47 protein-coding genes, 1 tRNA gene and 1 other annotated feature are annotated in these 52,597 nt (G+C 56.2%); of the genes, 17 read left to right on the plus strand and 31 right to left on the minus strand.

Features of this window, described 5'->3' with window-relative positions:
* Positions 1-189: 189 nt before the first annotated feature.
* The 3 genes from recA (at position 190) to rny (ending at position 3,700) form a co-directional block, all read left to right on the plus strand.
* Positions 190-1,206, plus strand: coding sequence for a recombinase RecA (recA, locus tag P8Z34_03275; protein ID MEJ2549687.1), 1,017 nt, complete (start codon positions 190-192; stop codon positions 1,204-1,206).
* 323 nt (positions 1,207-1,529) lie between these two features.
* Positions 1,530-2,192 carry a RecX family transcriptional regulator gene (locus tag P8Z34_03280; GenBank protein MEJ2549688.1) on the plus strand — a complete coding sequence of 221 codons (663 nt, stop codon included), beginning with the start codon at positions 1,530-1,532 and terminating at the stop codon, positions 2,190-2,192.
* Positions 2,174-3,700 carry a ribonuclease Y gene (gene rny / locus P8Z34_03285; protein ID MEJ2549689.1) on the plus strand — a complete coding sequence of 509 codons (1,527 nt, stop codon included), beginning with the start codon at positions 2,174-2,176 and terminating at the stop codon, positions 3,698-3,700. Before P8Z34_03280 ends, rny begins: the two co-directional genes overlap by 19 nt.
* A 111-nt stretch (positions 3,701-3,811) precedes the next feature.
* Here the strand turns inward: rny and P8Z34_03290 are convergent, their stop codons facing one another.
* The 10 genes from P8Z34_03290 to P8Z34_03335 all read right to left on the minus strand — a co-directional run bounded on the left by P8Z34_03290 (position 3,812) and on the right by P8Z34_03335 (position 20,026).
* Entirely contained in the window at positions 3,812-4,399 is a 588-nt protein-coding gene (locus P8Z34_03290; protein ID MEJ2549690.1) for a hypothetical protein, read from the minus strand.
* Between the two features lie 4 nt (positions 4,400-4,403).
* Positions 4,404-4,775: a response regulator gene (locus tag P8Z34_03295; protein MEJ2549691.1), complete on the minus strand. Its 372-nt coding sequence runs from the start codon at positions 4,773-4,775 to the stop codon at positions 4,404-4,406.
* 164 nt (positions 4,776-4,939) lie between these two features.
* Positions 4,940-6,166 (minus strand): dihydrolipoamide acetyltransferase family protein, encoded by a 1,227-nt coding sequence (locus tag P8Z34_03300; GenBank protein ID MEJ2549692.1) that lies wholly within the window; start codon positions 6,164-6,166, stop codon positions 4,940-4,942.
* A complete protein-coding gene (locus P8Z34_03305) occupies positions 6,166-7,137 on the minus strand; it encodes an alpha-ketoacid dehydrogenase subunit beta (protein MEJ2549693.1) in 972 nt (323 codons plus the stop codon). Before P8Z34_03305 ends, P8Z34_03300 begins: the two co-directional genes overlap by 1 nt.
* Positions 7,138-7,140: 3 nt before the next feature.
* Positions 7,141-8,100 (minus strand): pyruvate dehydrogenase (acetyl-transferring) E1 component subunit alpha, encoded by a 960-nt coding sequence (pdhA, locus tag P8Z34_03310; GenBank protein MEJ2549694.1) that lies wholly within the window; start codon positions 8,098-8,100, stop codon positions 7,141-7,143.
* A 184-nt stretch (positions 8,101-8,284) separates the two neighbouring features.
* Complete coding sequence (locus P8Z34_03315) at positions 8,285-9,619, minus strand: FxLYD domain-containing protein (GenBank protein MEJ2549695.1); 1,335 nt, start codon at positions 9,617-9,619, stop codon at positions 8,285-8,287.
* A 123-nt stretch (positions 9,620-9,742) separates the two neighbouring features.
* A complete protein-coding gene (locus P8Z34_03320) occupies positions 9,743-11,239 on the minus strand; it encodes a hypothetical protein (protein MEJ2549696.1) in 1,497 nt (498 codons plus the stop codon).
* Complete coding sequence (locus tag P8Z34_03325; protein ID MEJ2549697.1) at positions 11,236-12,096, minus strand: S49 family peptidase; 861 nt, start codon at positions 12,094-12,096, stop codon at positions 11,236-11,238. Before P8Z34_03325 ends, P8Z34_03320 begins: the two co-directional genes overlap by 4 nt.
* 185 nt (positions 12,097-12,281) lie before the next feature.
* Complete coding sequence (locus P8Z34_03330; GenBank protein ID MEJ2549698.1) at positions 12,282-13,655, minus strand: TrpB-like pyridoxal phosphate-dependent enzyme; 1,374 nt, start codon at positions 13,653-13,655, stop codon at positions 12,282-12,284.
* Positions 13,656-13,779: 124 nt separating this feature from the next.
* Positions 13,780-14,072: a binding site (T-box leader), on the minus strand.
* Between the two features lie 41 nt (positions 14,073-14,113).
* Positions 14,114-20,026, minus strand: a complete 5,913-nt coding sequence (locus P8Z34_03335) for an Ig-like domain-containing protein (protein ID MEJ2549699.1) — start codon at positions 20,024-20,026, stop codon at positions 14,114-14,116.
* A 181-nt stretch (positions 20,027-20,207) separates the two neighbouring features.
* Between P8Z34_03335 and P8Z34_03340 the strand changes: the two genes are divergently transcribed.
* Genes P8Z34_03340 through P8Z34_03350 form a run of 3 tightly spaced genes read left to right on the plus strand, consistent with a single transcriptional unit; the run spans position 20,208 to position 22,931 of the window.
* Positions 20,208-20,927, plus strand: coding sequence for a response regulator transcription factor (locus P8Z34_03340; GenBank protein ID MEJ2549700.1), 720 nt, complete (start codon positions 20,208-20,210; stop codon positions 20,925-20,927).
* Positions 20,924-21,820 (plus strand): HAMP domain-containing sensor histidine kinase, encoded by an 897-nt coding sequence (locus tag P8Z34_03345; protein ID MEJ2549701.1) that lies wholly within the window; start codon positions 20,924-20,926, stop codon positions 21,818-21,820. The genes P8Z34_03340 and P8Z34_03345 overlap by 4 nt, the downstream gene beginning before the upstream one ends.
* The gene (locus P8Z34_03350; GenBank protein ID MEJ2549702.1) at positions 21,807-22,931 is read left to right on the plus strand and encodes a DUF5050 domain-containing protein; all 1,125 of its coding nucleotides are present in this window, start codon (positions 21,807-21,809) and stop codon (positions 22,929-22,931) included. Before P8Z34_03345 ends, P8Z34_03350 begins: the two co-directional genes overlap by 14 nt.
* Positions 22,932-22,942: 11 nt before the next feature.
* Here P8Z34_03350 and P8Z34_03355 read toward each other — a convergent pair whose 3' ends face one another.
* From P8Z34_03355 to moeB, 4 genes are all read right to left on the minus strand, one after another.
* Entirely contained in the window at positions 22,943-24,634 is a 1,692-nt protein-coding gene (locus P8Z34_03355) for a hypothetical protein (GenBank protein MEJ2549703.1), read from the minus strand.
* 15 nt (positions 24,635-24,649) lie between these two features.
* Positions 24,650-25,153, minus strand: a complete 504-nt coding sequence (locus P8Z34_03360) for a serine/threonine-protein kinase (GenBank protein MEJ2549704.1) — start codon at positions 25,151-25,153, stop codon at positions 24,650-24,652.
* Positions 25,154-25,350: 197 nt separating this feature from the next.
* Entirely contained in the window at positions 25,351-27,546 is a 2,196-nt protein-coding gene (locus tag P8Z34_03365) for a right-handed parallel beta-helix repeat-containing protein (GenBank protein MEJ2549705.1), read from the minus strand.
* A 221-nt stretch (positions 27,547-27,767) separates the two neighbouring features.
* Complete coding sequence (gene moeB, locus P8Z34_03370) at positions 27,768-28,946, minus strand: molybdopterin-synthase adenylyltransferase MoeB (protein ID MEJ2549706.1); 1,179 nt, start codon at positions 28,944-28,946, stop codon at positions 27,768-27,770.
* Positions 28,947-29,184: 238 nt separating this feature from the next.
* Between moeB and P8Z34_03375 the strand changes: the two genes are divergently transcribed.
* The 5 genes from P8Z34_03375 (at position 29,185) to P8Z34_03395 (ending at position 32,928) form a co-directional block, all read left to right on the plus strand.
* Positions 29,185-30,006 (plus strand): N-acetylmuramoyl-L-alanine amidase, encoded by an 822-nt coding sequence (locus tag P8Z34_03375; protein MEJ2549707.1) that lies wholly within the window; start codon positions 29,185-29,187, stop codon positions 30,004-30,006.
* Positions 30,007-30,008: 2 nt separating this feature from the next.
* Positions 30,009-30,992: a L,D-transpeptidase gene (locus P8Z34_03380; GenBank protein ID MEJ2549708.1), complete on the plus strand. Its 984-nt coding sequence runs from the start codon at positions 30,009-30,011 to the stop codon at positions 30,990-30,992.
* Positions 30,993-31,160: 168 nt separating this feature from the next.
* Positions 31,161-31,520, plus strand: coding sequence for a 2Fe-2S iron-sulfur cluster-binding protein (locus tag P8Z34_03385; protein MEJ2549709.1), 360 nt, complete (start codon positions 31,161-31,163; stop codon positions 31,518-31,520).
* Positions 31,521-31,526: 6 nt separating this feature from the next.
* Positions 31,527-31,955, plus strand: a complete 429-nt coding sequence (locus P8Z34_03390) for a hypothetical protein (GenBank protein ID MEJ2549710.1) — start codon at positions 31,527-31,529, stop codon at positions 31,953-31,955.
* Positions 31,956-32,091: 136 nt separating this feature from the next.
* Positions 32,092-32,928, plus strand: a complete 837-nt coding sequence (locus P8Z34_03395) for a tetratricopeptide repeat protein (protein MEJ2549711.1) — start codon at positions 32,092-32,094, stop codon at positions 32,926-32,928.
* Between the two features lie 48 nt (positions 32,929-32,976).
* Here the strand turns inward: P8Z34_03395 and P8Z34_03400 are convergent, their stop codons facing one another.
* Positions 32,977-33,945, minus strand: coding sequence for a sugar-binding protein (locus P8Z34_03400; protein ID MEJ2549712.1), 969 nt, complete (start codon positions 33,943-33,945; stop codon positions 32,977-32,979).
* A 283-nt stretch (positions 33,946-34,228) separates the two neighbouring features.
* Between P8Z34_03400 and P8Z34_03405 the strand changes: the two genes are divergently transcribed.
* On the plus strand, positions 34,229-34,810 hold the full coding sequence (locus P8Z34_03405) for a class I SAM-dependent methyltransferase (protein MEJ2549713.1): 582 nt from the start codon (positions 34,229-34,231) through the stop codon (positions 34,808-34,810).
* Between the two features lie 108 nt (positions 34,811-34,918).
* Here the strand turns inward: P8Z34_03405 and P8Z34_03410 are convergent.
* A tRNA-Leu gene (locus P8Z34_03410) sits at positions 34,919-35,002 on the minus strand.
* 187 nt (positions 35,003-35,189) lie between these two features.
* Here P8Z34_03410 and P8Z34_03415 point away from each other — a divergent pair.
* Positions 35,190-39,236, plus strand: a complete 4,047-nt coding sequence (locus P8Z34_03415) for a hypothetical protein (protein MEJ2549714.1) — start codon at positions 35,190-35,192, stop codon at positions 39,234-39,236.
* A 149-nt stretch (positions 39,237-39,385) separates the two neighbouring features.
* Here the strand turns inward: P8Z34_03415 and P8Z34_03420 are convergent, their stop codons facing one another.
* The 3 genes from P8Z34_03420 to P8Z34_03430 form a co-directional block, all read right to left on the minus strand.
* The gene (locus tag P8Z34_03420; GenBank protein ID MEJ2549715.1) at positions 39,386-40,177 is read right to left on the minus strand and encodes a hypothetical protein; all 792 of its coding nucleotides are present in this window, start codon (positions 40,175-40,177) and stop codon (positions 39,386-39,388) included.
* Complete coding sequence (gene mutM / locus P8Z34_03425) at positions 40,174-40,998, minus strand: bifunctional DNA-formamidopyrimidine glycosylase/DNA-(apurinic or apyrimidinic site) lyase (GenBank protein MEJ2549716.1); 825 nt, start codon at positions 40,996-40,998, stop codon at positions 40,174-40,176. The genes P8Z34_03420 and mutM overlap by 4 nt, the downstream gene beginning before the upstream one ends.
* Positions 40,999-41,073: 75 nt before the next feature.
* Entirely contained in the window at positions 41,074-41,634 is a 561-nt protein-coding gene (locus tag P8Z34_03430; GenBank protein MEJ2549717.1) for a ComEA family DNA-binding protein, read from the minus strand.
* A gap of 84 nt (positions 41,635-41,718) precedes the next feature.
* Here P8Z34_03430 and P8Z34_03435 point away from each other — a divergent pair, with 84 nt between their 5' ends.
* Together P8Z34_03435 and P8Z34_03440 are read left to right on the plus strand one after the other, a co-directional pair.
* Positions 41,719-42,264, plus strand: a complete 546-nt coding sequence (locus P8Z34_03435) for a cob(I)yrinic acid a,c-diamide adenosyltransferase (GenBank protein ID MEJ2549718.1) — start codon at positions 41,719-41,721, stop codon at positions 42,262-42,264.
* A 5-nt stretch (positions 42,265-42,269) separates the two neighbouring features.
* Entirely contained in the window at positions 42,270-42,998 is a 729-nt protein-coding gene (locus P8Z34_03440; protein MEJ2549719.1) for a DUF554 domain-containing protein, read from the plus strand.
* A 120-nt stretch (positions 42,999-43,118) separates the two neighbouring features.
* On the opposite strand, the gene P8Z34_03445 is transcribed toward P8Z34_03440, so the two are convergent.
* From P8Z34_03445 to P8Z34_03485, 9 genes are all read right to left on the minus strand, one after another.
* Positions 43,119-43,808 carry a DsbA family protein gene (locus P8Z34_03445; GenBank protein ID MEJ2549720.1) on the minus strand — a complete coding sequence of 230 codons (690 nt, stop codon included), beginning with the start codon at positions 43,806-43,808 and terminating at the stop codon, positions 43,119-43,121.
* A gap of 88 nt (positions 43,809-43,896) precedes the next feature.
* The gene (locus P8Z34_03450) at positions 43,897-44,721 is read right to left on the minus strand and encodes a lysophospholipase (protein MEJ2549721.1); all 825 of its coding nucleotides are present in this window, start codon (positions 44,719-44,721) and stop codon (positions 43,897-43,899) included.
* Positions 44,722-44,765: 44 nt separating this feature from the next.
* Positions 44,766-45,623 (minus strand): N-acetyltransferase, encoded by an 858-nt coding sequence (locus tag P8Z34_03455; protein ID MEJ2549722.1) that lies wholly within the window; start codon positions 45,621-45,623, stop codon positions 44,766-44,768.
* 34 nt (positions 45,624-45,657) lie between these two features.
* A complete protein-coding gene (locus tag P8Z34_03460; GenBank protein ID MEJ2549723.1) occupies positions 45,658-46,203 on the minus strand; it encodes a tetratricopeptide repeat protein in 546 nt (181 codons plus the stop codon).
* Positions 46,200-46,871 carry a helix-turn-helix transcriptional regulator gene (locus tag P8Z34_03465; protein MEJ2549724.1) on the minus strand — a complete coding sequence of 224 codons (672 nt, stop codon included), beginning with the start codon at positions 46,869-46,871 and terminating at the stop codon, positions 46,200-46,202. The genes P8Z34_03460 and P8Z34_03465 overlap by 4 nt, the downstream gene beginning before the upstream one ends.
* Positions 46,872-47,007: 136 nt before the next feature.
* On the minus strand, positions 47,008-47,718 hold the full coding sequence (locus P8Z34_03470) for a response regulator transcription factor (GenBank protein MEJ2549725.1): 711 nt from the start codon (positions 47,716-47,718) through the stop codon (positions 47,008-47,010).
* Complete coding sequence (locus tag P8Z34_03475; protein ID MEJ2549726.1) at positions 47,711-48,964, minus strand: ATP-binding protein; 1,254 nt, start codon at positions 48,962-48,964, stop codon at positions 47,711-47,713. The genes P8Z34_03470 and P8Z34_03475 overlap by 8 nt, the downstream gene beginning before the upstream one ends.
* Positions 48,961-49,317: an ATP-binding protein gene (locus tag P8Z34_03480; GenBank protein MEJ2549727.1), complete on the minus strand. Its 357-nt coding sequence runs from the start codon at positions 49,315-49,317 to the stop codon at positions 48,961-48,963. The genes P8Z34_03475 and P8Z34_03480 overlap by 4 nt, the downstream gene beginning before the upstream one ends.
* A complete protein-coding gene (locus P8Z34_03485; GenBank protein MEJ2549728.1) occupies positions 49,272-49,940 on the minus strand; it encodes a histidine kinase dimerization/phospho-acceptor domain-containing protein in 669 nt (222 codons plus the stop codon). Before P8Z34_03485 ends, P8Z34_03480 begins: the two co-directional genes overlap by 46 nt.
* Between P8Z34_03485 and P8Z34_03490 the strand changes: the two genes are divergently transcribed.
* On the plus strand, positions 49,903-50,265 hold the full coding sequence (locus P8Z34_03490) for a response regulator (protein ID MEJ2549729.1): 363 nt from the start codon (positions 49,903-49,905) through the stop codon (positions 50,263-50,265). The genes P8Z34_03485 and P8Z34_03490 overlap by 38 nt on opposite strands.
* 95 nt (positions 50,266-50,360) lie before the next feature.
* On the opposite strand, the gene P8Z34_03495 is transcribed toward P8Z34_03490, so the two are convergent.
* Together P8Z34_03495 and P8Z34_03500 are read right to left on the minus strand one after the other, a co-directional pair.
* A complete protein-coding gene (locus P8Z34_03495; GenBank protein MEJ2549730.1) occupies positions 50,361-51,149 on the minus strand; it encodes an SDR family oxidoreductase in 789 nt (262 codons plus the stop codon).
* Positions 51,150-51,170: 21 nt separating this feature from the next.
* The gene (locus P8Z34_03500) at positions 51,171-51,449 is read right to left on the minus strand and encodes a DUF503 domain-containing protein (GenBank protein MEJ2549731.1); all 279 of its coding nucleotides are present in this window, start codon (positions 51,447-51,449) and stop codon (positions 51,171-51,173) included.
* A gap of 31 nt (positions 51,450-51,480) precedes the next feature.
* Here P8Z34_03500 and P8Z34_03505 point away from each other — a divergent pair, with 31 nt between their 5' ends.
* Entirely contained in the window at positions 51,481-52,236 is a 756-nt protein-coding gene (locus P8Z34_03505; protein ID MEJ2549732.1) for a DUF4230 domain-containing protein, read from the plus strand.
* A 72-nt stretch (positions 52,237-52,308) separates the two neighbouring features.
* Here P8Z34_03505 and P8Z34_03510 read toward each other — a convergent pair.
* On the minus strand, positions 52,309-52,597 hold a 289-nt coding region (locus P8Z34_03510), incomplete at its 5' end, for a hypothetical protein (GenBank protein MEJ2549733.1).

Genomic DNA, 52,597 nt, shown 5'->3' on the forward strand with positions numbered 1-52,597 from the left:
GTTTTATGATGGCTAAAGACTTCAAGTATGCTTGCCGCAATTAACGCGAGAGGCAGCGAGCTGCTAACAAGCCGCGGCGCTGAATCTTGTCCGAACACAATGGTCTCTTTCTAGAAGGCGCTTCCTTGCACGATGTTCTGATCTCAGGTAGACTCTCACTATATTTTTTGAAATGAGGTTCAGGTAACCATGGCCGGTGAGCGGGAAGATGCGCTGGAAGCGGCCGTATCGGACATAACCAAGCGCTTTGGTGACGGGGCGGTTATGCGCTTGGGTGAAGCCGCACATATGACGGTCGAAAGTATTCCGACAGGGTCTTTGGCTCTGGATTTAGCGCTTGGTGTTGGTGGCGTGCCGCGCGGCCGCGTGACCGAAATCTTCGGCCCCGAATCCTCCGGAAAGACCACCCTTTGTCAACACATCGTAGCCGAAGCGCAGCACCGCGGGGGTGTTTGTGCCTTCGTGGACATGGAACATGCGCTCGACCCGGCGTATGCCGCACGCTGTGGCGTCGATGTGGACAATCTGTACATATCCCAACCGGATATGGGCGAGCAGGCGTTGGAGATCACGGAGCGGCTGGTGCGCAGCGGCGCAGTCGATGTCATCGTGGTGGACAGCGTGGCCGCACTCGTCCCGCAAGCGGAAATCGAAGGCGACATGGGGGATCCACACATGGGAATGCAGGCGCGGTTGATGAGCCAGGCGCTGCGCAAACTCAGCGGAGCGATCAAACAGACGAACACCGTGGTGATCTTCACCAATCAGTTGCGGCAGAAAATCGGTGTCTATTTCGGCAACCCCGAGACCACGACGGGCGGCAGGGCGCTGAAGTTTTACGCTTCGGTGAGGATCGATATCCGGCGCGCAGAAAGCATCAAACAAGGCCAGGATATCGTGGGCAATCGGGTTCGCGCCCGGGTCGTGAAAAACAAGGTCGCACCGCCCTTCAAGGTGGCGGAATTTGATATTATGTATGATGAAGGCATCTCGAAAGCCGGGGGAATTTTGGACCTGGCAGCGGAGATGGAAATCATCGAAAAACGCGGATCGTACTACTCGTATGGCGATCAGCGTTTGGGACAGGGAAGAGAGAACGCAAAGCTGTTTATCAAGGAGAATGCTGAATTGGCACAGGAGCTTGAATCCAAGATCCGCACGGATGCGGGCCTGGATTCCACCGGCGCAGATTTTGACCGGGAATAAGACGAACTGTGCGCGTGATCATTTATAATGAGGCTGCGCCAAACTGCACGACCTGGATGTGCGCGCGGCATTGACAATGATAATGATCTCAAATATGAGACTTGACACCGCAGGGATGTTTTTAAGTTCGCTTGTTATGAGGCGAAAGGGATTAGCCAAATTTCGTGGGGATTTGATCCTTTAACGTTCGCTGTTGCTTAAGGTTTTTGAACCTTTTCTTTAGGCGGCGTCGAATCTACATCTTGAGATCGCTATGATTTGTCATTGGCCGTGATCCGGGTCCATGGATCACGGTTTGTGTTGTCTATGTGGAGTGAATCTTAGTGGGTGTAATTACCGCCTTGAAAGATCAGACCAAGAATCGCCAGCGGGTCAACGTCTATATCGATGGCAGCTACAGTTTCGCCATCGACAAGGTGTTGGCAAACAATCTGGCGGTCGGGAATGCGTTATCGCACGACGAGATCGAGGCGATAAAGAAAGAGGACGTTGAAGAACGACTGTTCCGCCGCGCACAACGTTTGATCGGTCGCAGGCCGCGCGCAGAGCGTGAGCTGCGCCAGCGTTTCGAAAGAGACGAGATTCCCCAAGACGTGCAGGACGCAGTCGTGCAAAGGCTGAAAGATCGTGGTTTGATTGATGACCATGCTTTCGTCGAAGCTTGGATCGAGAACCGCCAGGTTTTTCGTCCGCGAAGTGCGCTGGCGCTTCGCACGGAACTGCGCCGGAAGGGTGTTTCGAACGAGATCATCGAACAACATCTGGCGGATTTCGACGAGGAACGAGCGGCGGTTGCGGCAGCACGCAAAGGCGCTCGCCGCTATCGATCCATGGACCGGGAGACGTTTCGGAAACGTCTCAGTCGATACCTGCTTCGGCGCGGTTTTGGACATTCAATCGTCTCCCCGGTTGTCGCACGAATTTGGCGTGAGACAGCCGAAAATGGACCCGAAAGTGAGGAAACAAAGTGGATACAACGTGGGTAATTGGAGTCGTCGTCGCGTTGGCGGCGGGCGTACTCGTAGGATACATCTTGCGCCACATGCAGTTGGAAAGGAACGTAAGAGGTCGTCAGGCGGAAGCGCAGCGCATACTGGAAAATGCGCGCGGTGATGCGAAGGATATCGAGCTGGCCGCGAAAGATCTGGCCCTGGAAATCCGCAACGCAGCCGAAGAAGAGGCGAAACAACGGCGCTCCGAGTTATCGAAGGAGGAAACGCGTCTCACCCGACGGCGCGCAAGCCTCGATCGCCGCTTCGAACAAATCGACAAGCGAGAACAGGTGCTGAACAAACGCCAGAGTTCGATCGACCGCCGTGCCAATGAACTTGAAAAGAAATACGCCGAAACCCTCGCAGAACTGGAGCGCGTGTCCCAGATGACCCAGGATGAAGCCAAAGCTCAACTCCTGGAGGAAGTGGAGCGGGAGGCGCGCATCGATATGGTACGCATCATTCGCCAGATCGAGGAAGAAGCGCAGGTCGAAGGGGATCGCCGCGCACGGGAACTGATCGCCGACGCCATCCAACGTGTTGCTTCCGACCACGTGGCGGAAATCACGGTCTCTGTGGTGCCCTTGCCTTCGGACGATATGAAGGGTCGGATCATCGGGCGCAATGGGCGCAATATTCGTGCATTTGAACAAGCGGCCGGCGTGGATGTCGTCGTGGACGACACACCCGAGGCCGTCACGATTTCGTGTTTCGACTCGGTTCGCCGGGAAGTCGCCCGGCGCGCGATGGAAAAATTGGTGCTCGATGGGCGCATCCATCCCGCGCACATCGAGAAAGTCGTCAGCCAGGTTCGCGAAGAAGTGGATCGAGCCATCGTCGAAGCCGGTGAAGAAGCGAGTTTCGATGCCGGCGTGCCCGGTCTGCATCCGGAAGTGATCAAGAAGTTGGGGCGCTTGAAATTCCGCACCTCGTACGGACAGAACCAACTGGCGCACGCCGTCGAGACCGCACAACTGGCCGGAATCATCGCCGCAGAACTCGGCGCCAACGTCGACATCGCAAAAGCCGGCGGTTTGCTTCACGATCTGGGTAAATCGATGGATCACGAAGTGGAAGGCACCCACGCCGCGCTCGGCGCAGAATTTTGCCGCCGGCATAACGTGCCCGAACAGGTCGTCAACATCATCGCTTCCCATCACCACGAGATCGAACAGGATTCGGTCGAGGCCGTGATCGTCGAATCGGCGGATGCCATCAGCGGCGCAAGGCCCGGTGCACGCCGGGAAAGCCTGGAGCAGTACATCAAACGCATTCGAGCACTGGAGGAAGTGGCCAGTTCCTTCGAAGGCGTCGAGCAGAGCTACGCGCTGCAAGCAGGACGCGAGATCCGCGTGATCGTGATCCCCGAGGATATCGACGATCTCGAAGCGACGCGGCTCGCCCGATCTGTGGCGAAAAAGATCGAGGAGGGGATGCAGTACCCCGGTCAAATCAAGGTTACCGTGATTCGGGAGACGCGTGCCGTCGATTACGCAAAATAAATCCAATTTTGATCGACAGCATTGAGAACCGCAATGATCCAGGGCGGCCAGGGATGTGATAAATCACCCGGCCGCCCTGAATGTTGATGGCCGCAATCGGCGGCAGCAATTTCACACCCCGTCGTTCAGCACGGGCACGCCGTATAGAAACCAATACTGTTCTTGCGGGTAGCAGGAGCGCAAACGCGCATCCCAGATGAATTCCCCCACTTTGAAAATGGAACGCAGTGCGGCATCGACCGGGCGAACGGCCTCTATGCTTTGTTCGGCTTCGGGCTCAGACTCGGCCCATCCCGTGATTCGTTCGAAGATGACGCGCTGTTGAACCTCATGGGTGTAGTTATCTGCACGATCTGCGTGTTCAACCAGGTCGTGGACGTAAGCTTTCCATAAATTGAGGCGGCTGTGCATTTCGCGTGCGGCTTTACGCCCCAGGGCCGCCGACCATTTTTGAAAGATGCTTTCTGCCTGAAGGTTCAGCTTGCGGGATTCGGCTTGTTGGGCGGGTGTCATGTCTTCGCTTTGGACCTCGAGTTCATCGAGCGTGAGGGCCAATCGTCCCGGCGTGAGTCGTGGGGGGTAAGGGAGTCTTAGAGAGGAAGAATCAACTGGCCAATACAATTCGTCCGAGAGCAGGTACGCTTCGAATTCTCCGAGCATGATCCGGACGAAGGCGAGATTGGTCTCGGCGGCATGCATGCGATCACACTTCCGGCTTGATGATGTCCTGGATGATATCCAGCAGTTGACCCCGGGTGACGGGCTTGATGATGTAGTTGCGAGCACCGAGGCGGAAACCAGTCTCCTGATCCTCCGGGCGGTTACGTGCAGTGAAGATCACGACCGGGGGATAGGGTTTGGAATCATTGTTGAGGCGCTGCATAACGTCGAAACCGGAGACGTCGGGCATCATCACGTCCAACAAGATCAGGTCGAATGAACCTTTGCGGATGAGATCATAACCTGCGTCGCCATCGGAGGCCAATTCAACGTGGTGACCTGCCGTCTTCAACGTCAGTTCGACGAGCTTCAACGTGTCTGGATCGTCATCGACGACCAGGATACGAGCTGCCATGGCCATTTCCTGTTTGAACGGTTATCGGATTGTATATTGGTTCTTGCTCCCATGCCAAACGAAGTCGATGACATTTATCGGATACACCGAAAAGTGTATCGGTGACTTCGTTGCCGGTCTGGGTTTTCTGAATCTATATTCCTATGTTCCTATGAACGCAGGAATTACTCGATGGGCAGCAGCCGCAGGGGCTGCTCCATGTACTTTCGAAAAATCTGCATCCAACGAGCGGCTTCGGCGCCGTCCGTGATGCGGTGATCCGCCGAAAGCGTACACTGCAGGCGCGATCCGGGAACGATGTTTCCGTCCTCCACGACGGGCGTTTCCCGCACGCTGCCCACGGCGAGAATGGCGGCTTCCGGCGGGTTGATGATGGCGACGAAGCGGTCGATGCCGAACATGCCCAGGTTGGAGACGGTGAATGTCGAGCCTTCGATGTCCTGCGGGCGTACTTTCCCCTCGCGTATCCTGGCAACCATCGTGCGGACCTCGCCGGATATCGAGGGGATCGACTTCGCATCTGCGTTGTTGACTACTGCAGTCAGCAGACCGTCTTCGACGGCGACGGCTACACCGATGTTGATCTCTCCGTGCCGCACGATTTCGCCTTTATCCAGGGAGGCGTTGAGGTTGGGAAATTCCCGCAGCGCAAGCGCCGCAGCTTTCACGATGAAGTCGTTCACCGAAAGCTTGTCCTCCTCCGGTAGAATCTCGTTCATCTCGGACCGCATGGTCATCAGCGGCGCCGTGTCGATGTCGATGGTGAGATAGAAATGTGGAAGCTCTTGTTTGGCAGCGACCATGCGGCGCCCGATGGTGGCGCGTAATTTGCTCAGTGGAATACGTACGGTTTCTCCCGCGGCCGGCAAGGGTCTCGTCGAAGGACGGCCCGATGAAGCGATCGCCTCCTCGATGTCCTGCTTGACGATCCGGCCCCTCGGGCCGGAGCCGGAAAGGTTTGCGATGTCGATGCCGTAATCCGCGGCCATGCGGCGGGCGACGGGTGAAGCGCGCACGCCGTCAGGAAGATGCCCATTCCCGCCGGTTTCCGCTGCGCGTTGCACCGCTTCGGGCTCTTTAACCTTATGCTCGGTTTCGGGCTGCTCGGCGGATTTCTGCTCCGGCGCTTCGACGAGCGCATCGATATCTTCGCCGGCTTTCCCGACGATGGCGATCGGTTTGCCCACGGGAGTGGAGGTTCCCTCGCTGACGAGCTGCTTGAGGATCACGCCGCTCGCCATCGATTCAACTTCGACGGTCGCCTTGTCGGTTTCGATCTCGGCGATTACCTGTCCTTTTTCGATCGTTTCGCCTTCTCCAACGACCCAGCGTACCAGGACGCCTTCCGCCATATCGAAACCAAGCTTGGGCATGTTTACGACTTCAGCCATCACAACACCTCTTTCACAGCGTCCACGATGTCAACCACCTGAGGCAGGGCCATCTGTTCCAATTCGCGGTTGTAGGGCAAGGGCACTTCTTTTTGCGCGATGCGCTTGATCGGTGCATCGGCGTAATCGAAGGCTTCGTCGTAGAGCCGCGCGGCCACTTCGGCGCCGACGCCGAATGATTTCCACCCCTCCTCCACAATCACGCAGCGGTTGGTCCGTTTGAACGACTCGACCGCCGGTCCCATATCGAGAGGTCGCAGCGAGCGCAAATCGACGACTTCCACCTCTACATTGTCCTTTGCGAGTTCTTCTGCAGCTTGCAATGATAATTGCAAACCCTTGGAGTACGCCACCAGCGTGACGGCGTCGCCTTCGCGCTGGACTTTCGAGACTCCGATGGGTTCGAGATATTCTTCCTCGGGCACCTCGCCGCGCATCTGGTAGAGTGTTGCGTGCTCGATGAACATAACCGGATCGTCGCTGCGGATAGCGGATTTCAACAGTCCCTTTGCATCCCGCGGCATTCCCGGAGCGACGACCTTCAGGCCGGGGAAATGCGCGAAGACGACATCCGGGGTCTGGCTGTGGGTTGCACCAAGCTGGCGTCCGCCGCCGCTGACGGTGCGGATCACGATCGGGACGGTGAGCTGCCCGCCGAACATGCTGTGCAGCTTGGCGGCCTGGTTTACGATCTGATCCATGGCGAGAAATGCGAAGTTGATCGTCATCAGCTCGGCGACCGGACGTAATCCGGCCATCGCGGCGCCGTTCGCGGCGCCGATGATGACTCCTTCGGCGATGGGGGTGTCCCGCACGCGTTCGGCACCAAAATGATCGTAAAAACCGCGCGTCACGGCGTACGTGCCCCCCCATACACCCACTTCCTCACCCATGATGAATACGTTCTCGTCGCGTTCCATTTCTTCCCAGAGCGCCTGTGATATGGCTTCACGCATCGTCATTTCGGCCATGCTTCACACCTCTTCCACGTAAACGTTTTCGAACAGCGCTTCCGGTCCAGGATCTGCGCTCGATTCTGCAAATTGCACGGCTTTCTGTATTTCCTCGTTCACTTTATCCTCTTCGGCGTCGAGCGCCTTGTCCGTGGCGATCTTCTTCTTGATCAGATAGCGTCGATAGACGCCGATAGGGTCGTCCTCCGTCCATTTCTGAACCTCTTCGCTCTCGCGGTAGCGCTCGGGGTCCCCCATGGAGTGACCTCGGAAACGGTAGGTGACGACCTCCAGAAGAAAAGGTCCGTTCTGGCGAACCTGCTCCAACGCGTCCTGCGCGGCCCGGCGCACTTCGATGATGTCCATGCCGTCCGCGCGAGCGTTGGGCATGTTGTAGCCTTCTGCTTTCTGGCGGATTTCGCTGACCGCCGAGGCTCGATCGACGGCCGTGCCCATGCCGTATTGGTTGTTTTCACAAACCCACAGCACCGGCAGCTGCCATACTTTGGAGAGATTCAACGCTTCGTGGAAATACCCGATGTTCGTGGCGCCGTCTCCGAAAAAACAAATCGTGACTGCGTCCGAACCGCGGTGTTTGTCTGCCAGCGCCATGCCGGCTGCCAAGGGAAGATGCGCGCCGACTATGGCGTGACCGCCCCAGAAGTTCAAGTCGACGTCGGCGAGATGCATCGATCCGCCTTTACCCTTCGAGCAGCCCGTGACTTTACCGAGCAGTTCGGCCATCACGGTTTTCGCTTCCATTCCGCAGGCGATGGCAATCCCATGATCCCGGTACGCCGTGATGACACGGTCCTGCGGTTTTCGGACGGAAACAACGCCGCATCCAACGGCTTCCTCCCCGATGTAGAGATGCAAGAATCCACCGATCTTTCCCTGCTGGTAAAGTTCAGCGGCTTTCTCTTCGAGACGACGCACCGTGACCATCTCGTGGTAGAGCTGCAGATGTTCTTTTTTATCCATGATTACTCCGGGATGCGCGGGCCAAAGAATCTCCTCTGTTCGTTCTATGATACTACAAGGCCGCCGGTATGCTGATAACGAAACTATAAAAGTGCCCCGGAACGCCGGGGCAAATAAAATTATACCAAGGTGGTCTAATTTTTGCATGTCGTGCAACAGCGGCTGAGCAATGCATGGCACTTGACTACGGGTAGAAGCCAACGGCCTGGAGATCGAATTCACTCATCACGATGTCCGTGTTCTGCGGCAGGGTCAGCGGCAGGACGAAGTCCAGCGTTTCAGCGGGTGCCAGCGTGTCGGCGGCGATTGACCATCCGGCGCTCACCAGTTCGCCTGTGGTCGTTCGCAAGGTCCCAATTACGGTCGGCTGCTTGATGATGCTTTCTGCGGTGTTGATGATCGTACCGTGCAGCAGGAGTGAACTTCCGACGGATTGATAACGATCGATTTCGATCGCAAGCGGAACGGGCGTTTCATCGAAGCTGCGGGATAAATCGAGTTCGATGCGGACCTGGATCTCGACGTCTTCCAGCGGAATTCCCTGGCTTTCCGCGTTTGCGACGAGACCCGGAAGGCGACTTTCCAGGAAGGCTCGATTTTCATCGGGTTGAATCGGAACGGGAAAGCTTGTGACCGTGCAGGAAAGAAGTTCGCCCGCGTGATATGCGGCGATCAGCAGCCTCACCCAGCGAAAGTAGCCGGCGTCGTTGTGGATTTCACCGAGCACGAAAGGAAGACCCTGGTCGGTAAATTCGAGGGAGGGCTCACGCGTGAAAGTCAACTCAACCGGTGCGATAGAACGAGTGACCGTCGCATCCGCGTAGATTTCACGTTCGCCGGCGCCTGGTGGCGTATCAAACAGAAGCAATACGGGTGAGGCTTCCTCGGGCATCAGGTTCGCAGGTCCAGCGGCCCACCTGGAGAGGTCGATGATCGCGCCGGAGTCGTCTTCCAACAATATTCCGAAGTCGTGCAGAGTCAGTGGCTCGTCGGAAGGATTGCTGACCGTTCCCAAGACCGCATACTCTCCGTCTTGCGTCGTGAAGGCTTTGGTTTCCTGGAACGCAACGGAGGCGCGGTCGAAGGAAGCAGTCGTGAAATGGAGGAGCTCGACCTCTGCCGAAGCGATTCCATCGGCAGCTTCAAAACGAGCAGCATAAGGTGAATCTTCGCCGGGAGCGAGGTGTCTGAGCAGGGGAGAGACGTGTTGGCTGCCGAGCATATCCCCGTTGATATCCAGAAGTGAAACCTCCAGCGAGATTTCGCCGAAGTCCTGATCCGAATCGTTGCGAACGCTGCCCACGACGACGGTTCCCGATTCCCGGTCTTTTAGGATCTGCGGCGTATCGATCAGAATTTGCGGCTCGGGGGTTTGTGATGCGGAAGACGTGGTATCCGCATCGCTGTGTGTGGATGTCGTTTCAGTCGGAGAGGCCGTCAGGCTGTCCCAAGGAGCTGTGCCGCAGGATGGCACGAGAAAGATTATTGCAGCCAGGATGAAGGTTGCGGATCGTTTCATAAAGCAAAGCATACCGCAAACGATGATGCTTGTGGGATAGACTGAGAAAGCATGGAAAGGAACCTGCCGCTGCAATTGATACGTGCCGCAGTCCAGCTTAAATTGAACAGGGTGGAAACGTTCCTAACCTCCGGGTGTTGGCATCGGCTCGAGCAGATCATCTTCGGGAAAGAGGTCCTCAGGTAGTGGCTCATCGAAGTCGAAATCGAAATCGTATTCGTCGAACCCGAAATCATACCCCGTGGCCTCTCCAGCCTTGCACAGGCCGACATTCTCCCACACCATACAGCCGTCGAGCTCGCCGGTTTCAAGCACAGTCGCAATTTCGAGGACATCGTCCATGCTTGCTGCAAGCAGGAAGAGATTCGTATGTTCATCGTCATGAACGAGAAGCACGAGGCCGATTCCACCGGGATCGATTTCCCCGAAGTGCGGAACGGTCAGGGTGGCGAAGCTGTCGACCGGCAGTTCCAGATCGTCAATGGAATCGAGCGGCTCGAGGTACTTGGATTGCGAATCATACGGCGCCAGCACGATCAAATCCGAATCCTTGTCGGGGTCATCCGTGAAGACGAGATCCTGGCCGCGTGCATGGAACGAGTCCTGCATGGCGGTGATGCTTTCCAGATTATCGGCAGTGAGATCGAAGTCGTCGCTTCTCAAGAGTGAAATGGATTTCTGGAAGATAAACGGATAATCTGTCAGATCGGAGCTTCTTTCTCCGCCGAGCAGGAAATCGATCAGACGATCGATGAAGATCGGGTTGTCCGCAACTTGATCGTAGGGCGGAGTAAGGAATGAAAGGTCACCGATGGCGACGACGCCGCCGTCCAGACTGCGTACTGCGACGGTCAACTCCGTGTCAGCGTCCGCCTGCGACGAGCGAGTTTGCTCGTCACCCGTGATCAAATTCAGGCCGCTGTCGGTGTGAATGGAACGCGCGCCGTAAAAAACCAACTCAGAAAGATCTTCTGTAAGCGCATCTTCGGCGAATTGACGGAAGAAGACGTGCCGGAAGTTGCCTTCATTTTCAACCAGATTGTAAAGGAAGTCGTTTGCATAAGAGATGTCGAACGGTGCGAGAAGGCTGTCCGCGATGAGGGCTTCCGACAGGTAGCTTTCTGAGAAATACTCGTAGTAATAATCGTAGAGATTCCGGGTCGGATCGCTGATCACCAGGAGGCGGCCGCCGCGTGCGACGAATCGCTCGACGAGCTGCACCGTGGTTGGTGAAAAACTGGCTTGTGGCGCCAGCACGACGTATGCGCTGGCGTATTTCAAACGTTCTGCCAGCGGCAGCTCCCCGGGTTCGTACGTATCTCGAACGAATTCAATACTGGCTCCACGGAGGGTAAGTTCTTCGAGAAACGCGTCGAGTTCAGCGAAGTCGAATTGGTTGTTGTGATTACAATCGAGTAGAACGACACGTTGGGCGGGTTCGATCTCCTCCTCGGGTGATTGCTCGGAATTCGTTGGCGGAATCGGCATGGTAAATGAGGTGTAGTCGGGTGTATCCAGCATCGACGGGGAGCGATACCAGCCTCGATAGAACCACAATCCCCTGGCCAAAATCGGCAGGAGGAAAATTCCGACAGCGACATAGATGCGGTAGCGTTTCATGGCAGCCTCCTTGCGGAGGGTGGAACGTAGAGTAGGTAGATCCCCGCTTTTTTGGGTAAAGGCGTGGTAACGCCTTCCTCAGTCTCTGAGAAAAAACCGAAGTCGTACGAAACAGGATAATCGATTCTGTCCAGCAGTTCGACGGCTTCGTAATGCCAGATTTTGGCCAGGCGGGCGGTGCGATCGAGGGCTTCACTGAAAGAACTCAGGCCGTCGATCAGCCCATACTGCAGTGCTTCGCTCGCCATCCAGGTCCGTCCGCTGAGCAAACCTTCGATGTCGAGTTTCAAGCGTTCGCCGCGGCCTAAAACCACGGCCTGGAAAAAACCCTGCTTGATGACGTCGATTTCACGCAGCGTTGTATCGCGCCCGGTACCGGTCATTTTATAGGGTCCGGTGGTAACGATGTCTTCGATGATGAACGGATCTTCCGGAAGCGTCACGATGACGCCCACGTTGCCGATAACGGAGGACGGTCCGGAGTAGATCTCGTTCGCTGCGGTGGAAAGGTAATAGCCGCCGCTTGCGGCCATGCCCTGGACGTAAACGACAACGGGTTTTCGCGCCTGCAAACGGATCAGTTCCAGGTAGACCGCTTCCGTATCGACGACCGTGCCGCCCGGTGTGTTGAGTACCAGAAGGACGGCGCGAATTTGCGCATCCTCCCGGGCATGTTCGATTTGCTGGATCAGTGCGTCCGCGCTTTCGAAGTAGATGGCGTCGTTCAAGCGGATTATTCCGATCTGGGGACGGGGAACGACGAACGAAAATGCGCTTCCAACGAGCAAGGGCAGTATCAGGAAGAGCAGAATGGTACGCGGGTTTTTCCAATATTCATGAGCCGCTGCATCGTTCATATTGACTTTCCTCCCGTTCAATTCCTGAATCGATACATCGAGCAGTTGAGGTTCAATGCCAATGCTATATCATTTTCTTGATGTTGGAAAGACGCTCTGGCTGGTACGAGTGCAGCAAAGCGGAAATCGGCCGATGCACCCCGCGCTTGATGCTCCTGCGCGGGGTGTATCGGTTGTATTTGCGGTTATTCTTCGAATTCGACCTGGGGAAGATCTTTCATCGCTTCTTCGATCTTCTCCATGGGATAATCGTAGTCTTGGAGTTGATTGTGAAGATAGGCGTCGTTTGCAGCAAGATCCAGAAGTCCATGGCCGGAGAGGTTGAAAGCGATCACGCGCTCGGTGCCCTCTTCCTTGCAGCGTAACGCTTCCTCGACGGCCACGCGTACGGCGTGCGCCGACTCGGGAGCGGGAACGATACCTTCCGCCCGGGCAAACTGCACACCGGTTTCGAATGTGCAAATCTGATCGATGGCGACGGCGTCGATGTCACCATGGGCGTGCAGTGCACAGATGTGGGGCGCCATTCCATGATAGCGCAGCCCACCGGCATGGATACCCGGCGGCACGAAGGAATGGCCGAGGGTGTGCATTTTGACGATGGGGGCCATTTTGGCCGAATCGCCGTAGTCGAAGGTATAGAGTCCCTTGGTGAGTGTGGGACAGGCTTTTGGCTCGACGGCGATGAAGCGTGTATCCTTGCCGTTCTCGAATTTTTCGTGCAGGAAGGGGAATGCGAATCCTGCATAGTTGCTACCGCCGCCAACGCAGCCGATCACCACGTCCGGATATTCGCCCGCCATTTCGAACTGCTTCAAGGCCTCCAATCCGATCACCGATTGGTGCATGAGCACGGGGCCGAGAACCGAGCCCAGGGAGTATTTGTATTTGCCTTCCGAAGCGACGGCCGCTTCGACCGCCTCCGATATGGCGATTCCCAACGAGCCCCTGCTTTCGGGATCTTCCGCCAGAATCGATTTGCCGAACTTCGTCTTTTCCGACGGACTGGGTGTTACGTTGGCGCCGTAGGTCTCCATGATGATGCGGCGATAGGGTTTTTGATCGTAAGAGACTCGAACCATGTATACTTCACAGTCCAGGTCGAACATATTGCAGGCCAACGAGAGGGCGGTTCCCCATTGTCCGGCGCCCGTTTCAGTAGTAAACCCTTTCACACCTTCCTCTTTGGCATAAAAGGCCTGTGCTATGGCGGTATTGAGCTTGTGTGATCCGACCGGGCAAACCCCTTCATATTTATAGTAAATGTGCGCCGGCGTATCCAGCACCTTCTCCAACCGCCGGGCGCGGATGAGCGGCGTCGGCCGCCAGAGTTTATAGATTTCACGCACGGGCTCCGGAATCTCGATGTAGCGCTCCATACTCACCGCCTCACCGATGAAGCGCATGGGGAACAGCACCGACAGAAATTCAGGCGTGACGGGTTCTTTGGTCACGGGGTGAAGCACCGGGCCTGGCGACAGCGGCATGTCCGGGTTGATGTTGTACCATTCCTTGGGGATATCGTTGTCCGTAAGTACAAATTTCGTAGACTCACTCATCTCGTTTTCTCCTCGTAGTTGATTAGCATTCGAAAAGATCGTCAGGAACCGGTTTGTGCGCGATAGTTCTCCTCCGGGTTTGATCTCCCCTGGGACATCGATCAACTAAAAAACGCTCATCCCCGATGGGGACGAGCGTAAGCTTGCCCGCGGTACCACCCCGCTTAGGCTGGCATCAGGGACAAAAAAACCGCCGGTGGTGCGACGGTTTTTGTGAGCCAGCCTCACTCATTTCGGACATCTCAATCGATATCCTTTGCCCAGATAACGGTGGCAGCGCCGGCGCGGGTTACTTGGAATTCCTTTCACCCTGCAGCTCCGAGGTCCATTCCATGCCGGCCAACGTGCGGTTTCTCAACGCTTCCCGCTCTCTGTATCGTCGCGCCGGCGTGTACTTGTCCTCTTCACAGCCTTTACTTGATTCGTTTGCAAAATTATAGAGTTTAGAAACGCGCTTGTCAACAAACTGCGTTCTTGAGCAACCTTCTTTCCCTTTCAACATGAAAGCCCGGCGTCCATTTTTGCCCGAAGATCGTCGGCGGTTGGACGTATCTGACGTTGTTTCTTCTCGTCGCCACCTCCACTCGATTGTCGACAGGCGTCAGTTCGACGTGCGCGCTCTCCTTCACCGAAAGGAATTGCAGCGTGTCGCTCGCGGAACGTCCCCAGTTGGCAAGGTTGTACATTTCGTAGGCTTCGGCTGGCAAGGCGAGGAACGTTCCTTCCTGCATGACGCGGCTGTAGTAGCTGAATTGGTGCCGCCCTTGTTTCAACTCGGTGACGAAGAAACTGACCCGGTCCTTGTGGATTTCCTTGTAGTTGTAGCCGAGGTTTTTCCATGAGTATTGGGCGTTTCCGTAGTAATCGACGACGTGGCTGGTTGTATTCAAGCCTTCGTTCAACGCTTCCAATCCGCCGGGTAATTTGTCTTCGATGATGACGTAGGAGCTGGCTTCCGGGACGTCGACGTTGAGTATCACCTGCACCACATCTCCCACCGCCGCAGCTTCTATGGGTTTGCTGGAGCCGAAGATGCGATAGTCCCGTGTTATTTCGATGCTGCCGGCCGCTTCGACATGGGTCGTGGATAGATACAACTGTGTGGAGACGACGAAATACAAACGATCTGCGTCGGCATTGTAGATTTTGAGTCGGTTGATCCCGGATTTCAATTGACTCCTCCTGACATCGATAGACTGCATGGGATGGTCTGCCGTCAGCGTCCCTTCCTGGATGGTTTCACCATCGAGTTCGACTTGATAATAAGTCTCTCCTTCAGCTTTCTGAGTCGCAAGCAGATAATCACTGAGCGCCAAGAGCGTAAAGGACGTCTCGTTGGTCGTGCCCCAGCCCTGGGTCTTCCGTTGCGACATGAGCCAGCGTACGATTTCGGGGATCAATTCATTGTCCGGATCGAGCCGGGTGAAAGCGGATAGTGCCAACGCCGTTGAACGTGTCGTGGAGGACATCGTTTTCTTGTAGTAATGACCGTCGAGCTGCGGAGACGGCCAGTAGGCGCCCGAAACGCCAAGCAGGGCGGAATCTTCCAGGAAACCCAGGATTTCGCCGGCGGCCTCGGAAGCATCGAGTTCGTCCAACGCAATAGCCAGGGCGGCCTGACTGAAAGTGTCCAGCTTGATCCAGTATTCGTACAGGGTGAGCGTGGCGTCGCGATCGCCGTGGCCTGCGGTTGCCATGCTGAAGAGCGCGAAGGCTTTCGTCCTCGGGTCCATGGTTGCCAGGTTTTCCTGCAGCCAGTCCACGCCTCGAAGGATGGCGGCTTTATCGACTGCATAACCGGCCTCGGCGGTTGTTGCCAATCCGAACACGACCCATGCTGTCTGGTAATCGTGAGTCTGGTCGTCGTACCACCAGCCCCATCCACCGTCCTGATGCTGCATCGCATACAGCATTTGGAGGCCGGCCGTAATTTTGGGCTCGAGATTGAGGAGACTGGCTTGATCTGTGCTGCCCAGTTGAAAGAGGGCTCTACCGACGACCGCGTTGGGAAGCGCCTTGCTCATGATCTGTTCCACACAGCCGTACGGATAGCCGGTCAGATACTCGAGCCCGGATAGTACGTTTCCATCTATCGATCTGCTTAGTTCGATGTGTACGCTGCTTTGATCGAGCGCATCCGGCGGCAGGAAAATGACGGTATCGTATTCGTCCTCGATGCTCCCAACCTGCGTGGTCACTTCCGGAACGGCCAACGGTTGGATCGTCAATGTTTGCTGGACGAAATCGGCGACGCCGTCCCCTTCGGCGCTGATGGTGACCTGCGCATCGCCGGCTTCGGCGGCAGTCGCTGCCCAGCCGATGGTGACGGACTCGCCGGCCGGGACCATGCGAGTTACCAATGCGGGATCCGTGATTTCGAGAAGGTCGCTGCTGATTTTGATGGCCATGGACTGCTGGGATTCGCTGTAGTTATGAACGAGAGCAGTCAGTGTAAATTGATCTCCACTCGTTAAGCTGCCGGGAAGGATGGGCCGCACCACGACCGCTCGATGCGTGATGATGCTTGCAGTCGTTTCGCCGACGAGTGAGTTGGTGGTCACGGCGCGTGCAGTCAGACGCCAGGTCGTGAGGTTGTCCGGCAGAGGCACCGTCAGCGTCAGTTCGCCCTGGCTGTCGGTCGTCAGGGTGGGGAACCAGGCCGCCGTGTCCTTGAATGCCGAGCGTGGGCTGCCGGGGGAGACACCGCCGTCACCACCACCGCCGCCGCGGCCGGGCGAGTAGATCTCGCGCCAGGGGGACATCGAATCGAACGTATGCACATCGAGTTCTCGAGGCCCGTAAAATGCTTCCGTGATCGGATCGACGAGGACCTCACTGAGTGCGTAAATTCCTTCGTCCACGAGTGCAAGTGAAACCTCTGCACGGACCGGCTTTCCCTGGCTGTCTGTGACGCGTATCGTTATATTGGCGTCCTCTCCTGGCTGGTACGCCTCCCGATCCGTTTCGATTTCGAGGTCCAGATAACCGTCCGTCGAGTCGATATGCAGTTCGATCGTATCGAAATGCAGGCGGCTTTCCGGTTTGTTGGAGAACTCGTACTCGCTCAGAGCCGTGGATTCAGGCTGCCAGGCGTTGATGGTTACGAAGACGTTGGGCGCGTCGCTGGCGAGAATGGGAACCTGAACTTGCGTGATCGGAGATGTCAGTTCGACTTCCTGCGCCCGATGAACCTTTCCTCGCTCGATGGTCAAAATCGCAGGTCCGTCGAACGAGGATTGGATAAAGAGATTGGCGGTTTGGTAAGGAGAATAGCTGTCTTGTTCGGCCCATAACGTCAACTCATCCGAGGCGTTGAAATTCATCCAGGGATAGTCGAAATCATAGATGCCGATCCAGCGTGTAGTCGATATGTCGATGCCGCGCGCGTCCTGGGCGCTGAGTGTCAATTTGTAATGGCCGTTCTCATTCAACGTCAACGGAAGGTGTGCCACGCCGTTCTCGTCCGTCGTGGCCGTCAGCGTTTCGAGGACCGTTTCGTAATCGTAGTAACGGTTGTCCCATTTCATGATTTCCAGACTCAGTGAGCGGTTGGAAACGGGCTGATCTTCGATCGAATCGACTCGGGCTTCCATGGTGAATTCAGAACCTGGAGTATGTATATAACCGGAAGTCGAGAGAGATATTTTTTCCGCCGCATCGTAGACTTTCAAAACGATGAAGTTGCTCACCGTCTGATGACTGCCGTCGTCGACGGTTACTTCGATTCCCCAGGTGGAATACATTTGGCTCGATCCCCAGAACGTTGTTCGATAACCCTCCTGTCCGAGGATGGCATTACTGTGGTAGGTGTATTCCCCATCAGCATTCGTCTTGCCTTTTGCCGCGTTTCTCGGACTTTCAAACCAGACGTACTCCACATCCTGATCCCCCGTATCTTCCTCCCACCAATACCCATAAAACTCACCCAATTCGTATTCCCGTATGGTGACTTCCGCATCACCCACAGGTTCCCCGAACAGGTATTCCGCGCTCACGTTTACGGTGAACTCATCACCCTGAACGTATGTGGCTGCGTCACTGGAGAGTACGACTTGATAATCGGGTTTGCGATAGTCCTGGACTTTGAACCGTCCTTCGAAGACCTCTCCCTCGAGATTGATTTCGAGCTTGTAATCCCCCAGCGCTGCACCTTCGGCGAGCAAAAAAGATCCGTGAATCGTCCCGAAGAAGTTGGTCTTGAGTTCTTGAGTCTCGATCAGGTTGCTGCGAGCATCTCGGATACGTACTTCGACCGCCGTGTTTTCCGGAAGCAAGCTGTAATCTACATCGTCGTCGAGGCGAAGGATCGCCTTGTAATTTACGGTTTGTCCGGGACGATATATCGGACGCTCGGTATAGATGTAGGCGAAGTGCGTAGAAGCGTATTGCGACGGTGTCCCCGAATAATTCCAATACGACCAGGTGGAGGACCAGGTCGATGAAAGGCCAACCGCGGTCGTGTCCTGTTCGCCTTGACGGGCAACGACGATCAGCGGCTCATAATTCTCGGGGATCGTCGTTTGGTACAGCCCGTGGTTGTCCGTGTGGGATTCTCGAATTTTCGATCCCTCCGACGTGTAAACGCGGATTTCGGCATCCGGAACGACATCGCCGTGAATGTCCGTCAACCAGACGAGGAGTTCCGTGCCGGAGTACTTCGCCACGAGTGTGTTTTGCGAGAGCAGTACGAGCATCTGATCCTGAAGCACGCCATCGATCTCCATGCTCAGCATGTACAAACCAGGCCGTACATCTTCGGGTAAATACACTTGCTTGATGTTCCAATGTTCGCCCTCCAGATTGGAGGTGATCTCCCAGCGCTTTATCATTTCGGTTTCGCCGCTGATCTTGTCCAGCGAGGGTTGGGTGAAATTGGGATCATCGCCGCACAGTTCGACGAATTGGCGGATGCTGAGTTCGTTCAGTTCGAAAAACACTCGAGTCGGCTCGGTGGGCATCAGCGAAAATTGAACGGCACGCAGGCCATCCGCGTCGACAAGCTGTACTTTCGATCCGACCCACGCAAAATTGGCGTAATGATAGTAATGCTCGGCTGAAAACGACCATGTGTAAGGCCGGGAGAGGACATTTTCTCCCTGCGCATCACGCATCGGCGGTTGGAACGTGACGGAGTAAATGGAAGCGCGATTCATGTTGCTCGTGAAATGAAAATTGAGCGTGTTGTCTTCCCAGGTGAAATACCCCGGCTCGTGGGGCGTGATTTCAAAGGCGTTTTCGACGCTTTCGTGATCCATCGCTCGATCGAACACCACTTGGATGTCGTCCTCCAAATTCAATGAAAGCTTTTCGTTGGGGAAAACCTTGACTATTGGCGGAGCAGCAGAATAAACAAGATCTTCCGGGACGCCGAGTTCGTATCCGCTGGAATTGGAAATCGAGTGGTTGAAACTGAACGTGTATTCCTTGCTGGGCGCTGGTGGAGAATCGAGCAGCAGTCTGGCGGTGCGATTGTTTAGCCAATTGATCGTATATTCGAGCGGGGGATTCGTTTCCAATGCAGATTCGACGCTCTCAGGATCGGTGTCGTAGTTAAACGTGATCCGTATCTGTCTGTCGCCGTATTCCGGCTGTTTGCCGAGATCGACTTTGAATTCGTCCAACCAGTAGGACCAGCGGTACGGACTTTCGAGTGTCAGTCCACGAGAATCAGCCGCCGAATCCGCGATCGTGAATTGATATCGCTGTCCGGGGGAAAGCGGTTCGGTCAGCTCGATTTTGAGTTTGCTGCCGGTCGACCAGGTCAGGTCATACTGCGCTTCAGGCTGAACATCGAAGGCACTGGAGACGCTTTCCTTGTCCATGTCGCGGTCGAATTCGATTTCGATCGTTCGTGTGTCTATCGATAGCTGCGACGAACCCGGATCATGGCGGATCACGCTCGGTGCGGGTAACACCTCGAAAGTGAGACGTCCGTATTCGTAGGCGTGATCGCCGGTCACGCTGGCAAATTCGGGTTCGAAGTACACCGTGTAGGTAACACCGGGCTTGAAACCCGTCTCCGGCGTGAATACCAGTGTGTCGCGGGCAGGGTTCCATTCCGCTTTGCCTTCTACATACGGAGACAATTGCAGCACATCATCGGATTTGTCCACCTGCATGGATTGGTTAAATAGAAGCACGAGTGGACCAGCAGGCGGCACGTAGCTATTAACGGTGTTGATTGTCCCCACTTCTACGACCCAGCCTTCCGGGGTGGGAGTGGGGCTTTCTATTTTTACCGGCGTCTGCGTCGCGGTCCCTTTTATCCTGGTGACGTCAGGTGGTGGTGTGTCCGTTATGCTTTCGGCACAGGCTGCGACGAAAATAGCAATTCCGATCAACAGTCCCAAGATCGATATCGTTCTTCGCATGGTTGTCCTCCGGTAAGTGGTGCGGAATTCACGTTAGTTCGTTGGCCGAAAGATAAGACAAGCGTGTTACCGCCGTTCGGGTGGTAGATTACGGTTTGGTAATGGATGATTACGATTTGGTTGCCTTCGATTGACACCAAAGAGAACAAACGCCTATACTGGCAGGCAGAAAGGTCTACGTATGCCGGAAAATCTCGACACGACCATACTAATCGTGGATGACGAAGATGCGATCCGTTCGGGTTTGGCTTCGGCTTTATCGCGGGCGGGGTTTACCGTCCTGGAAGCAAGCGATGGGGAGCAAGCACTCGAGGTAGTCGAGTCACAAAAGCCGGATCTGATCGTGCTCGATATCCTCATGCCAGTTCTCGACGGACGCGAAGTCTGCAGGAAGCTGCGTCAGGCGGAGAACTGGACTCCGGTGCTCATGCTCACACAGATCGAGGCGACCGGTGAAAAGATTTCGAGTCTCGAAGAGGGCGCAGATGATTACCTCAACAAGCCCTTCGATTCATATGAATTGATCGCCCGCATCAAGGCGCTGCTGCGCAGGCAGGAAGTCGCGGGACGATCCGTGCAGATGGCGCACGTTTTGGTCAGCGGGCGCCTGCGTTTGGAACGCGAAACGCAGCGCGCCTGGCTGGAGGGGCGTGAGATCGCGCTTTCGAACAAGGCATTTGGAGTACTCGCACATCTGATGAGCAGACCCATGGTCGTCGTCACCCGGGAGCAGCTCCTGGATCACGTCTGGGGCTGGGACGATCCAACCGGCATGCGAACGGTAGATGTGCGCGTCGCTGAAATCCGCCGTAAACTCGGGGAAACTGCGACGAGCCCCGAGTTTATCGAAACGGTTGCCGGCGTGGGGTATCGGTTTATCGCTGAGGTAGATTCTGAATGAACCGGCGTAGAATCACCTGGCTCGGCGTATCGATATCCGTCGTCGGCGTGATCGTCGCCTTGGTGATGCGCCTGATGGACACATCACCGCTCATCGCCTTTCACTTTGTCATCGATCCGGCCGTCATCGTATTGCTGCTAGCGCTGTGCCTTTCGACAATCATTCTGGTTGCCAACCTGATTTCATACCGGCAGCATTTGCGTACCGAAAAGGCGCTTGTGGACCTACACGACTCGTTGGAAGAAGAGCGTCGTCGGTTCATCCATCGCCTCGATCATGAGATGAAAAATCCGCTCACGGCTATTCAAGTCCAACTCGACAACCTGCAAAGCAGTGAGGCACTGGATTTCGCGGTCGTTGAAGGTGTACGCAAACAAGTGGAGCGCTTGATCGCGCTCCTGCGGGGATTACGCCGGTTGACGGATCTGGAGACTCGGACGCTTGAAGTCGAAGAAATCGATGTGGAAGAACTACTCGACGAGGTGGTTGAGTTGCTGCAGGCGCCGGAGCGTATCCAACTTGATGTGCAGCACATTCCCTGGTCTGTTCCCCCAATTCACGGAGATCGGGAGCTGTTGCTGGTCGCCTTCCGCAACCTTGTGCACAACGGATTGCGTTACTCGAACGGCGTGATTCAAGTCCGTGCACGCCACACGGCCGGGCATCTTGTGGTCGAGATTATCGATACCGGACGTGGTATTGCTGCGGAAGAATTGCCTTTGGTGACGGAGGAGCTGTACCGCGGAACGAACGTTCACGACCTGCCGGGAAGTGGCCTGGGTCTTTCACTGGTGAAGATAATCGTCGAACGCCACGGGGGACAGCTAGAACTTCGAAGTCGCCCGGAAAAAGGAACCATCGCCACGGTGCAAATTCCGTATGAACAAACGTAGCCCACTGCGGCATATCCTTCTCATCACCGTCCCTGCCGTTTTGTTTTGGTTTGTCGTTGCAGCGATCGCAAGAGACCGAATCGGGGTCGTTATATCGCTGGCTACGCCTACGCCCGAGGGAAGCGTTGCCCTGGTGACTCGCACGGAGACGGCAAGCGCGGGTTTGACCGCTGCGCCCTCGATATTTCTCCCCCAAACAATGGAAGCCATCCTGCCTCAACCGACGGACACAAAGGATGCGAAGACGACGCTTCCTCCCACTTTATTTCCACCGCTCGAACCGGCCAAACCGGGCGCGACACCCGTGGGATCCGGCACGGGAGTCATCGCATTTGTATCGGAACGAGACGGCAATCCCGAAATTTATTCGATGAACATCGACGGAACGGGCATTTCCCGGCTCACCTACAGCGATGCGATCGACGCACAACCGAGTTGGTCTCCCAACGGCCGCAGCATCGCTTTCGTCTCCTGGCGGGACGGAAACGCGGATATCCATCTCATGGACGAAGATGGATCAGATCGACGCCAATTGACCTCCGATCCCGGATACGATGAATTTCCGAGTTGGTCGCCGGATGGCGCCTGGATTGTCTTTGATTCAGACCGTCGGGGGATGTTCCAGATTTATCGAATTCGTCGAGAGGGCACCGGATTGGAGCGTTGGATAGTAGGCTCGAGTGATGATGCCATCGCCAGCCTCTCGCCCGATGGCGACACCATTCTATTCGAATCCCGGCGAGAGAGTGATGCCTATCAGATTTACACCATCGACGTTGATGGCGATGACTTGAGGCGATTGACTCACACCGGCGCCCGCAACGTGAGGGCGGTGTGGTCGCCGGACGGAAATCGAATCGTGTTCATCTCTGCTCGTGAGGGCGTTCCTCAGCTCTACATCATGAATTCCGATGGAACGAACCAGCGCAGATTGACGTACGATCTTGGGACGATCAACTCTCCCGCCTGGTCTCCGGATGGAACGTTAATTCTGTTCAACGCCGATCGAATGGGAAATTTCGACCTTTACGTCATGCGGGAGGATGGTTCGGATGTCCGCCAGATCACAACCCATCCGGCGGATGATTATCAGGGTTGTTGGCAACCCTGAATCGGCGGGCGTTACTCGGGGTTTCCCCAGATGCGCAGTGTGCCATCGTCGCTTCCGATCGCAACGTAGGCTCCATTCGGTGACCAATCCACGTTGTACACCCAGTTGGTATCCGGATTGACTCGCATGATGTCGAGTTTTCTCAGCAGTTCGCCGCCGTCCACGTTCCAGAAATAGATGCTGCCGTCGTTTCCGCTGGCCACGATCATACTTCCGTCCGGAGACCAATCGAAATCCATGATCGACATTGTGTTCCCTTCGAGCATGCGGTCCTGCGCCCAGGTGTCTGTGTTCCAGATCGTGACCGATCCGGCGCCCAGTGCGGAGTAGCTGGCGGCGGCCAATCTGGTGCCGTCAGGAGACCAGGAGACGGCGCGCGACCATTCGCTGTCCGTGCAGCACACGGCACGCTGCATCGCGCCGCTGGATGAGTCCCAGATTCGAATTGTCGAGTCGTTCGCCACGCTGGCGATCTGCCCGGCGTCGTTCGACCAGGCCACGTCGCCGGCGATGAATTTGCGAAACGTGTGGCAGCATATTTCAAGCAGGAGTTCGCCGTTTTCCGTGTCCCAGATCTTGATGCGTTCGTCCCCGCCGGCCGTCGCCAGACGTGAGATGTCCGGCGACCAGCTCAGGTTTACGATACTGCCGGTGCTGGCCTGGAATCGCAGGGTTTCCTCGCCGCTTTCGATGTCCCAAATCTGCACGATCCCGTTTTGATTGCCGCTGGCCAGCATGCTGCCGTCCGGCGACCACGATAATCCTTCGATAAACCAGGTATTGGTTTGCAGCTGCCAGACGATCGAATCGAAGGAGGTGGCGTACCAGACGTTGATGACGCTGTCCTCGTACGCACCCATGTGTTCATCCGAAGCCAGCCAGAGCCCGTCCGGCGACCAGGCGACTTTACGGAAGGAGTTCCCTTCGGCGCTGTACCTGGCCAATTCGGTGATCGTTTGTGGATCGAAAAGAACTCGCGGATTCCGATCATCCTGCGGGGTCACCATTTGGCGGTTCATTTCGTTGGAAACGGCGGATGTGGCCATCAGCGTAGCGGCGATCTGCGCCGGACGCAGCGTTGCGGTCGGAAGATCGCTGGTGAAACGCGTGCTCGATGGCGTGTGGGATGGGATTCGATCCGGCGTGGCGGTTGCTGTTCCGCTGCCACCCGTCATGAGTATCACGATGATGAACGCCGGCAGGAGAACGCCCAAAGCAAATATGGGTATCCATTTCAATTTGCTGCCCGAATCACTCAGACCGGGGATTTCGTGAGGTGGCTTATCGGAGGGCGTTTTCTGTGAGCCGAGATCACCGGATTCGCTTGCGGTTGATTCGAAGCGAAGGGTTTGCTGTGCAGGAAGCGGTTGAGACGCTGCGGTTTTAATTTCAGCAGACGGCGTGCTGGATGTGAGAATTGCATGCTTGAGCGCCTCCACAAGATCGCTCACGGTTTGATAACGATCCTGGGGATCCTTGGCCATGGCGCGTTGGAGCACTCGATCCAATTCGGCGGAAAATCCCGGTTCGACCTCGCGGATACTGGGAACGGGTTCGGTGATGTGCTTGAGGGCGATACCCATGGCGGTATCGGCGTCGTAAGGCGGCATCCCGGAAATGGCTTGAAAGAGGATGGCACCCAAGGCATAGATGTCGCTGCGTCCATCGATGTCTTTCTCGCCCTTCGCCTGTTCCGGGCTCATGTGGGTGGGGGTTCCCTAGACGGCGCTGCCGGTGTAAGCCACACTGGCGTCCCGCAGCTTTACGAGGCCAAAATCCGCCAGATAGGGGAGACCATCCTGATCGAGCAGGATATTGCCGGGTTTGAGATCGCGATGGACGATGCCTTTTCGATGCGCTTTTTCCAATGCCGGAGCGATACGTTCCAGTATTTCGAGCGCTTCGTTGAGCGGCAGCTTTCGACCCTGGAGCAAATCGTCGAGCGAGCCGCCGGGCATGTAGCGCATGACCAGGTATAGTTGGCCGTCCTGCTCTCCGAAGTCGTACACCGGGACGATGGCGGCGTGTTCGAGTGCGGCGAGGGTTTTTGCTTCACGTTCGAATCGGCCGCGGAACTGCGGGTCGTGGAGGAATTCTCGCGGCAGGATTTTAACCGCCACGTCACGGTTGAAGCGGGGGTCATGGGCGAGATAGACGGTTGCCATTCCACCCCGTCCGATTTCCTCTTTGATTTTGTAGCGGCCGATGTATTCTGGAGGCATGCCCCTTTGCCTTGTACTTCAACTCGTCGACGTGCGGGGCGATCGAGTCGGTTTCTTCTGCCGATCTCCCGCTGCGGAGATAACCCTGATTATATATGAGCCTGACGGCAGAATCCAAACCAACGCAAGCGCGGTGCGGACGCATTGTCCACACCGCGCGATTTTGGTGGCCAGAACTATTGGTCGTGCTGGTTTTGTCAATCCTCCGGTGTACAGGGATCGCCGGGTTCTGCACCGTCGGGGCAGGGCGCGACACAAATCAAATCTGCGCTCGTTTGAGCGTAGACGTAGCAGCCTTCCGGTTCGGGTGCGGGCAATTCGGATGGAACGATCACGGTTAAAGCGAGAATGTCGCCCGTGAATTCCACCGTGCTGCCCGCCACCCAGCAATGTCCGTAGGCGCTGGGATTGACGATCCACAGCCAGGTTCCGTCCTCGTTGCGCCCATCGACCTGGGCGCTTTCCCCTTCCATGAGAGAGCCCGTGACTCTGTAGTCCTTGTGCGGTCCCTCGCGGCAGTTGGCGTTCATGATCGCTCTGGCGGTCGTCGACTCACCTTCGTCCTCGGGTTTTGGTGTCGGGGTGGATGTAGGTGCTTGCGGTTCCTGCGGTCCTTCCCCGATCAACCCCTCTTCGAGTTCGAAGGCGCCAATGTCGCATTGCACACCCTGCGGGCGGGCGACTCCGCGTTGATCGCTGGCGGGGCAATCCGCTCCTGCGGCGCCGGCGTCCACCGCCGGACTGGCGGACATCAGGGCGTGAGTCAACGTCGGTCCGCCGTTGGCGGCCAGCGGATCGAGCAAGGGAGCCGTTCCGGGAATGTCGTTCAGTACAGGGTTGAGGCCGCAGGTATTGTCGCTGTCCAGATTGTGACCCAGTGTGGAGAAGCCCGTACCGAAGCAATCCGCCACTGCGTTGTCGGCGATGATGCTGCTCAGCATGCGCGTCACGCCGATGTTGACGTTGGAGATCCCGTGCGACGAATTGCCGGAGACGGTCACGAATTTGAGCAGCGCCTCGCCGTTGTTGGCGATTCCGGCACCTTCGGGGGCGTGGTTGCCGCTGACCGTGCTGTTCACCATCGTCAGACCGCCGATCGTGCCTCCGCCTTCCTGATAGATGCCGCCGCCGCGCGCCGTGGCCGTATTCCCCGAGAGCGTCGAACCCTCGATGGTCAGGATGGCATCGGCGTTGTTCATCAAGCCGCCGCCCCACATGCTGGCTTCGTTTTCCGAGATCGTGCTGTCCTTGATGGTCATTTCGCCGCGCACGTTCCAGATCCCGCCGCCCTTGGGAGAAAGATTCAAGGTGACGGTGCCGTGGGTCAGGCTCATCGTTTCGTAATTGAAGATTCCCGTCTGGATGTGCTCGCTTACGGTCACGTCGGTCAGGTCCATGCTGCCGTAATTTATCACGCCCGAACCGACGTTTTGCAAGATCTGCGTACCGCTGATGATCGCGTTCGAGGCGGGCTCTAGGTTGCAAATCCCGGCGTAGTAATCCGGAGCGGCGTTGTCAGCCACGACGCCGCCGGTCATTTCGAGAACGTCGAAATTCGTGATGCCGCCGCAGTAATCATACGAATTGGTGTTGTTGCGGTAAACGTGGGAATCGGTGAGCGTCATGTGGCCCAGGTTGTACACACCGCCGGCGGCGAAGTTGTCCTGGATGATGGTGTCGTTGATGGCCGCCGTGGCGCCCGACTCGTTGTATATCCCGGAGCCCAGTTCTTCGGAGGTGTTCATGGACACCTGGCAGTTGGACATGGTCAATGTTTCCTGGTTGTAAATTCCGCCGCCGTAGGCGTGATTTCCGGCCGGCAGTTCGGCTTTGTTGAATGACACCTCCACGTTTTTGAGCGTAAGAACGCCGCGATTGTGAATCCCGCCAGCGTTGATCACCCCGGGTCCGACGGCGGTTCCAACGGCGAGGTTTTCCGACACGCTGCTGTCGAAGATCGAAACGACCGCGCCGTTGTCGACCAGAAGCCCACCGGCATTTTCGCCGCTGCCGTTGAAAAGAACCAGGTTGCGGATCGTGAGGTTGATTCCGGGCAACACGGACATCACGGTGCGCTTCCCGTCGCCGTCCAGTTTCACCGCGCCCACGCCTTCGATGGTGAGATCCTTATCGACTACGACGGAGACGTCCGGATCCAGAGCATCGGTTTCGAAGTAATCACCTACCATGATGAATATCGTGTCGCCGTCGACGGCCTTGTCGCTGGCGGCTTCGAGGGTCAGACAGGCGGTTGCGGGGGTGTGACAATCGTTGCTGTTGTTCCCCGTCGTGGCGACGTACCAGATGTGCGGATCGGGCCCGGGAACGCAGGCCACGAGGGCGATGAGTGCGAGCGTGGCAAAAGGGAATGTCAACGCGTTGCGGATTTTCATGGCGGCTCTCCTGTGATGCATGGATAAAATTGAGGCTCGATGGATGAGGCCATTTACCGGCCTCATTCTCTAGAACGCCCATGAGCGGCAATTTGTGACAGATTCGGGTCCAACGTGGGGGATTTTTTCCTTCCCCAGAGGATCGAGTGCGATTCCATGCTGACTCTACGTCGAAGCGTCGGCGATTGTCAAGCCGGTGGATTGAAGAAACGTACGGGCGTTCAGTAGACGGGCTGTGAGGGATCGACCTCCTCGGCCCAGGCGTTGATTCCGCCGCGCAGATTTTTCACGTTCCTGAATCCGGCGCCGCGAAGGATCCCGAGCGCCCGAGCGGAGCGTGTGCCCGCCCGGCAAACCAGAACGATCGGCGTCTCGCGGTCGAATTCGTCCATCGCAGCGGCGAGTGAACCCAGGGGGATCGAATCCGCTCCGGCGATGTGCGAAATTTCGAGCTCGTGAGGCTCGCGTACGTCGATCAAGCGAATCCGGCCCTTACCCTTCAGGCGGTCGGCCAACTCGCTTGCATCGATTTCCCGCTCCGCCGGCAGCTGCTCCGCCGCCGAATCGCGCTCGGTGATACCGCAGAAGTCTTCGTAGTCGATCAGTTCACGGATTTCCGGTTCACGTCCACAGATCGCGCAGCGCGGGTTCTTCTTCAGGCGAATGTCGTCGAAACGCATGGCGAGGCTGTCGTAAATCAGCAGATGCCCGATGAGCGTTTCTCCAATCTCGAGTATCAGTTTCAGCGTCTCGGTGGCCTGGATCGTGCCGATTACGCCGGGAACTACGCCGAATACGCCGCCTTCGGCACAGCTCGGGACCAGATCGGGTGGAGGCGGTGCAGGAAATATACAGCGGTAGCACGGGCCGCGTTGGCTCCAGAATACGCTCGCCTGACCTTCATAACGGAACACCGATCCGTAGACGTCCGGTTTGCCGCTGAGTACGCAGACGTCGTTCACCAGGTAGCGGGTGGGGAAGTTATCGCTGGCGTCGACGATCACGTCGTACGGTTGACTGATTTTCAATGCGTTGCCGGCGGAGAATATTTCGTCGTAGATGTCCACCTGGATCTGGGGGTTTATATCCAGTAAACGTGACCGGGCGGATTCAACCTTCCGTTCCCCCAGGTTCGACGATCCGTGCAGTACCTGGCGGTGCAGGTTGGTAAGTTCGACTTCGTCGTGATCGACCAGCCCGATGCGTCCTACGCCCGCGGCGGCAAGATAGATCGCTGCCGGGGATCCCAATCCACCTGTGCCGACGATCAGCACGGCAGCCGATTTCAATTTCCGCTGGCCGGTTAGGCCGATTTCCGGCAGGAGCAATTGTCGCGAATAACGCCGGAATTCGTCTGCGGAAAGACCGGAAATCATGCGGGGTTTCTGGGAGCCGGACATGGTTGCACCTCGTGCTTATTTATATCCTTTCCGGGTAGACATGTAAATCGTCAGCGGTTTGGTTTATTATTTGCATCTACTTCTCGATGAAGGCGAACCCGTGAAGCGGCATTTGACCTCATGATTCCGTCCACCGTATCACCCCCGGGTATAATGCCAAGTATCCTCTGGAATTGCGGGTATGGGCGACCGGAGTGCTTGCGGAGACGACCTCTCCCGAGTAGGATAATAAGCCATTATGTCGCAGCGCCGTATGCTCCACACTCAATCTCCACCGCTCGAGCCGATCACGGGTCGAGTGATGCGGCATCTGGCGGTGACGTTTCTGGTGGCCGGCGCGCTGGCCACGGTGTTCACCGCATGGACTCCGGCCAGCCTCGATCCGGACGAACTCGCCGGTCAATTGGCCGCTGCGTTGGAAGACGAGTCGGAAATTCCGCCGGCATTAAGTGGATCGGAGGGGCTGGTGTCGGAGGATGGAAGACTTCGCATCGGAATCGTCGCCGGACACTCGGGGCTGTATCCGGAAACCGGTTCTCTGGATCCCGGCTCAATTTGCGAGGACGGCCTCACGGAAGCAGAAGTGAATGCGCAGATCGCCTCTTTGACGGTCAAATACCTGGAGGCGGCAGGTATGCAGGTGGATCTGCTGGAGGAATGGGATCCCAGGCTGCAGGGCTATCGCGCCGTCGCGCTGGTTTCGATCCATGCGGACTCCTGCCTGCCGATCAACGAGTATGCGACCGGTTTCAAGGTGACGGCCGCGGTCGATACGATCGTCCAGGATAAGGCGCAGCGCCTGGTGGCTTGCATCATCGATCGCTACGGCGCAGCGACGGATCTGTATTTCCATCCCGGCAGCATCACCCGGGACATGACGGAGTATCACACCTTCCACGAGATCAACGGCCAGACGCCGGCCGTGATTATAGAGACCGGCTTTCTCTATCTCGATCGCGATTTCCTCACACGCAGTCCGGATCTCGCCGCACGCGGCATCGCCGACGGCATCATGTGTTACGTGAACAACGAGCCAACGGATCTGAACGGCGAGAATTAAGCATGGAATCGGGAATTCCCGGAAATGGGTATTCGAATCACATCGCGCTGCTTCAGGAAGCGAAGCAGGCTTTCATCGCGGGCGAAAACCAGAAAGCGCGGCGCTTGTGCCGACGGGCGATCCAGCTCAAACCAAAGGACGAATTGCCCTGGATCCTGCTGGCGAAATATTCGGAGCCTCGGACGGGATTGGAGTGCCTGGCGCGTGCGCTGGAGATCAACCCCAAGAGCCGGGTTGCCCGCAAGATGATCCGCGAATTGATCCGCCGCATGCCGGGCAATCAACGCCAGGAAGCCTTCGAAGAAATCACATTCCCCGAATCATTGGCGCACGAACTGCTCCCCTCCGATGCGCTGACGCTGCGCCGTTTACTTTCGTCTCGTGTGGTTATCATCGCCTTTGCGATCGTGTTGACGGCCGGAATTTGGCTGGGAGGACAACCGGTAGATGCGCTGCAGCCGCAGATGTCATCGGTGGATCTTGTTAAAGCGACTTTGACGCCCACCCACACGTTGACGCCTACCCCGACGCTGACGCCCACACCGACGCTGACGCCCACGCCAACACTGACTCCCACCCCGCGCCCGGCGGCGTCTTCGCACTACACGACCAACCCGGAAGACCTTGCGGACGAAGGACGTTGGATCGACGTCGATCTGTCTGCGCAGCGCGTGACCGCCTATGAAGGTACGACGGCGGTGAAGACGTTCATCGTCTCGACCGGCGTGCGCGCACATCCAACCGTAACCGGGCAGTACCGCATTTATCGAAAATACGTCTCCACGCCGATGGCGGGGCCGGGATATTACCTGCCCGGAGTCCCCTTCACGATGTATTTCTATAAAGGCTATGCTTTACACGGAACCTACTGGCACAACAACTTCGGAACCCCGATGAGCCACGGCTGCATCAACCTGCGCACGCCGGACGCAGAATGGCTGTTCGACTTCGCTTCGGTCGGCACGCTCGTCAACGTCCATCCATAGGCCGCCGCTGACTCCGGCGCATATGTTCTCGAACGTCCGTGACTCCCGTTGATTCTTGCTTCCCTGAATCTTTGCCGTATGCGAATATCGCTTCACCCGGCAGTCGTTGTTTTCAGCGTATATTTGGTAATATTTAATCGTTCAGATTTTACAGGTTGGAGAAATCTCATGCCCAATGTAACTGTTGAAGGCTACGGAACGTTCGAGGTCCAGAAAGGTACACGCCTGGTGCGCGCCATAGAAAAAAACGGCGTCGATATCCTGCATCGCTGCGGGGGACACGCACATTGCACGACGTGCCGCGTGGAGTTCCTCGAGGGTGAACCGCAGCGCCGTACAGCTGCCGAGCGTGATAAATTGAAAGAGAAGGGTGAGAGTGGGATTCGTCTTTCCTGCCAGTGCCTCGTCGAGTACGACATGAAGGTGCGGGTGTTGAACACGCTGCGAAGTACGGGACTGGACAGCCCGGGAGACACACCGGAAGACCATATCACCCCCGAACCGGAGTGGGTCCCGCTTTCGGAGTAAGATGTCGTGAGTAACAAAGCGTTGTTCGAAGGGCTCGTCATCGACGAATACGACCGCCCCGTCGATGTCGCCATCGTGGGCGGTGAGGCATTCTACGTCGTCGATGATGATGGATTCCAGCGTCACATCGAAAGCGAGCACGTCGACCGCCAGGTGCTCGAACATTTCCGTGAGATGATTGAGGGCCACGAAGACCTGGTGACCGAGGGCACCATGGATATGATCGGTCAGGACGATATCTTTACCAAGGCCATGATCGAAAATCAACTCAAGAACATGGCTTCCCAATTCGATGCCATTCTCGAACAAGGTCTGCCGGACGAAGCCCGAGCGTATCTGGGCATGCTCGGTTTCCGCGTAGTCATCGATATGCGCGGGGATGTCGTTCGAGTCGACCAGCCGCAGGCGCCAGAATCCGGGGAACCCTACGATTGATGCGGTAAACACGACCCATTTGTAATAAGCAACCCGGGCTCCGCGTTTCGGACGAGCGCCGGGATGCTGGAGCATCTTCATGAAGGACGGTGCTAGAGTATAATCGTATGCAACATTGTGTAAATTGGAGTGCGTCGTGACTCTGTCCGAATATATTCTCGACGTTTCTGAGGGAACTTTTGAAAACGATGTGCTCATGCGTTCCCATGAGACTCCCGTCATCGTGGATTTCTGGGCCGAATGGTGTGCGCCCTGTAAGATGCTCGGACCACTGCTGGAGCGTCTGGCGAACGAATGGGGCGGCTCGTTCTTGTTGGCGAAGGTCGACGTCGATGAAAACCCGAATTTAGCCATTCGCTACGGCGTCCAGGGAATCCCGGCCGTCAAGGCGATCCAAAATGGGGAAGTCGTTTCCGAATTTGTTGGTGCGCAGCCCGAATCGATAGTACGAAGATTCGTTCAAAACCTGGTGCCCAGTGAGGCGGACAAGGCCGTCGCTGAAGCACAATCCTTGCTGGCTACGCGGCATTGGCCGGAAGCCGAAGATGCTTTTCGCGAGGTGCTCGAGCAGGACGAGAGCAACGCCACCGCGGCGTTGGGTTTGGTGAAAAGCTTGCTCATGCAAGGCAAGGGGAAGGAATCGGGCGAGATCCTGGCCGACTTTCCGGCCGGAACGGAATGGCCGGTTGCAGAGAGTCTGAGACCGTTGGCGGATGCACTCGTCGAAGCCGAGGGAGCCGAGCAGTCAGCCGATGAGGAAACGCTCAGTGCGCGCCTGCATCGTGCGGCAAATCTGATTGCGCGCGGCAATCTACCGGCCGCGATGGACGGTCTGCTGGACATCCTGCGTGAGGATAAAACCTACCGCGGCGGTCTTCCCAAACAGATCATGCTGGCGCTGTTCGTGTTATTGGGGGATCAAGATCCGTTGACGCGAGAATATCGAGAAGAACTCGCTTCCGTTCTATTCTGATCGCTGCTTTTTACCGCCGGATTTCGATCATTTTCCGGTGGATGTTGGTTATTGGGGAGGTTCCAGAATCAACGTCCCCCAGGTCGTGGGATCGGTCGCGCGGCGCGTGTTGACGTTGGAGATCATCGACTGCCAGGTGGAGACGCCCACGGTGTCGTTATCAGAGAGCGACAGGGCGAAGCCGAAATGGCTGCCTGCCGTGGGGGTCAATCCAAATGCCGACCAGGGAATCTTTGCTTCCAGATTGTAGTCGTTTCCATCTTTCTGAGCGGCGATGTCCGCGCTGCTGACCCAGGCTTCCAGGCTTCGCGGGAACCAGCGATAGACTTCGGGATCAAGAGAACCGAAGTTGCCTGGCGAGAGACCGATCTGGTAATCGTCCTGGCTCATGGTGGCGGTGTAAAAATCACCGGCCAGGTCGGTGTCGAGTTGGATTTCGACGTCGTCACCTTTATACATGTAGCGTCCCCACGAAGTCTGTACGAAAGTATCGTCCGTCCGCTTCAATCCGATATAGAGATAATCCGCATCCCAGGCGAGGTAGAACGTCGCCGATGCGTCGCTCGGTCCGCTCCAGCCGCTTCCTGCGTACGGAACGGTTTCGTCCGCCGTATATGCCGTCGTGGTCCACTCGCCCAGGTCGCCGTCGATCGTGATCGTGGCCGTGCGATAAGCGGCGATAACCTGGGTGCCGTTCGATCTCGAATCAAGGGTGCTCGATGTGGCATCGGGGATGCTCGTGTCGAACGGCGTTTCATCCGATTCCTCGGGTGTGGTTGTTGCCGTGGCTTGTTGGTCTTCGGGAGGTGTGAGCGGCGTCTCGCCGGTGAGCACGACGACCGGTGTGTCCGTGGGAGACTCTACGTAGGGAGTCGATGGAGTGGAGAAAATGGCCGTGTGGGTTAAATTCGGCGTGGGAAACGAAAAAGGAGTAGGTGATGCGGCGCCAGGCAGGGTGCATGATACGATGCTGGATGCAAGCATGAAGTACAGCAGCAGACGTGCGGACTTTCGCATGTGTTCCCTCCGGCAGGGCGAAAGAGCCAACTGCTTCCGATTGTACAACGTTAATTCCTGCCAGGAAACCAATCTAAACCCGAGCCTTCAATAAAGCATCATGCAGCACCTTTTTCGTCCGTGCTGGATGAAGATCGATTATCTTGACACAACCATAGTTGTATATATACTAGCTAGTAGTTAGATATAGAACAACTATTATAACTGCAAGTAGAATCTGTAGCTGAAGATGGTACTTGATGATCCAGAAGCGGATTCTCGGCAGTATAAGGAGACAGGAACTATGCGATTGAGTCCACGTGAGTTCAAGGGAATGCAAAGTGCGTTACGCCGTTACCTGCAACGCACGATCGAGTATCCAAAATTCAAACGTATGGGGTTGACTCAGGAGAATCAATCGATACTGGAAATCGGATGCGGCTCGGGATATGGTGCTGCGTTGCTGCTCTCCCTGAACCCTGTGAAGTACGTCGGGGTCGACCTGATGTCAGAACAGATCGAACTTGCACAGCAACGCAATCTACCCAATTGTGAGTTTCTGGTCCGTGATGCTTCTGATTTGAGTGAATTTGACGATGGGAGCTGGGACACCGTCGTCGTTTTTGGTGTTCTCCATCACATCCCTGCTTGGCGAAGTGTGATCGATGAGATACGCCGTTTATTGCGGCCGGGGGGGATTTTGTTCATCGAAGAACCGGATCTCGATGTGATTCGTATTTGGGATCGATTGTTTCATTGGGGTCATCCAACTGCGTTCGGCTTGAAAAACTTCGAGGAATACGTCAAAGCTGTCGGATTGTCCATCGAGGAAAAAAGCAGATTGATTGCAGGCTTTTTCGCATACCGAATCGTAAGATCCGAATAACCGAAAGATTGTGCGTTGAAGTCGATCAAGGTTTCTGCGCAGGTATGCGGGGACATGAGCACACCTGAATTCTGATCCCTGTTTCTGTCGATCACTTTAGATGGTTTGTGGGGCGGGTGGGATTCGAACCCACACGCTCTCGCGAGCAGAGGATTTTAAGTCCCCGGCGTCTGCCAATTCCGCCACCGCCCCGAACTGATGTTATTGTAGCCGGACAGGGCGAAGCGTCAAGGTGCCGTTCAACGACCGTACGGGCATTTTACACTTCATCCTCTGGTCCAACCTGTAGGAAATTGGGATTTACGGCGGAGTTTTCCCCATTGAATTGGACGCCATGGCGTGAGTGGCGCTATGCTATAATGCCAAACGGAGTCGAAAAATGCTGAAATCGCTTACGCGCATTTTCGGGGGCGATCCCATCCGGCGGCAGCTCGAGAGTTACAGCGATGCTGTGGCCCGGATCGACGCCCTCGAAAAAGAGATGAAAACGCTTTCCGACGAGGCTTTACGAGCGAAGACGGATGAATTCCGTTCGCGCCTGGTAGATGGAGAGACGCTCGACGAACTGCTTGCGGAGGCTTTCGCAGTCGTACGGGAAGTGTCCGTGCGTACTGTCGGATTGCGTCATTACGATGTCCAGTTGATCGGCGGCATCGTACTGCACGAAGGTAAAATCGCAGAAATGAAAACGGGTGAGGGCAAGACGCTCGTGGCGACGCTGCCCATCTATCTCAACGCTCTGGCCGGCAAGGGAGTCCATCTGATCACGGTCAACGATTATCTTGCCCGCCGTGACGCGCGTTGGATGGGTCCGATTTTCGATTTTCTCGGCCTCAGCGTCGGTGTGCTGCAGACCGCCTCGCGTTCGGAAGGGGGACGTAAAGCGTTGATGTACGCACCGGAGAAGGAATCCTCGCAGGAAGACGTCCACCAACTCGAACTCGTGGACCGCAAGCTGGCCTACACCGCCGATGTGACCTACGGCACGAACAACGAGTTTGGGTTCGATTACCTGCGCGACAACATGGCGCGCACTTTGGAGGCGCGCTCGCAGCGGGGACATCACTACGCCATCCTCGACGAGGTGGACAACATCCTCATCGACGAGGCGCGCACGCCGCTGATCATTTCCGGGCCCGCACAGGAAGATCCGGAAATGTACATCCAGATGGCGGCCGTGGTGAAGCAGATGAACGCCGAGGATTACGAGATCAACGAACGCGATCGCAGCATCTCGTTGACCGAACTTGGAGAGGATCACGCGGAGAAGATCATGGGCAGGTCGCTGCGCGATCCCGACCGTCCTGAAGACATCACGCCGGAACAGGCGCGATTAATGGGTCATCTCCAGCAAGCACTCCGGGCGGAACACCTGTTCAAACGCAACAAGGAGTACGTCGTTCAAGGCGGGCGAGTCATTATCGTGGATTCGTTCACCGGCAGATTGATGCCCGGACGCCGGTGGTCGGATGGCCTCCATCAGGCCGTCGAAGCCAAAGAGGGCGTCCGCGTGCGCCAGGAGAACGTCACCTACGCCACAATTACGCTGCAAAATTATTTCCGCAAGTACGACAAACTCAGCGGCATGACCGGTACGGCTTTAACCGAGGCGGAAGAATTCAACGAGATTTACAACGTAGACGTCGTGCCCCTGCCGATGAACCTGGAATACCGTGCGGAGCAGCCGGGGTCCGATCTCGTGGAAGTGGAATATCGGGAGAATGGCAATCAATTTTCTTACTACGCCGCTGCGGACGATGCCGATGAAACACCGCTTTTCTGGCGGCGTAAAGATTATCCGGACATCGTCTACCGGACGGAGGAAGCCAAACTACGTTCCGTAACCTCGGAAATCCTCAAGCGTTGTACGCTCGGCCAGCCGCTGTTGGTCGGCACGACGTCCGTGGAACTATCGGAAATGCTGTCCAAACGGCTGCGCTCGGAACCCTTGCAGCGAGCCGCAATGATCTCGATTTTACGCCGAGTCTACATGGAAGCGAACGACATACCTGCAGAGGGGATGCGGATTGCCGAACTCGAACCGCTGAATAAGCCGCTCGACGAACTCAGGGCATCCGATTTGCGCTCGTTTGCCCGGGATTTAGACCTCAATTTGAATCCCACTCGTCCGGAAAACCTCGAACGGTTGGCCAGTATTCTCGATCTGGATTCGAACCATCACGAACACCTTGCCGAGCTGCTGCGCAGCGGGATTTCCCACAATGTACTCAATGCGAAGAAACACACAGAGGAATCACAGATCATCGAGGGGGCCGGGGCGAAGGGATCGGTTACGATCGCGACCAACATGGCCGGTCGAGGTGTCGACATCGTGCTCGGCGGAAGTCTGCCAGACGAAGTCGCCCAGCGTGTGACCCGCGTAGCGCGCGACAGCTACGAACGGGCGGGCCGGATGGAGGAGCGCGAGGAGATGGCGCACCTTTTACGCGCCGGCTCCGGATCGGGTTATGGGAAGGCTTCGCACATCCAACGCCTGGAAAAATGGCGGCGAGAATTTGCCGATTTAGACCATTCCGAAATGGGCATCTACGAGGCGGATGTAGAAGCGTTCGATCGATTCATCCTCGATCGCGAGCACGTCCTGAAAGCGGGGGGATTACACGTTCTCGGCTGCGTACGCCATGAAGCACGCCGGATCGATAATCAGCTGCGTGGCCGCGCCGCGCGGCAGGGAGATCCCGGTTCGTCTCAATTCTTCCTCTCGCTGGAAGATGACCTGATGCGCTTGTTCGGCGGTTCCCAGGTTTCCAATTTGATGCAGCGCCTGAACATCGATGACGCCATGCCGATTGCCCACAACATCGTAAATCGCGTCATCGAGCAATCTCAGGGCAGGGTGGAAGGCGCGAATTTCGACGTACGTAAACACCTGCTCGAATACGATGACGTGCTCAACCAACAGCGCGAGGTGTTTTACTCGCAGCGGGATCGGGTTTTCACCAAGGGCGATTTGAGTGAAGACATTAATGAAATGCTTCGATTCGAAGTCGAGCGGCATGTGGAATCCCGTTTCGATGATGAGGATGGTGATTGGAAATTGCTCGCGTGGATGGAAGAGATTCAGCCCTCGTTGAACGTCGATACGGTTGATGCCTATCCTTCCTACATGCTGCGGCTTATTCTCGATGAACTCGGGAACATCGAGGATGGGGAATCCCTTTTCCAGGCCTTGGTGGAGGTTGCCCGGCAGGCTTTGAACACCCAGCACGATCATGTACGGCAGGCGGTCGTACAGCAGATCGATCGCACCCTCGAGCGCCTCGACGATCAAGTCGATCAGCGTGTTGAAATGGCGGAGATGGCGATCGAAGGTGCGCTGCTCGAAGCGGAAGAAACAGGCGAGGATGTGAATCCCAACGCCCTGGTACAGGCGGTGGAAAAGGCCACCGGTGTACACATCAAGATGGAATCGGACGCCCTGAATCAAATCCGCGAGAATCCCGATAAGTTCCGTAAATTGGTGCCTCAATTGATCGAGGGCGGCCTGGGAATTCGTGTGTGGTCGGGTTTGGTCCAATCTGCTGAACGCCGGATCGGCGAAGCGTTGGACATGGAATATCAAATAACGGCCCCGATCGATTGGTACGAAGCCGGCCAACTACTCCTGGCCGCCGTCGATCGTATCGGGTTGGGTAAGACGGAGCGTTTGCTGGCGGATGTGGAGCGCGACTTGCGCAGCGCTCTGGAACGCCTGAAAAAGGTCGATGAGCCGTTAATTCTACGCTTGCTTGTGAGAATGAGTTTCGGGCGGCAGGCATACTTTGACAAGAAGACCCACCAGCGCAAATCGGCGCTCGTTGCACGCCTCACGTATCCATTTTATGCCGCTCACTATCTGGACAGCCGCGGCGCCGAAGATTTGACCGATGAGATCATGTCGCATCTTGAAGGCGCACGTCAGGCACTCATTCGCAGCCTGGGACAGGGTGAATCGACGCGCCTGGCGCATATCAAATTCGAAGATTACGAGGAAGCAATTCGAGTGAGTATGCTGCGTGAGCTCGATCATGAAATCTACGAAAAGCTTGCCAACGGCCAATCCATTGCCTCCCTGGACGAGCCATCTCAAGCGCAAATCGCTGTCGTATTGGGCAGCCGATTGTTGACCGAAAGCCACCGCAGGCTGATCCTTTCGGTGGGCGATGGACTCTGGATCGATTATCTGACCCAGATGGAAGCGCTGCGTACATCGATCGGATTGGAAGCCTACGCTCAACGCGATCCTCTCGTGCAATACAAGAGCCGCGCGTTTGATATGTTCGCCGAATTGCTCGCCACGATGCGTGCGGGAGTGGTCACGCGGATGTTCCGCGTACGAACTGCCGCGCCTGCACAGGCCGCCCCTGGACGTTCGACTTCAGGTTCACGAAGTACAAAGAAAAAACGACGACGTCGTCGTCGGTGATACATACGCCGCATATTCGTGATTTTCACACGGCCGGGATCAGTCCAAACTCGTGCTCGAGGACATCCAGGGCTTCATCAACCGCTGACAGTTTGTCGCTGGGGAATCACCGGGAATACGTCTCACAGTGCGGGATCGATCCGCATTTTCTATTGAAGTGCCTCCCACTTTGAAACGGCTTCCTTTATCAGCTTGCTTACTTTTGGATCAGGCACTTCCTCGATCGCATAGCTGTTGTTGTCAATGAGCACGTGCACGGTTTCGTCCGGACCTTCATACAATTTGATCCGTCTTTGCTCATTTTCAATTTCCGCCAGATTTTGCTGCAGGAAGTGGTCGATCTGTTCAACCATACTGCGGGGCTTACTCTCGAGCATATCGCCCGTCTTCGCTTCGATACCTTGATCTTGATCTTCCACGTCCCTGAGCCATGCGGTTAGATCGACGGCAGCGTATTCGACCCTGCTCCAATCGGGCGAGTCGTGAAGATCTTGCGACGAATGGTACTCGTGATCGCCGACCTTTACGATAAGGTTTCCTTTTTCTTCGTTGCGCAGAAGCGTCAGAACGTTGATTCGGTTGCTGGTGGGTGGGCTTTTTTCGATGACTTCTGTTTCCGCTTCAAGTTCTTCAACGGCCTCTTCTTGAGGTTCGGCAGGTTCATCAGCCTTACTGTGTCCGAGCACCCATTTCCTTACCTTCTGGAGCGAGGCGGCGAGGATTTCTTTGTAATCCTTGTCTTGTTCCTTTCCCGCTTCTTCTTCCTTGGGCTGTTTTTCCTGCGCCTGATCATCTTCCGCAACATCCGCCTCCAGCTCCGCTTTGGCTTTCTTCTTGGCGGCTTTTTGCTGCTCTCGTAAAATGGTGAACGCCAACAGGGCAACGAAACCCCCGAGGCTCATCATGACGATGCCGACCAACAACTGGTTATCGGGATTCATATACTTGCCTCCGGTTGGCATTTCGGACAGAAATGCGTGCCTCGTTGCCCGATTACCATGCGTTCGATCGGCGAACCGCAAGTCGCACACGCTTCACCCGCTCGCTGGTAGACGCGAAAGTGGTTTTGAAATTCGCCCCCACGGTATACCCAATCGATACTGGCGCCGTTGCTTCTGATTCCGCTCTTCAAGGTATCTCGTATCCCCTTCCAGAGTGCTTGGACCTCATCCGGCTCGAGGGAATCGCTGCGTCGAAGGGGGTGGACGCCTGCGCGGTGCAAAGCTTCATCGGTGTAAATGTTGCCGAGACCCGCCAGAAAGGTCTGGTCGAGCAGCAAGGATTTAATGCGTCGTTTTCTCTTGTGCAGGTCTTCCATCAAACGTTCCCAGGTGAAGCTTGAGCTTAAGGGTTCGGGACCGAGGTCTCCGAAAATTTGCTGCTCATCATCCACGAGATAAACCCGTCCGAACTTCCTAACATCATTAAACCGAAGTTGATAATGATTCTCAAGGAAGAAAATAGTGTGATCGTGCTGGTCGCGCGGTGTGTCGTTCGACACGATGGAAAGGTCACCGCTCATGCGCAGGTGAATGATCAGGTTTCCGCGATCGAGAAGGATGTGGATGAATTTTCCCCGGCGCCCGACGTCGCGGACGAGGCGGTTGCGGATACGCCGTCGAAAGGTCGATTCCGACGGCGTTTGGATGTGGCGCGGCCAGTGTAGCGAAACGCGTTGAATTCTTTGCCCTATCAACGAGGGATCACGATCGCCTTCGCGAAGGATTCTGGCGATAGTCTCAACTTCGGGTAATTCCGGCATACGCTGGCATTATACCGTCCGAAGACAGAACAGCAAGTGAATTGCTGGTCACATCGTTCGCCTTCGATCATTTATCTAGCGAACGCAGATGAGATCCCGGATTTGGTCGAATTTCGCCGATCCGATGCCCGAAACGTGTGTGATGTCCTCGACTTTCCCGAAGGGACCATATTTTTCCCTGTATTCGACGATCTTCTGCGCCAGACTAGGCCCGATGCCGGGGAGTCTCTCCAATTCCGGCGCGGTTGCCGTGTTGATGTCGAGTAAATCATGGGCCGACGCATTGGTTTCGGGGCGCGCAATGCTGGTCGGATCGCTGGCATCCACCTGGATGGGCACGGTGATTTGTTCCCCATCCGACAAAGTCGAGGCGAGATTGATCCTATCCATGGCTGCGTTGTCCAGCGCGCCGCCCGCTTTTTCGATCGCCTGGCGGGCGATCGATCCGTCAGGCAATTCGTAAACTCCCGGATTGGCCACCGCGCCGGCAACATGAACTCGTATCGGACCCGGCGTCGGCGGCGGCTCCAGAACTACGGGCGTTCCACGCGGTTCGGAAATGAACAGGATCAGCAGTCCGGTTGCGAGTAATCCGCTGAGCAGTCCTCCGAGAAAAGTGCCAAGCTTCTGCAGCATATTCAATCCCCCTCTAGTTGCGATCCGAGTGTTTCCATTATAGGCAAAATACGCAAGGTCGATCAAACCGGCTATAATCAACGTATGTCTTCAGAGAAACGGACGGGCGACGACGGTTTTACAAATCTACTCGGTGACGAACGCGTCGCCAAACATCACCTTCGACCGAGCAGTTACGGTACGGTCGATGAATCGTCTGCCGCGCTGGGGCTGGCGCGTTCGTTTGCGCTCTCGGACGACACGAAAGATGTGATTCGCGCCGTTCAAAAAGACCTCTACCACATGATGGCCGAACTCGCTGCCACGAAAGCGGCGGCTTCCCGTTTCCGAGATATCGACGAGGACCGGGTTGGCTGGTTGGAACGAGAGATCGCAGGATTCGAGCAGAAGATCGAAATTCAGAAGGATTTTGTGTTGGTTGGAGATTCGCCGGCCGCCACGGCGCTCGATCTGGCGCGGGCGATCGTGCGCAGGGCGGAACGCAGCGTGGCTAAATTATCGCACGAGAATGAAATCGACAACGCCCAGGTCCTTGCTTACCTCAACAGATTATCCCATCTGTGTTTCGTGCTCATGTTGTGGGAGGATCATCTGGCCGGCAACGAGAAACCGCAGCGGACGAAAGAGTAGACCTCGTGCTCGGAACCTTGATTAACATCGCAAGCGTCTTCGTGGGCAGCACCATCGGGATTCTATCCGGACAGCGGTTTCCTGAACGAGTACGGCAAACCGTGATCGCCAGTTTGGGGGTCTTCACGATGGCGGTTGGCGTCAGTTTGTTCATCGACAGTATGGGAGTCGACGGGGAGAATGTGCTCGTCCCACTGATCAGCTTGCTGGTCGGGGGGATTCTGGGGGAGTGGTGGCGTATCGAACGGCGCTTGAAGTCGCTCGGAGCGTGGCTCGAGGCAAGATTCGCGGCCGGCGAAGGTGAGGCGGTTGGCGAGAATCGCTTCGTGCGCGGGTTTCTTTCGGCCAGCCTGCTCTTCTGCGTTGGTCCCATGACCATTCTCGGATCGATACAGGACGGTCTGACCGGAGATTACCGCCTGCTCGTGATCAAATCCGTACTGGATGGTTTCGCTGCGATTGCTTTGGCATCCACGCTGGGTATCGGCGTGATGTTTTCGGTGATCGTGATACTGCTCTATCAGGGGGGAATCAGTCTACTCGCGGCGCAGGCCACCGCTTTTTTCAGCGATATCATGCTGGCGGAACTGACGGCAGTGGGCGGGATCCTGCTGTTGAGTTTGTCGATCGGTTCGATACTCGAGCTTCGCCCAATCCGCTCCGGCAATTTACTCCCGGCTTTGCTTGTCGCACCGATCCTGGTGCTCGTGTTTCAAGCGTTGGGGATCGGTTGAATCCCGGAATCTTTCACGATCGCTAAAATCGGGCGGATCGAAGAAAAGGATGATATCTCTCGTTCCTCGCAGTGGTTGGAGTTGATAAATTGAGAATTACGGCCGGCGTTGGATGGTGGATCAATCCGCGAGCTGCAGTGCGGAATCGATAACTTGTTGAAAATCCACGTAAGGTGCGGCACCGACCAATTCCTGCCCGTTGATGAAGAACGTAGGGGTCGAATTTACTCCGCGATCCCTACCGGCAGTGAATTCCGCATCCACTCTGGTATTATAGCGCCCTTCATCCAGACAACTCGAGAATTGATCTCGATCGAGATTCAAGGACTCCGCGAAAGCGATTAAGCGAGCGGAGGAAAAGTTGGCGGCGGTTTGATTCGCAAAGAGAAGGTCGGTGTATTGCCAAAAACGATTCTGCTCGGCGGCACACAGACTGGCGTTCGCCGCGACGGTCGACCCGCTGCCGAGAATGGGAAATTGGCGAAACTCGATTCTCACCTGGCCTGTTGAGACATAGTTGGCGATGATTTGCGGCAGCGTACTTTGGTCGAAATCGCGACAATGCGAGCATAGAAAATCCGAATAGTCTTCGATAACGACCGGCGCATCTGGGCTTCCGAGCGAAGTGCCATCGGCGAAGGGATATTCGCGGGCCGCTGGAACGTTGATGTCCTGTGTGGCGTTCAGACTGGGCCAAATCAGCAATGCTGCAATGATGAGCGCTCCACCGATGATCATGAACAGCCCGATCAAGCGCCTTTGGCTTCGCTGTTTTCTATTCTGGGCGATTTTATCTGCACGTTTACTCATCGATACTCCATGTTGAGACAATGTTTAATATCCTGCCATAAAAGAGGTAGTTTGTCTACATTGTCGATGAGGTAGATGCTTCGTTAATTTATATCCGTTGAACCACCCACGTCACGATTTCTTCGATCACACCGGCCTTTTCAGGCTCGTTGTGCACCTCATGATACAGTCCCGGAAGGATGCGTAAGGTTTTATCTTCGCTCGTCGATTGTTCGAAAAACGTTTCACACGCGGAGACGTCGATGATGTGATCCTCCTGGCCACAGATCAATAACAGCGGCTGATGGAACTCCGCTGCGTGTGCGAGGGTTTCCTCACCGGCTCGGGTTGCTTCAATGAAAAGGCGGGCGCTGGCCCAATCATGTACGAGGGGATCATCGATGTAGGCTTGTACGACGGACTCGTCCCGTGATAAATCGTGCGGATTAAGACCGCTGTGCTGCGAAAAGGTCGGCCATACCCTCGACATCAGCCGGCCCAGCAGAAGTTTGAGCGTTGGCACCTCAAATTTGCGCCTCAAGGCGGGTCCTGTGGCGATGACGCCGGTGAGCGGCGTGGTCGGTCGCAGCCCGAAGCGCAGGGCGAGCAGCCCCCCGAGACTGTGGCCGTATAGAAAGCGGGCTTTTTCGGCGTTTGCGTGATCGATGAGCAGCCGGATATCGTCGAGCCATTGATCCAAACTGGGCGTATGGCCGCGCGGGCCTTCGGATTTGCCGTGTCCGCGTAAATCGATGGCATGAAAGGCAATCCCCTTTGCCGTAAACGCCCGGGCGACGTGATCGTATCGCCCGGCATGCTCTCCGAGCCCATGCAGTAAACACACCGTCGCCTCGGCGTTTCCGTCCGGCTCCCAGGCTTGCCAATACAGTTTCACGCCGTCGCTGGCCGTAAGCCGCTGAAATTTTCTTTCCATCACTCTCCCCTTCCGTTGTTTGTTCTATCGAATCATCATCGGCGTCATGAGTCAAGTTCCATCTCGTAAACCGGGTGCCTGGGTTCTTTCCGATTGAAACCAAGCTGCTCATAGAGCTGTAGACTGCGTGTATTATCGAGCTGCGTATTCACGGACATCTTCCACTTCGAAGCACGCATCAGTCGCCGGATTGCATCTATGACCAACGCTCTGCCGAAACCCTGCCGCTGCCAGGACGGATCTACAGCCAGGCGAGCGAGATGTGCGCCGTAATGGGATTCGGTGCTGATTTGGTATGCAGCGATGCGGTTTTCGATCTCGATGACACGAGCCTCGGAAGCCCGGCGGAAGGCGTGGCGCAGCGTTTTCTCGGAATAGCGCCAAATACCCCCAAAGGCGCGTTCGTCCAGCTCAGCTACGCTCGGAAGATCTTCTCGCTGCATGGTTCGAATCGTACCCCTGGTGAGGTCAGTGGCCGGCAGGGGTTGCCGCTGCCATTCGAGGAAGACGACATCGTTGCTGTGTCGGAAACCGGTTTTCTCGAGTAGTGGGGCGAACCAATCCGCAGACAGAAGGGCTGCGGCGTGACGTACGTTCATGGATCGTGCCTGCAGAGCCGCTTCGTGCCAGAGCGGAGTCCAGAGATCGGACGGGGTGTACGAGAGACCGACCGCAAAGAGTCGTATCCACGAAACCTCCGGTGGATCCGGAGGACAGGCCAAACATCCAATGACGCGATTTCCATGCAGCGCGATGACGTATGGGGGTTGACCTAGAAGTGAAAGTGCGTCTACCCAATCGAAATGTTGGTGCAAATAGTCTGCTGTTTGGATCAGGTGCAGCACTTCGTCGTGGTCGTTTGGCGTTGAAGATCGAAAAGTCCATGCAGCGTGGCTGCTCATAATTCGTCGTTTCAGGGCGCCCAAAACATGCGCATCAGCGACCGATTAAACGGAATGGCCATTTCAATAATTGACGCAGTAGACGGTCACGCGCTCGCGCTTTGGGCATCGTTTCGAGACCACTCTGCATCGTGGAGAGCGCTTCGAGCGGTTTTCCCTGCCGGAGCTGCAGACGCGAGAGTGCTTGAAGCGTGGAGGAATAATTTTCCGAATCGCTGATCTTGTCGAACAAGTCGATGGCTTGATGATAGGCATGTTCTGCGGCGGAATTTTGGCCGCAGGCTTCGAGCGCCGAAGCGAGATTGCCGGAAGCCTGGGCAGCTCGGTTTTCATCGCCTTGCGAGAGGAAATAGTCGGGGGTGTCACGAACCAACTCGAGAGCGGCTTGCGGCTGATTCGCCGCAAGCAAGACGACACACAAGTTATTGGCGATCTCTGCCGCTTTACTCGAGTTTTGATCCTTGCTGTAGTGCTCTCTGGCGAGGGTATAACGTTCGATACTCCGCTCGTATTGACCCGAGCGATACGACTCCAGTGCGAGTTCTTCGAGTTCTTCCGGCGAAGCTTCGCTCTCTTTCATAGAGTTATGTCGAGTAGAGTCTCGGCGAGGATGCGCAGTTTCTCGACGGGAATCTCACTGAGTTGTTTGGCGATTTGTACGTACGTCTCGTTGCCGGGCTTACAAAGAAATTCGCGAATCTCCGGCGAAAAATCCATGAAATTCTTAAATGCCTTGTTCGTCGTGAGCCATTCCCCGACCGGACCTTCATCGTCGATATAGTCCTCGATCGATTGCCCTAACGCTTCGACGATCAATTCGAGATCGGTGAAGGGAATGGATTTTTCCCCGCGTTCGTACGAGCCCATACTCCTGGAGGAGATTCCTATGCTTTCTGCCAACGCCTTCATCGTCATTCCGGTATCGCTTCTACGCTTCCGAACGAGCGCACCGATGATCCGCTGACGCAGCGAAAGAAAGACTTCAGGGTCGAACTCGTCTCTTTCGTCCTTCTCCGGGGCGGTTGGGGCGATCAAGGAATCCAGGGGAGTGTCCAGGTGGAAGGCAAGCAGTTCGAGTTCAGGTAAAGAGATGATGCGACGACCGTGTTCGTAGGAGGAAAGAATCCCCCTCGTGGTTCCGATCATTTCTGCGGCTTCGCTGAGGCTTAGATGGGCTTCCGTACGAGCCTCGCGTATAATTGCCCCCAGCATTTTCGCTCGCAATGTAAGCGCAGCTGAATCGGTCATGGTCATTCTCCAAGACGTGAATCGCCGCGATTATAGCAGAAGTCAATCGAATAAGCGCATACATGCGCCGGGCGATTCCTGGTTCGCGGATGGTTGGAATCGTGACGATAGAAGCCTCCCCCAGTTAAGGCTTTTCTCATTCATCTTCAGGTGGCATAAGATAGCCGATTCCTTGGCGGGTGACAATGTGAATCGGATTCTTGGGATCAGGTTCGATTTTCTGCCGCAGGCGGCTTAGGCAGACCCAGAGGATTTCCTTATCGTCCTGGTATTCCGGTCCCCATACCATCGAAAGTAAGTCGTCAGAACTTATGACCTGTCCTATGGAACTCGCAAAAGTTTGCAGCAGGCGATACTCCGTCGCCGTGAGTGAGACTCGTTCGCCCGATACGGTAACCAACGCGCGCGGCAAATCGATCGTCAGTTCGTGATGGGTGAATATCGGTTGATGGAAGCTTTCGTCCATCGTACGTTCTGCGCGCCGCAGGACGGCGCGCACCCGTGCCAGCATTTCTTGCGCCGAAAAAGGTTTGACGATGTAATCGTCGGCGCCGGCATCCAGTCCGCGGACTCGATCCCGTTCCTCGCCCTTTGCGGTGAGGATGATGATGGGCACGGATGAAAATTCTCGAATCCTCTCACAAGCTGTGAAGCCGTCCATCACGGGCATCATCACGTCCAGCATGATCAAGTCCGGCTGTTCCTTCGAGACTTCTTCCAGTGCTTCCTGGCCATCGTTTGCCGATCGCACTTCGTATCCTTCGGTCCGCAAGTTGACTTCGACGAGTTGAACGTATCGAGGTTCATCGTCTACGACCAAGATGGTTTGTTTCTTGTCTTCACTCATGTTCGTTCTCTCCGCGGTCTATGCCGTTGATGTTAATCGGCAGCGTAAAGTAGAATTTCGAGCCCTGGCCGAGTTTGCTTTCCACACCGATCTCACCACCGTGCGCTTCGATGATCTTCCGACAGATGTACAGCCCCAAACCCGTTCCTCGGACCGAGCTGCTCGTTTCCGGGACGCGATAGAAGCGCTCAAAAAGGTGGGGAACATGATCTGTAGGTATGCCCGGTCCCTGGTCGATCACCGACACCCTCAAACGTTGATCGTTTCGCCGGACCTGGATGTTGACGGCTGAATCGGGGGCATATTTGTGGGCATTGGTAATGAAATTTTCCAGCACCTGGGCGATGCGCGTTCCGTCGATTTCGATCTCGGGAATGTCTTCGTCCATTTCGGCGGTCAGTCGCATCTCGGGATACAAAGATATCGTGCGCTGGATGACGTCGTTCAGGATGGGTGAGAGGTGGGTGGGGGAGAAGGTCATCTTCAGCGTTCCGGTCTGCAAGCGAGATGAGTCCAGCAGGTTGTCGATGAGTTCGCGCAAGCGATCGGACTCATCGTCGATGATCGAAAGGAACTGTTTGCGAGTTTCTTCGTCCCATTCCGTGTCCTCGCGCAGTAAGGTTGTTACGTATCCCTTGATGAAGCCGAGCGGCGTTCTCAGTTCGTGAGACACCGTGGAAACGAACTCGTCCTGCATACGCGCCAGCTGGCGCTGCGCTTCCAGGTTTGCGATACGGCGCGCCATGCGGCGATTTTCCAACAGCTGTCCCACGTGCCAACCAACGAATTCTGCCAGGCGAATGTGTTCCGCAGGATAGGATGGTCCACCGAAACGGCCAAACGTGAGCCCACCGACTCGACGCCCCGAAACGACGAGAGGGAGACCGAGATAATCCCGGCGGCGGTCACGGCTTTTTACCATCGGGCCGGCGTCTTCCTGCCGCAGCACGGTCTGGCCCAGACGGAAGGCTTCGACCGCAGCAGGTGCACCCCAGGCCAGATCCTCCTCTTGCGACCGGCCGCGTCCGAGGGCGCGTGCGTAAATCGGCTCCAATTCACCGGATTCCTGGTTTTGAAGTAACAACGCGACTGTGTCGAAAATGAAGATCGTGCGCGCCAGCCGGAAGACTGCATCCAATCCGGCTTCGGTGTCGAAGGTCTCGGCAACCACGCGTGCGATTGCATACACGGCGTTCAATTCCGTGCCGACGGTCAGTGGTTCTGGGGCAGGCAGAGGTCCGGTCATGACGGTAGCACTACGGGGGAGAGCGCGAAGCTAAAAGTGCTGCCTTCGCCTTCTTCACTTTCCACCTTTAATTCACTGCCGTGGGCGTTTATGATCAGCCTCGCCAGTGCAAGTCCGAGTCCCGCCCCACCGTATCGGCGCGTCGGGGAACCGTCCAATTGATGGAAAGGTTCAAAAATCTCTTCCATTCGGTCTGGTGGGATCCCGATTCCGGTATCGCTGACCGAGATGATGACGAGTTGATCGTCTTGCTTGGCAGACAGACGTACGCTTCCCCCGGAAGGCGTAAATTTGATTGCGTTGTCGATCAATTGAAACAAGACCCAGAACAGCCGATCCAGGTCGGCAAACACGGCAGGTATCCCCTCGTCCACATCGTTTTCGAGATCTCTCCAATCTGATCCTCGAGAAGCAATTCGAGATAGCCTTTGATGTGAGAAAGCGGGGTACGGAGTTCGTGGGAAATGTTGGAAATCAAATTGGCTTTGATCTGATTGACTTCGGAAAGCCGCTCCAGCGCTCGGCGCAGTTCGACGGTTCGTTCGTGGACTCTTCGTTCCAATGTACGATTCGATTCCTGCAGGGCGGCATGCAGTTGGATGATCTGTTCCGTGATGGCTTTGTCCAATGATTTGCGATCGATGAAGCCGAGTTGGAGGAGCGTCTGCCCGATAAGATGGTGTTCACCCCTGGCGGTGCTCTCCTTCTGTTTTTCGAGGGCGGTTTCCAGATTGTCGGCTGAAATCAGCTTTTGCCCCACCAGATATTCACCGATGCGAGGCACCAGAGCCGGAGGGGTCGTGCGGATCGGAGCGGAATCCGGAAGACCTTCAAGATACGCTTTTTCGGCCAACAAAGCATAAATGGCGATGTCGACCCCGCATTCCAAACACGTTTTGGAGTCTGTGGGAATTGGGTAGTTGCACTGGGGACAGAGGATGACTGTCTGGCCGCCCTTCGGATCTGATTTCGCCACCGTTGCGCCTCGTCGGAACTTTTCTATTTTTCGTATCATCGAAGAAGGCATCAATTTTTGCCGTAACGAACACCCCGATGTCGTAATCTTGGATTTACTCATGCCGGAGATGGACGGCTGGGAAGTCTGCGAACGAATTCGCGAGTTTTCCGAGGTGCCGATACTGGTGCTCTCGGCTCTCGGTTCTCCGGCGAGTGTGGCCCGAGCGTTAGATGCTGGAGCGGACGATTATCTTATCAAGCCCATCCATGCAAGTCTGTTGGCTTCACGGCTGCGCACGCTCGTTCGACGTAATCTGGTACTTCAGGAGCAGAAGATCGCCTAAGACAGCTCCTTTGGAATCGCTGGCTGGCAACCGCGTTTCTCTCTCTGAATCACGCAGCATCCGCTGCGTGATTCTACTTAAAGCACAACGTTGACCTATAAAGCCGCTTTAACGGTTCCCCCGTCGAACATGAGCGCGTGCCCGTGGACAAACGACGCTGCAGGAGATGCCAGCCAGGCGATCGTGCGTCCGAATTCCGTTTCCGTTCCCATTCGACCGAGTGGAACGTCCTGTGTGACGCGGGCAGCTTCCTGTTCTATGGAAGTACTGCTCCGCTGTGCCCGATCCCGCATGAGGCTTTCTACCCGAGCGGTCCAGGTCCACGCCGGATTGATGCTGTTTACCCGAATTCCATGTGGACCCAGATCGTTGGCCAACGATTTCATCAATCCTATGACCGCCATGCGAAGTGAGTTCGAGAGCACGAGATGGTCGATGGGTTGTTTGACGGAATAGGATTGAGTGGCGACGATGCTGCCGGAACCTCGCTCCAGCATGTGGGGCACGACGGCGTAACACAGGTGGACCGCACTCATGATGGTCAGTTGGATGGCCGCCTCCCAATCCTTCGGCTGCAAGTCGAGGAAGTTCCCCGGTGGCGGCCCTCCGGCGTTGATGATGAGAACGTCGATCCGGCTGAAGCGCGCCAGGGTTTGCTCAACCAATGCATCGATTTGTTCTTCCTTGCTGAGATCGGCACGCACGGCGAGGACTTCGGCTCCGGTCTCGCTTTCGATCTCCTTGGCCGTGATTTCCAATTGATCGCTTCGAGCGCAGATCGCCACACTGGCGCCTTCCTGCGCCAGAGCGGCCGCGGCGGCTTTGCCCAGGCCGCGGGAAGCCGCTGTAACCAGGGCGACTTTTCCTTTCAATCCAAGATCCATCATGCCTCCGATTGGATGAGGTCAGAGCACGGTGAGAATTTCATCGATGACCTGCAGATCCGGTCGATACTTGGCGATCCAGCCCGGAATTTTTGCCACTACTCGCTGGGCGTGTCGGGAATCGTTGCTCACCACGACGCAGGCGATGACGGTGGAGCTGTGCCGGTCGTTGTGATCGATCTCTGCCGTGGATACGTTGAACTGACGATTCAGACGGTTGAGTAGGGGCTTGATGCGCCTGCGTTTATCTTTCAGTGAATGGCAGCCAGGCAGGTTTAATTCGATCGTCAAGGCAATCACGTGCATATTCCCAGTGTATCTTGGAAGGAACGTGGATACAAGAACCAATCAGCTGGGTTATAATTCAGCCATGCAGAAGCGGACGGCCGTTTGGATCACGATCGTCGTGATCGTGCTCGTTATCGGCATGGTGGGTTATGCCATCGTCTCCGGTTTTCGCGCCATTACCGCACCCGTGAGTGAACTGCGCCACGATATCGGGACTCAGATCGCACGCATCGTAAATCCCACTCCGACGATCATTCCCGATCCTGTTACCATCGTGCGCGAGGTGCGTTCGTTGGCGCGCCTGGAAACGATTCATTATTCGCTGGAGAAGATCATCGTCGCCGAAACGGGTCAAGGCCCGTTCGGCTTTCTCTTCGGGGACCGGCTCTTGTTGGTGGCGCACGGGAACGTCATCGCCGGCGTCGATATGGACAAAATCGACCTGGACAGCGTCTGGATCGATGAATTGGGGAGAGTCTACATCGTGCTTCCCGAAGCCGAAATCTTCGTCGCCGCGCTGGATAACGACAAATCCTACATCTACGATCGCGAGAAAGGTTTCTTCACCCGAGGCGACGTGAATCTCGAGACGGCAGCGCGGCAAGCCGCCGAGGAGGAAATCCTTCGCGCCGCACTAGACGACAACATTCTCGAGCAGGCCTCGATCAACGCTGAAAACTACCTCTATTCGTTTCTGCACGCATTGGGTTTTTCGGACGTAATATTTACGGACGAGGCGAATCACCCCTCGACTGCACCGAGCCCCACACCGACCGCGCAATCGACAGCAGCACCCTGAACTTCAAATCTTCATTTGACTGTTAATCTGTACTCTCAAGCGACAGCTTCAAGACGACGGATGATTTTTAAGTCACATCCGGCGCGTCCATTCCTGCGAATCGTAGCGCGATTCGATCAACGCTCGGCTGGTTTTCAACTCGAGCGGGGACAAATTTCCTTCAGAGAACTCCCAGCCCAGTGCCTGTTCGAAACCTTGCGTGAGGGCACGAACGGCAGTTTCCCAAATCACAGGGGTTTGTAGTATGTCCTCGACGGTTGCAGATCGCATGCGTACACCGTAAACTGCCTCCCGACGCGCGGCCTCATCATCGTACTTCACCACCCGGCAAATTCTGGTAATGTCTCCGCTGAGAGGAATG

The sequence above is a fragment of the Anaerolineales bacterium genome (assembly GCA_037382465.1).
Lineage (GTDB): Bacteria > Chloroflexota > Anaerolineae > Anaerolineales > E44-bin32 > WVZH01.

Bases quoted from the DNA above. Each gene is read 5' to 3' on its own strand.
- P8Z34_03450 (MEJ2549721.1), bottom strand. From the start codon at position 44,721: ATGGAAAGAAAATTTCAGCGGCTTACGGCCAGCGACGGCGTGAAACTG.
- P8Z34_03360 (MEJ2549704.1), bottom strand. From the start codon at position 25,153: ATGCCTCCAGAATACATCGGCCGCTACAAAATCAAAGAGGAAATCGGA.
- moeB (MEJ2549706.1), bottom strand. From the start codon at position 28,946: ATGTCCGGCTCCCAGAAACCCCGCATGATTTCCGGTCTTTCCGCAGAC.
- P8Z34_03420 (MEJ2549715.1), bottom strand. From the start codon at position 40,177: ATGAATCCCGATAACCAGTTGTTGGTCGGCATCGTCATGATGAGCCTC.
- P8Z34_03495 (MEJ2549730.1), bottom strand. From the start codon at position 51,149: ATGGATCTTGGATTGAAAGGAAAAGTCGCCCTGGTTACAGCGGCTTCC.
- P8Z34_03315 (MEJ2549695.1), bottom strand. From the start codon at position 9,619: ATGAAACGATCCGCAACCTTCATCCTGGCTGCAATAATCTTTCTCGTG.
- P8Z34_03445 (MEJ2549720.1), bottom strand. From the start codon at position 43,808: ATGAGTAAACGTGCAGATAAAATCGCCCAGAATAGAAAACAGCGAAGC.
- P8Z34_03300 (MEJ2549692.1), bottom strand. From the start codon at position 6,166: ATGGCTGAAGTCGTAAACATGCCCAAGCTTGGTTTCGATATGGCGGAA.
- recA (MEJ2549687.1), top strand. From the start codon at position 190: ATGGCCGGTGAGCGGGAAGATGCGCTGGAAGCGGCCGTATCGGACATA.
- pdhA (MEJ2549694.1), bottom strand. From the start codon at position 8,100: ATGGATAAAAAAGAACATCTGCAGCTCTACCACGAGATGGTCACGGTG.
- P8Z34_03345 (MEJ2549701.1), top strand. From the start codon at position 20,924: ATGAACCGGCGTAGAATCACCTGGCTCGGCGTATCGATATCCGTCGTC.
- P8Z34_03355 (MEJ2549703.1), bottom strand. From the start codon at position 24,634: ATGAGCCCGGAACAGGCGAAGGGCGAGAAAGACATCGATGGACGCAGC.
- P8Z34_03475 (MEJ2549726.1), bottom strand. From the start codon at position 48,964: ATGACCGGACCTCTGCCTGCCCCAGAACCACTGACCGTCGGCACGGAA.
- P8Z34_03415 (MEJ2549714.1), top strand. From the start codon at position 35,190: ATGCTGAAATCGCTTACGCGCATTTTCGGGGGCGATCCCATCCGGCGG.
- P8Z34_03330 (MEJ2549698.1), bottom strand. From the start codon at position 13,655: ATGAGTGAGTCTACGAAATTTGTACTTACGGACAACGATATCCCCAAG.
- P8Z34_03465 (MEJ2549724.1), bottom strand. From the start codon at position 46,871: ATGACCGATTCAGCTGCGCTTACATTGCGAGCGAAAATGCTGGGGGCA.
- P8Z34_03435 (MEJ2549718.1), top strand. From the start codon at position 41,719: ATGTCTTCAGAGAAACGGACGGGCGACGACGGTTTTACAAATCTACTC.
- P8Z34_03365 (MEJ2549705.1), bottom strand. From the start codon at position 27,546: ATGAAAATCCGCAACGCGTTGACATTCCCTTTTGCCACGCTCGCACTC.
- P8Z34_03290 (MEJ2549690.1), bottom strand. From the start codon at position 4,399: ATGCATGCCGCCGAGACCAATCTCGCCTTCGTCCGGATCATGCTCGGA.
- P8Z34_03380 (MEJ2549708.1), top strand. From the start codon at position 30,009: ATGGAATCGGGAATTCCCGGAAATGGGTATTCGAATCACATCGCGCTG.
- P8Z34_03405 (MEJ2549713.1), top strand. From the start codon at position 34,229: ATGCGATTGAGTCCACGTGAGTTCAAGGGAATGCAAAGTGCGTTACGC.
- P8Z34_03400 (MEJ2549712.1), bottom strand. From the start codon at position 33,945: ATGCGAAAGTCCGCACGTCTGCTGCTGTACTTCATGCTTGCATCCAGC.
- P8Z34_03350 (MEJ2549702.1), top strand. From the start codon at position 21,807: ATGAACAAACGTAGCCCACTGCGGCATATCCTTCTCATCACCGTCCCT.
- P8Z34_03340 (MEJ2549700.1), top strand. From the start codon at position 20,208: ATGCCGGAAAATCTCGACACGACCATACTAATCGTGGATGACGAAGAT.
- P8Z34_03335 (MEJ2549699.1), bottom strand. From the start codon at position 20,026: ATGCGAAGAACGATATCGATCTTGGGACTGTTGATCGGAATTGCTATT.
- P8Z34_03375 (MEJ2549707.1), top strand. From the start codon at position 29,185: ATGTCGCAGCGCCGTATGCTCCACACTCAATCTCCACCGCTCGAGCCG.
- P8Z34_03320 (MEJ2549696.1), bottom strand. From the start codon at position 11,239: ATGAAACGCTACCGCATCTATGTCGCTGTCGGAATTTTCCTCCTGCCG.
- P8Z34_03385 (MEJ2549709.1), top strand. From the start codon at position 31,161: ATGCCCAATGTAACTGTTGAAGGCTACGGAACGTTCGAGGTCCAGAAA.
- P8Z34_03470 (MEJ2549725.1), bottom strand. From the start codon at position 47,718: ATGAGTGAAGACAAGAAACAAACCATCTTGGTCGTAGACGATGAACCT.
- P8Z34_03325 (MEJ2549697.1), bottom strand. From the start codon at position 12,096: ATGAACGATGCAGCGGCTCATGAATATTGGAAAAACCCGCGTACCATT.
- P8Z34_03490 (MEJ2549729.1), top strand. From the start codon at position 49,903: ATGACTGTCTGGCCGCCCTTCGGATCTGATTTCGCCACCGTTGCGCCT.
- mutM (MEJ2549716.1), bottom strand. From the start codon at position 40,998: ATGCCGGAATTACCCGAAGTTGAGACTATCGCCAGAATCCTTCGCGAA.
- P8Z34_03305 (MEJ2549693.1), bottom strand. From the start codon at position 7,137: ATGGCCGAAATGACGATGCGTGAAGCCATATCACAGGCGCTCTGGGAA.
- P8Z34_03460 (MEJ2549723.1), bottom strand. From the start codon at position 46,203: ATGAAAGAGAGCGAAGCTTCGCCGGAAGAACTCGAAGAACTCGCACTG.
- P8Z34_03455 (MEJ2549722.1), bottom strand. From the start codon at position 45,623: ATGAGCAGCCACGCTGCATGGACTTTTCGATCTTCAACGCCAAACGAC.
- P8Z34_03295 (MEJ2549691.1), bottom strand. From the start codon at position 4,775: ATGGCAGCTCGTATCCTGGTCGTCGATGACGATCCAGACACGTTGAAG.
- P8Z34_03430 (MEJ2549717.1), bottom strand. From the start codon at position 41,634: ATGCTGCAGAAGCTTGGCACTTTTCTCGGAGGACTGCTCAGCGGATTA.